Annotated in this window: 47 protein-coding genes and 1 pseudogene (2 of these 48 running past the window's edge); 36 read left to right on the plus strand and 12 right to left on the minus strand. The window is 42.5% G+C overall.

Annotated elements, in window-relative coordinates:
• The 4 genes from RXV91_RS14015 to RXV91_RS14030 all read left to right on the plus strand — a co-directional run.
• A protein-coding gene (locus tag RXV91_RS14015) for a cell surface protein (RefSeq protein WP_316440401.1) crosses the window boundary here: on the plus strand, window positions 1-409 show its 3' portion. The gene continues 1,076 nt to the left of window position 1, outside the view; the window shows 409 of its 1,485 coding nt (coding positions 1,077-1,485); its start codon lies off the left edge, out of view; its stop codon occupies window positions 407-409.
• Window positions 410-595: 186 nt separating this feature from the next.
• Entirely contained in the window at window positions 596-1,183 is a 588-nt protein-coding gene (gene lepB / locus RXV91_RS14020; protein ID WP_316440366.1) for a signal peptidase I, read from the plus strand.
• 247 nt (window positions 1,184-1,430) lie between these two features.
• Window positions 1,431-2,747: a C1 family peptidase gene (locus RXV91_RS14025; RefSeq protein ID WP_316440367.1), complete on the plus strand. Its 1,317-nt coding sequence runs from the start codon at window positions 1,431-1,433 to the stop codon at window positions 2,745-2,747.
• A 12-nt stretch (window positions 2,748-2,759) separates the two neighbouring features.
• Complete coding sequence (locus RXV91_RS14030) at window positions 2,760-3,185, plus strand: helix-turn-helix domain-containing protein (protein ID WP_316440368.1); 426 nt, start codon at window positions 2,760-2,762, stop codon at window positions 3,183-3,185.
• 117 nt (window positions 3,186-3,302) lie between these two features.
• Here the strand turns inward: RXV91_RS14030 and RXV91_RS14035 are convergent, their stop codons facing one another.
• Entirely contained in the window at window positions 3,303-4,169 is an 867-nt protein-coding gene (locus RXV91_RS14035) for a DegV family protein (RefSeq protein ID WP_316440369.1), read from the minus strand.
• Window positions 4,170-4,329: 160 nt separating this feature from the next.
• Here RXV91_RS14035 and RXV91_RS14040 point away from each other — a divergent pair, with 160 nt between their 5' ends.
• Together RXV91_RS14040 and RXV91_RS14045 are read left to right on the plus strand one after the other, a co-directional pair.
• Window positions 4,330-4,812, plus strand: a complete 483-nt coding sequence (locus RXV91_RS14040) for a GNAT family N-acetyltransferase (protein ID WP_316440370.1) — start codon at window positions 4,330-4,332, stop codon at window positions 4,810-4,812.
• A gap of 795 nt (window positions 4,813-5,607) precedes the next feature.
• A pseudogene (locus tag RXV91_RS14045) lies at window positions 5,608-6,406 on the plus strand (2-keto-4-pentenoate hydratase).
• Between the two features lie 163 nt (window positions 6,407-6,569).
• On the opposite strand, the gene RXV91_RS14050 reads toward RXV91_RS14045, so the two are convergent.
• Entirely contained in the window at window positions 6,570-7,106 is a 537-nt protein-coding gene (locus RXV91_RS14050) for a phenolic acid decarboxylase (RefSeq protein WP_021731148.1), read from the minus strand.
• Window positions 7,107-7,221: 115 nt separating this feature from the next.
• Between RXV91_RS14050 and RXV91_RS14055 the strand changes: the two genes are divergently transcribed.
• From RXV91_RS14055 to RXV91_RS14115, 13 genes are all read left to right on the plus strand, one after another.
• On the plus strand, window positions 7,222-7,770 hold the full coding sequence (locus RXV91_RS14055; RefSeq protein ID WP_316440371.1) for a PadR family transcriptional regulator: 549 nt from the start codon (window positions 7,222-7,224) through the stop codon (window positions 7,768-7,770).
• A 210-nt stretch (window positions 7,771-7,980) separates the two neighbouring features.
• Window positions 7,981-8,442 (plus strand): universal stress protein, encoded by a 462-nt coding sequence (locus tag RXV91_RS14060; RefSeq protein WP_021731151.1) that lies wholly within the window; start codon window positions 7,981-7,983, stop codon window positions 8,440-8,442.
• A gap of 314 nt (window positions 8,443-8,756) precedes the next feature.
• Window positions 8,757-11,360, plus strand: a complete 2,604-nt coding sequence (gene adhE / locus RXV91_RS14065; RefSeq protein ID WP_316440372.1) for a bifunctional acetaldehyde-CoA/alcohol dehydrogenase — start codon at window positions 8,757-8,759, stop codon at window positions 11,358-11,360.
• A 234-nt stretch (window positions 11,361-11,594) separates the two neighbouring features.
• Window positions 11,595-12,593 carry a ribose utilization transcriptional repressor RbsR gene (gene rbsR / locus RXV91_RS14070; RefSeq protein ID WP_316440373.1) on the plus strand — a complete coding sequence of 333 codons (999 nt, stop codon included), beginning with the start codon at window positions 11,595-11,597 and terminating at the stop codon, window positions 12,591-12,593.
• Window positions 12,594-12,694: 101 nt separating this feature from the next.
• On the plus strand, window positions 12,695-13,615 hold the full coding sequence (gene rbsK / locus RXV91_RS14075; RefSeq protein WP_316440374.1) for a ribokinase: 921 nt from the start codon (window positions 12,695-12,697) through the stop codon (window positions 13,613-13,615).
• A gap of 2 nt (window positions 13,616-13,617) precedes the next feature.
• Entirely contained in the window at window positions 13,618-14,013 is a 396-nt protein-coding gene (rbsD, locus tag RXV91_RS14080) for a D-ribose pyranase (protein WP_316440375.1), read from the plus strand.
• Window positions 14,014-14,042: 29 nt separating this feature from the next.
• Window positions 14,043-14,927, plus strand: a complete 885-nt coding sequence (gene rbsU / locus RXV91_RS14085; protein ID WP_316440376.1) for a ribose/proton symporter RbsU — start codon at window positions 14,043-14,045, stop codon at window positions 14,925-14,927.
• 301 nt (window positions 14,928-15,228) lie between these two features.
• A complete protein-coding gene (locus tag RXV91_RS14090; protein WP_021730308.1) occupies window positions 15,229-16,032 on the plus strand; it encodes an SDR family oxidoreductase in 804 nt (267 codons plus the stop codon).
• A 33-nt stretch (window positions 16,033-16,065) separates the two neighbouring features.
• Window positions 16,066-17,931, plus strand: coding sequence for an HTH domain-containing protein (locus RXV91_RS14095; protein WP_316440377.1), 1,866 nt, complete (start codon window positions 16,066-16,068; stop codon window positions 17,929-17,931).
• Window positions 17,931-18,437, plus strand: coding sequence for a transcriptional regulator GutM (locus RXV91_RS14100; protein WP_251899025.1), 507 nt, complete (start codon window positions 17,931-17,933; stop codon window positions 18,435-18,437). Before RXV91_RS14095 ends, RXV91_RS14100 begins: the two co-directional genes overlap by 1 nt.
• Window positions 18,438-18,441: 4 nt before the next feature.
• Complete coding sequence (locus tag RXV91_RS14105; protein WP_003641598.1) at window positions 18,442-18,993, plus strand: PTS glucitol/sorbitol transporter subunit IIC; 552 nt, start codon at window positions 18,442-18,444, stop codon at window positions 18,991-18,993.
• 23 nt (window positions 18,994-19,016) lie between these two features.
• Window positions 19,017-20,036: a PTS glucitol/sorbitol transporter subunit IIB gene (locus RXV91_RS14110; RefSeq protein WP_316440378.1), complete on the plus strand. Its 1,020-nt coding sequence runs from the start codon at window positions 19,017-19,019 to the stop codon at window positions 20,034-20,036.
• A gap of 27 nt (window positions 20,037-20,063) precedes the next feature.
• Entirely contained in the window at window positions 20,064-20,441 is a 378-nt protein-coding gene (locus RXV91_RS14115) for a PTS glucitol/sorbitol transporter subunit IIA (RefSeq protein WP_316440379.1), read from the plus strand.
• Window positions 20,442-20,690: 249 nt separating this feature from the next.
• Here the strand turns inward: RXV91_RS14115 and RXV91_RS14120 are convergent, their stop codons facing one another.
• From RXV91_RS14120 to RXV91_RS14135, 4 genes are all read right to left on the minus strand, one after another.
• Window positions 20,691-21,557 (minus strand): CdaR family transcriptional regulator, encoded by an 867-nt coding sequence (locus RXV91_RS14120; protein WP_013356081.1) that lies wholly within the window; start codon window positions 21,555-21,557, stop codon window positions 20,691-20,693.
• 31 nt (window positions 21,558-21,588) lie between these two features.
• Window positions 21,589-22,638 carry a substrate-binding domain-containing protein gene (locus tag RXV91_RS14125; RefSeq protein ID WP_003643602.1) on the minus strand — a complete coding sequence of 350 codons (1,050 nt, stop codon included), beginning with the start codon at window positions 22,636-22,638 and terminating at the stop codon, window positions 21,589-21,591.
• Between the two features lie 229 nt (window positions 22,639-22,867).
• A complete protein-coding gene (locus RXV91_RS14130; protein ID WP_003643601.1) occupies window positions 22,868-24,679 on the minus strand; it encodes an ABC transporter ATP-binding protein in 1,812 nt (603 codons plus the stop codon).
• Window positions 24,660-26,408, minus strand: a complete 1,749-nt coding sequence (locus RXV91_RS14135; RefSeq protein ID WP_060684224.1) for an ABC transporter ATP-binding protein — start codon at window positions 26,406-26,408, stop codon at window positions 24,660-24,662. The genes RXV91_RS14130 and RXV91_RS14135 overlap by 20 nt, the downstream gene beginning before the upstream one ends.
• Window positions 26,409-26,536: 128 nt before the next feature.
• Here RXV91_RS14135 and RXV91_RS14140 point away from each other — a divergent pair, with 128 nt between their 5' ends.
• The 11 genes from RXV91_RS14140 to RXV91_RS14190 all read left to right on the plus strand — a co-directional run bounded on the left by RXV91_RS14140 (window position 26,537) and on the right by RXV91_RS14190 (window position 41,101).
• The gene (locus RXV91_RS14140; RefSeq protein WP_003641590.1) at window positions 26,537-27,364 is read left to right on the plus strand and encodes a helix-turn-helix domain-containing protein; all 828 of its coding nucleotides are present in this window, start codon (window positions 26,537-26,539) and stop codon (window positions 27,362-27,364) included.
• 171 nt (window positions 27,365-27,535) lie between these two features.
• The gene (locus tag RXV91_RS14145) at window positions 27,536-29,386 is read left to right on the plus strand and encodes a beta-N-acetylhexosaminidase (RefSeq protein ID WP_003641589.1); all 1,851 of its coding nucleotides are present in this window, start codon (window positions 27,536-27,538) and stop codon (window positions 29,384-29,386) included.
• A 335-nt stretch (window positions 29,387-29,721) separates the two neighbouring features.
• Window positions 29,722-30,684 carry a sugar ABC transporter permease gene (locus tag RXV91_RS14150; RefSeq protein WP_003641588.1) on the plus strand — a complete coding sequence of 321 codons (963 nt, stop codon included), beginning with the start codon at window positions 29,722-29,724 and terminating at the stop codon, window positions 30,682-30,684.
• 12 nt (window positions 30,685-30,696) lie between these two features.
• Window positions 30,697-31,614, plus strand: a complete 918-nt coding sequence (locus RXV91_RS14155) for a carbohydrate ABC transporter permease (RefSeq protein WP_003643598.1) — start codon at window positions 30,697-30,699, stop codon at window positions 31,612-31,614.
• An 89-nt stretch (window positions 31,615-31,703) separates the two neighbouring features.
• Window positions 31,704-33,176 carry an ABC transporter substrate-binding protein gene (locus RXV91_RS14160; protein WP_003641586.1) on the plus strand — a complete coding sequence of 491 codons (1,473 nt, stop codon included), beginning with the start codon at window positions 31,704-31,706 and terminating at the stop codon, window positions 33,174-33,176.
• A gap of 102 nt (window positions 33,177-33,278) precedes the next feature.
• Window positions 33,279-34,904: an alpha-glucosidase gene (locus tag RXV91_RS14165; protein ID WP_047674446.1), complete on the plus strand. Its 1,626-nt coding sequence runs from the start codon at window positions 33,279-33,281 to the stop codon at window positions 34,902-34,904.
• Window positions 34,905-34,976: 72 nt separating this feature from the next.
• Window positions 34,977-35,588, plus strand: a complete 612-nt coding sequence (locus RXV91_RS14170; protein WP_316440380.1) for a DUF624 domain-containing protein — start codon at window positions 34,977-34,979, stop codon at window positions 35,586-35,588.
• Window positions 35,589-37,301, plus strand: coding sequence for a histidine kinase (locus tag RXV91_RS14175; protein ID WP_316440381.1), 1,713 nt, complete (start codon window positions 35,589-35,591; stop codon window positions 37,299-37,301). It begins immediately after the preceding gene.
• A complete protein-coding gene (locus tag RXV91_RS14180) occupies window positions 37,301-38,761 on the plus strand; it encodes a helix-turn-helix domain-containing protein (RefSeq protein ID WP_316440382.1) in 1,461 nt (486 codons plus the stop codon). The genes RXV91_RS14175 and RXV91_RS14180 overlap by 1 nt, the downstream gene beginning before the upstream one ends.
• Before the next feature lie 95 nt (window positions 38,762-38,856).
• The gene (locus RXV91_RS14185) at window positions 38,857-39,720 is read left to right on the plus strand and encodes an ROK family protein (RefSeq protein ID WP_316440383.1); all 864 of its coding nucleotides are present in this window, start codon (window positions 38,857-38,859) and stop codon (window positions 39,718-39,720) included.
• Between the two features lie 244 nt (window positions 39,721-39,964).
• Window positions 39,965-41,101: an ABC transporter ATP-binding protein gene (locus RXV91_RS14190; RefSeq protein ID WP_003641580.1), complete on the plus strand. Its 1,137-nt coding sequence runs from the start codon at window positions 39,965-39,967 to the stop codon at window positions 41,099-41,101.
• Window positions 41,102-41,347: 246 nt separating this feature from the next.
• Here the strand turns inward: RXV91_RS14190 and RXV91_RS14195 are convergent, their stop codons facing one another.
• Window positions 41,348-43,495: a GH92 family glycosyl hydrolase gene (locus RXV91_RS14195; RefSeq protein ID WP_316440384.1), complete on the minus strand. Its 2,148-nt coding sequence runs from the start codon at window positions 43,493-43,495 to the stop codon at window positions 41,348-41,350.
• A gap of 5 nt (window positions 43,496-43,500) precedes the next feature.
• Window positions 43,501-44,565, minus strand: coding sequence for a LacI family DNA-binding transcriptional regulator (locus tag RXV91_RS14200; protein ID WP_316440385.1), 1,065 nt, complete (start codon window positions 44,563-44,565; stop codon window positions 43,501-43,503).
• 147 nt (window positions 44,566-44,712) lie between these two features.
• Between RXV91_RS14200 and RXV91_RS14205 the strand changes: the two genes are divergently transcribed.
• The 4 genes from RXV91_RS14205 to RXV91_RS14220 are packed head-to-tail and all read left to right on the plus strand — an operon-like array spanning window position 44,713 to window position 50,983.
• A complete protein-coding gene (locus RXV91_RS14205) occupies window positions 44,713-46,002 on the plus strand; it encodes a glycoside hydrolase family 125 protein (RefSeq protein WP_316440386.1) in 1,290 nt (429 codons plus the stop codon).
• A 6-nt stretch (window positions 46,003-46,008) separates the two neighbouring features.
• Window positions 46,009-48,708, plus strand: coding sequence for an alpha-mannosidase (locus RXV91_RS14210; protein WP_316440387.1), 2,700 nt, complete (start codon window positions 46,009-46,011; stop codon window positions 48,706-48,708).
• A complete protein-coding gene (locus RXV91_RS14215; RefSeq protein ID WP_316440388.1) occupies window positions 48,708-49,586 on the plus strand; it encodes an ROK family protein in 879 nt (292 codons plus the stop codon). Before RXV91_RS14210 ends, RXV91_RS14215 begins: the two co-directional genes overlap by 1 nt.
• A gap of 11 nt (window positions 49,587-49,597) precedes the next feature.
• Entirely contained in the window at window positions 49,598-50,983 is a 1,386-nt protein-coding gene (locus RXV91_RS14220; RefSeq protein WP_316440389.1) for a glycoside hydrolase family 1 protein, read from the plus strand.
• Between the two features lie 473 nt (window positions 50,984-51,456).
• Here RXV91_RS14220 and RXV91_RS14225 read toward each other — a convergent pair whose 3' ends face one another.
• From RXV91_RS14225 to RXV91_RS14240, 4 genes are all read right to left on the minus strand, one after another.
• On the minus strand, window positions 51,457-51,843 hold the full coding sequence (locus RXV91_RS14225) for a hypothetical protein (RefSeq protein WP_316440390.1): 387 nt from the start codon (window positions 51,841-51,843) through the stop codon (window positions 51,457-51,459).
• The gene (locus RXV91_RS14230; protein WP_316440391.1) at window positions 51,836-52,156 is read right to left on the minus strand and encodes an acetyl-CoA carboxylase; all 321 of its coding nucleotides are present in this window, start codon (window positions 52,154-52,156) and stop codon (window positions 51,836-51,838) included. The genes RXV91_RS14225 and RXV91_RS14230 overlap by 8 nt, the downstream gene beginning before the upstream one ends.
• On the minus strand, window positions 52,149-53,450 hold the full coding sequence (locus tag RXV91_RS14235) for a Y-family DNA polymerase (RefSeq protein ID WP_316440392.1): 1,302 nt from the start codon (window positions 53,448-53,450) through the stop codon (window positions 52,149-52,151). Before RXV91_RS14235 ends, RXV91_RS14230 begins: the two co-directional genes overlap by 8 nt.
• A 114-nt stretch (window positions 53,451-53,564) precedes the next feature.
• The gene (locus RXV91_RS14240; RefSeq protein WP_316440393.1) at window positions 53,565-56,543 is read right to left on the minus strand and encodes a GH25 family lysozyme; all 2,979 of its coding nucleotides are present in this window, start codon (window positions 56,541-56,543) and stop codon (window positions 53,565-53,567) included.
• A gap of 619 nt (window positions 56,544-57,162) precedes the next feature.
• On the opposite strand from RXV91_RS14240, the gene RXV91_RS14245 reads away from it, so the two are divergent.
• Together RXV91_RS14245 and RXV91_RS14250 are read left to right on the plus strand one after the other, a co-directional pair.
• Entirely contained in the window at window positions 57,163-57,480 is a 318-nt protein-coding gene (locus RXV91_RS14245; RefSeq protein ID WP_316440394.1) for an LPXTG cell wall anchor domain-containing protein, read from the plus strand.
• Between the two features lie 81 nt (window positions 57,481-57,561).
• A protein-coding gene (locus tag RXV91_RS14250) for a cell surface protein (RefSeq protein WP_316440395.1) crosses the window boundary here: on the plus strand, window positions 57,562-57,671 show its 5' end (the start). The gene runs 472 nt beyond the window's last position; the window shows 110 of its 582 coding nt (coding positions 1-110); its start codon is at window positions 57,562-57,564; its stop codon lies off the right edge, out of view.

The raw sequence follows: 57,671 nt of genomic DNA on the forward strand, positions 1-57,671 counted from the left end.
ACTCATGTTTGGTCAGATTAATGCTCAAATGCGTTTTCAAAGTAACATGATTCCCAATAATGAAAAGTTATTATCGCCAACGAATCGTTGGCAAATTGATGTTCATGATACACGACCAGTTGGATCACCATGGTATGTGTATGCAACTGCAACCAAAATGCAGTCTGCTCAACACCCATTGGTCGGTGATTTGGTCTATGTAGACGCCGGTGGTCAAAGGCATGTTATGACTAATCAGGAGACGTTGGTTGGCCGTGGTAAACAGGTGAACGCTAATCAGCAAACCACCAATATTGCAGCGGCTTGGCAAAAACAGCAAGGAATCTTTTTAGATGTTCAGCCGGGAGTATATACAGGCAACTATCATGGCAAAATCAACTGGAGTTTACAAGATACGCCGCAATCTTAAGGAGAATGATGGTTAAACATTAAATTATTTATTGATGGCCGCCCAGCTTGTCTAGGCGGCCATTTTTAAGGGACAATGCTGCAAGGTTACTTATAAATTTATAAAAACGATTCACCAATACCAGACAAGCCATGCCGATTGGATTATAATGATTTGAAGTTAGAGTGGGGTAAGGGAGAACGTTTGATGAAAACTTTTAAGAGTATTATGAGTTGGGTATTACCAATCTTGGTGGGGCTACTAGTGGCTATGGTAATTAGGCACTTTATTTTTACAATGGTACGGGTGGATGGACCGTCAATGGAACCTAACTTAGATAATAATGAACGGGTAGCCGTGGTTAAGATGGCCAAAATTCGTCATCTCAGTGTCATTGTCTTTAATGCGTATCAAGTTGATCCGGATGCGCGCTCAAAGACGGTTAAATATGTCAAACGAGTGATCGGAATGCCTGGTGATACGGTTAAATCTCAAGATGGCCGGCTCTATGTTAACGGTAAGCTTGTCCCACAAAAATTTATCAGTCAGTATGAACGGACACAGGGGACATCGAATTGGGATTTAAAAGAATTAGAAAATCGATATAGTTGGAATTTAAGAACTACCAAGGTGCCCAAGAATTCGTATTTTGTGTTGGGTGATCATCGGTCGGTGTCTAATGATAGTCGTTACTGGGGAGTTGTCCCAGCTAGTAAAGTATTGGGGGTGGTTAAAGTTCCGTTTTGGGACTCTGACCAGGCTAAACGATACAATATTAATTCAATTAGTTATTAATTACGGTGGTAAGCGCAACTCTCATAACGAGTTGCGCTTTTTGTTGCATCACAGTTGAGGTGATAACTAGCTGGTACGATGGCGGTTATCACCCCCAATCCTTAGTTACTTTTAATATCATAGATTAGATAGGTGGTTAAATTGACTAACGATGTTCAGAAAAGCAAACAAATGTTGGCATCTAAATTGAATTTGATGACTAATAAGCCTAGAATAATGGCAAGTATCACGATGGAGGCTAGTAAATATGGCAACTGAATTAACATCGGATGTACTTGCCGCTTTACGGACAACGCATGCGCAGGCTCAAAGGGCATCAGTACTGACGCGAATGATTACTAAGAATGGGATTGAAGCAGCTAGCTTTGATGACCAAGCTGCTAGTCGTCTAGGGCGGACTTTTTCCGTTGAAGTACCAACGGGGAAAGTTAGCAACCAAAAACACAGTGGCCGGTGTTGGGAATTTTCGTTATTAAATACATTGCGTCATAAATTTGCGACTCGTTACCATGTTAAAGATTTTGAATTATCACAAAGCTATTTGTTTTTCTGGGATAAGATCGAGCGGGCCAATATTTTTTATCGGAACGTTGAACAAACGGCCCGTCAGCCAATTGATGACCGCTTAGTCCAGTTCTTATTTGCTAACCCTGGCGAAGATGGTGGTCAGTGGGCAATGGCGGCTAGTTTGGTACAAAAGTACGGTGTTGCCCCTACTAGTGCCATGCCGGAGTCGTTCAACACTGAAAATACGACGGCGTTTCAGGCGAGCTTATCACGGCAACTCCGTAAAGATGGGTTAAAACTCCGGCAACTCGTGATGGATGGTGCAAGTGAAGCCGAGCTACAATCATTGGAAAAATCAATGTTACAAGCGGTATACCGCATGGCGGCTTACTCATTTGGTGAACCACCAACTAGTTTTGATTTGGAATATCGTGATGATGAGCGGCAGTATCATCGGCTATCAAATTTAACGCCACAACAGTTTTATCAAGATTACTTTGAAACTGATTTGGATGATTACGTGGTCGTCACTAATTCACCAGATAAGCCTTTTAATCGGCTGTACAGTTTGCCAGATGAAGATAATATTATCGGTGGCAAGCCGATTGAATTTTTGAATCTTGATATGGGGGTGTTGACGGACGTTGCTGTTCAACAACTACAGGCCGGCGAGACGGTTTGGTTTGGTAATGACGTCTTGCGTCAAATGGACCGCAAGACGGGTTACTTGGATGCTCATTTGTTTGAAACTGGTAAGCTATTTGGCGTCAACGACCATCTGACCAAGGCGCAACGCTTATTGACGGGTGAAGGTGAAGTGAGCCACGCTATGACTTTAACAGGGGTTGACCTCGTTGCGGATACACCGACTAAGTGGAAAGTTGAAAATAGTTGGGGTGATCAGGTCGGCGATCAAGGTTACTTCGTCATGAGCCAAGAATGGTTCGATGAGTACGTCTACGAAGTGGTGGTTCACAAACGGTTCTTAGCACCGGAATTTCAAGTATTACTTAATGAACGTGCACAACGGTTACCCGCTTGGGATCCGTTACACTAGGAGGTTAATGTGATGGGAATATTTGCGGATCGATTAAAAGAAGCAATGCAACAAGCCAACCTAACATCTGCTCAGTTAGCTAAACAAACGGGCATTGGGCGTTCTTCAATTAGTCAGTGGTTAAGCAATAAATACGTGGCTAAGCACGATAAGGTGACAGCATTAGCTACGGTATTGAATGTTTCACCGGATTGGTTATTAGGTACGACGGACATCGCAACCGCATCAGTGCCAAAAGCTGCACCAATTCCGGTGGCCGTGACACCAACCCCGGCAGTTGATCCAACGTTGGCCACATTATGGGAACAGCTAGAACCTGATCAGCAGGCTAAGCTGATTAAGAAAGCCCAGAAGTTATTGGCGAAGTCACAGACATCATCAGGCTCGAAGCGTAAAAAGGGTAAGAAGAAGAAAAAAGGCAAAAAGCGTAAATCATAAACATTGCTTACCTAACTAATAGCCGTAAAAAAAACAACTTTTGCCGATCAGCATTCGATGATCGGCAAAAGTTGTTTTAGTATAGATATTAATTAATGAGCAAAATTTAAGTACTCGTTAAACTGTCCATTTTTCCCAATCGCGCGCCCAGATTAAGCCCATGACACCTTCGCCAACGTGGACACCGACGACGGGACCAATCTCGCCTTCGTCAATGGTAAGATCCGGAAAACTAGCTTTTAAATCAGCAGTCCATTCAGCTTGTAGCTCGGGATTATTGCCGGTTTCGATGGTGACTCGCAATGGGTAGTCAGCCGCTTGAATGGCAGCAGCTAACTTGGCCTTAATAGCACTATAGGCGCGGCGCATCGTGCGTTCTTTCTGAATTGCAACGATCTTACCATCTTGGAACGTTAAAACGGGTTTAATTCGTAGTAAGTTGCCCACAAGACCTGATGCGTTGGATAGGCGGCCGGTTCGAACAAGATGGCTGAGATTGTCAACGACGAAATAAACACCGGTTGTCTCACGAATCTTTGTCAGTTGGGCAAGTACCTGTTCGGGTGCATAGCCTTCAGCGATTAGTTTGGCCGCTAGAAGGACCATGTAACCTTCACCGGCTGCTGTAATTAACGAATCAAAAGGATATACCTTGATGTTAGTCACGTTCGGTAAGTAACTTTCAAGGTTGGTAATGAAACTGGTAATTCCTGAGGAAAGATGAATACTGATGACAGCATCATAGCCCTCACTTGCCAGTTGGTCATAAGTCGTTTGCATCTGTCCCAGCGTGATTTGAGTGGTTGTCGGCAGTTCAGGGGTAGTACGCATGCGCTCGTAAAATTGCTTGGAAGTTATTTCAAGGTTTTCCAAGTAGGTTTGTTTGCCAAAAATAACAGTAATTGGGACGACGTGAATATGATACTTTTCAACGTCGACCGCTGATAGGTAGCTTGCGCTATCCGTTACAATTGCGGTTTTCATTTTTTCCCCGCTTTCATTATGGTGAAAGTATTGGCTAATATTATACCGCTAGTCGGTGGGGGAAAGCTACCACTATCAGTTACATTAGGTTAACGATTGTTTGTAATTGCAGTCAACTAACGTCATAATGAGAACAATCAAATGGGGGAGGGGTCGCAGGATGACCAAACGAATTGAGATAAAACCGGCAACGGCTGCGGATCAAGCAGCGTTAGCCAAAATTTATTTAGTGGACCGGCAGCAGGATTTTCCATGGGTCGTCAATCCTAAATTACAAGATTTTATCGATGACAGCCGTGGCGAATTTGTGTTAGTTGCGTGGATTGATGGTCAACGCGCCGGTTTTTGCTCCTTATACCGACTAGCCAATTTTATTCATTTGCTTTTTGTAGCACCGGCCTTTCGCCATTTAAAAGTAGGTGAGCGATTATTAGCTGAAATGCGGCAATATGCGACAGCGCCACTAACGTTAAAGTGTGTAATGGCCAATGAAAATGCGTTGCAATTTTATGCGCAAGTAGGCTTTCAAATTGTTAAGGCGGATGCGGACGCACTACCGCCAAATTACACGTTACGAGATACGCACACTGAGCAGTACGTGGCATTAGTCGATTTGACGAAGGATACGCCATCAGCAGATTAATCTAATTAATTTTTAATTTAACGGTTGACATTGTGATAAACTGGCGCTAAAATCTAATCATTAATTAAATTTAGATTAAAAACCGTGATAAGGAACGGTGTTAAACTGGTTAGTTAGCGAGCTGTGGATTGGTGCAAGGCAGTCAATACCATTTAACATAGATCACCTTGGAGTTGCGCCCCGAAATAAGTTGGAGAAGGCGTTGGATGGTACCCATTAATGTACCGGCGTATCGCAATTGCTGTACGTACTAAGGTGACTATTGTGAGGTAGTCGCGAATAAAGGTGGTAACCCGTTTTGGACGTCCTTTAATTAACTCATTAGAAGAGTTGATTAAAGGGCGTCTTTTGTTATTTAAAGGTGGTGAGGAGTATGAAATCGGACATTCAGGTGACTAGTTACCAACAAGTGTGGGCAGTGGTAGCTAGTCGCACGGGGAGCTGCTCCTCGAGTAACACATAGAATAAGTTAGGCATGACAAAAACACATAGCAACACTGATAGAAGGTACAGATAGGCTTTATCAAATGAAAAACACATAGTTTCGTTGATGATACATTCGTCATTTTTTAATGACACATAGTAGATAAGAAATAGTGGTAATACCGACCCGTGAATTTAGGAAAGTCTATTTGGTATATCCTAGCGTGGTGTAGCGATGTCGGTACCTATCAGATAATGAAGTTACGGCTAGATTAATGGTGACGGATGAATATAGTGCTGTATCGCTTATCCGTCATCATAAACACATATAAGTATGATATCCAGGCACAAACACATATTGGAGGTTTTATTATGACAACTACCACCACAGAAACAGAAACACAAGTTGCACAACAACTATTTACGGCTTATCAGACACACCACGCGTTAAAAATGACTGACTTCACGAGTAGTGTCGCTGACGAAGATGCTGCGTACCGAGTCCAAGCTGCGTTAACGGCTTTAAAACAAGAAACGGTCGGTGGGTACAAAGTTTCGTTGACTAGTGCAGAGACCCAAAAGATGTTTGACGCACACACGCCACTATATGGTGCCCAGGTTGCTGATCACTTCTTAGCGGCCCCGGCAACGGTTCGCCGGGGACAGTTAATGGATCCGTTAGTCGAAGTTGAACTGGTCTTTAAGGCTAGGGAAGATCTGCTGGCGACCGATTCATTGACAGATTTATGGCAAAAAAACAACTGTTGCACCAGGACTTGAATTGCCAGATTCACGGTTCACCGATTGGTTTCCGGATTTGCCCAAGAATCTAGTAGTTGCTGATGCTGCAGTCGGTGGTCTAGTGGTGTATGGAACCGAACAGGCGACTGACAAGCTATTTGCTTCAGTTGACGCAGTTGCGGCGCCTAAGTGTACGTTGGTTCATGATGGTAAGACGGTTAAGACTGGTCAAGCGAGTGAAGTGTTGGGGAATCCTCTTAAGTCATTGCAGTGGTTAGTTGGCAAGCTTGCAGCTCAAGGAAAAACACTGACGGCTGGCCAGCGAGTCTCATCGGGAACGTTTGTGTTGCCGCCACATTTGACAGCGGGACACTGGCGGGCTGATTTTGATGCCGGACTGGGACAGGTGGCATTAAATGTAACCGAATAATAAATGAGCTAAAAAATTAAAATAAAGGCCTTCATAAATTAATTGCATTTATGAAGGCCTTTTTTATGAATGCTAAGATATATTATCTTAGATAATTAAAACAGTGCAAGGTGAAAAAACGCTTGTAATATTTTTTGAGTATCATAATGTTTCACGTGAAACATTATTTGTTTAAACGGTGATAGTTTTCGTCAAAGTACTTGCCGTTACGAATATCGTTGGGCATTTCCTTGTAAGGTGCTTCGCTGATTACATCTTCATTGTTTTGGCCGGCTTCACCCATGTAAGTAATATTAGCAAATTCAGGCACAACTAATTTGGGATAAGTTGCGTACTTCTCACGAGATTGTTCCATTAAATCGATGTGTTCGTTTTGGTAAGTAACGGTGATTTCAGGATGTTCTTCAACCCACTTTGGGAAGAAGATGGTACCGTGTAACTTTTTCTCATTTGGCATGAAGTCTAGTGCAACGTCAGTCCCGGTTGGTTCAGTCCAAGAAATTTTGTAAATCCCTTCAGTTAACATGACGATGTCGGCTGCTTGATCAGTCACCCAGCGACCAGCAACCATCCCACCGTGGATTCGGTAGTCAACGGTGTGATCGTTCTTGGCGTACCATTCATATTCCCAGCCATTGTCGTAAGTGTAAATGAAGTGAGTTCCCAGGAAGTCATCAAGTGTTTTAAAAGTTTTAGTCATTAAAATTACCTTCTTTAAATTGATTATGTCATTTAAATCATGTAACTTATTACATGTTTTAAACAACAAGGTTAGTGTATACTGTTATCAAAGAATCGTCAAGGAGGAATTTCCAATGGCGCAAAAAAATAAGTTACAATTTATTATTCTAGGACTGTTAAACCAGCAACCGTTAACTGGCTATGATCTAACCAAGGCTTTTGACGACGAAATTGGTGAATTTTGGCAGGCCCAACACAGTCAGATCTATCCGCAACTAAAACGGTTAGAAGAACAGGGCTATGTCACCCATGAAATTACGATCAGTGGTGAAAAATTAGAAAAAAAACTTTATCATATTACGACTAGCGGTAGCCAGTTGTTACATGAATGGATTAGTATCGGAACGCCCGACTTAACTGCAACCAAAGATGAATTTATTTTGAAATTATATTTTATTCAGACTAATCATGATCCGCGGTTACCTGCGATGTTACACGAACAGCTAGCACTGCATAATGCTAAGCTGACACACTTACAGCAACGTTTGGCGACGCTCTTTCCCCAACCAGCCATGGCTAAGCAACATTATGGACATTACTTGATTTTGCAGCACGCAATTGGTCGTGAGGATTACTATGTAAATTGGCTTAAACAGACTTTGCGTGCATTGCCGAATAAATAGGCCGGTTATAGTTTTAAATGTGATCTTAGTCGGAAGCATGTCCTTGCAATGAGGAAATGGCGGTGGCGGTTAAATAACGGTGTTAAGCAAGCTGGCAAGGTGGTTATCAACTGCCTTGCAAGTAATGATAAATGGTCCCGTTTAAGACTTGAAACTGGTATAATGACAGTGGTCAATATCAATTCAATTCAATGAGGAGATTAACTAACTATGGAAAATCAAAAAATGCAAGAGCCACTCGTTTATCGGCGCATTTTGCTGACTGTTGACGAAGATGATAATACCTCTTCGGAACGTGCCTTTCGGTATGCCACGACTTTGGCCCGCGATTATGATGTTCCGTTGGGTATTTGTTCGGTGCTTGAAAGTGAAGATATCAATATTTTTGATTCGTTAACACCGTCAAAAATCCAGGCCAAACGTAAACACGTAGAAGAAGTAGTTGCTGAATATGTTCAGCTTGCTGAACAACGCGGCGTTAAGCAAATCGAACCCCTAGTTTATGAAGGTGGGGATGTTGATGATGTGATTTTGGAACAAGTCATTCCAGAATTTAAACCAGACCTGTTAGTCACAGGGGCGGATACTGAATTCGCACATTCTAAGATTGCTGGTGCCATTGGTCCGCGGTTAGCACGCAAAGCGCCGATTTCGGTCATCGTGGTTCGTTAACGAAAACGGTATCGATAACACGGTAATTACTGCCAGTGACCGATGGTGTGACTAGTTGAATTTAAAATGACAAATAGCTGTAGCGATGTTCTTGATGAATGAGCTACAGCTGTTTTTTTATGACTGTTTGTTCATTAGTGAACTTAACGATTAAAAATATTTTTTGGTATAAAACCTGATTAACCGGCGTTTGCGTACAAACCAAAGCAATTTTATTAAATTAATTTATGATTTATTGTTGCATTATGAGCAAGGATGGCTATAATGAAGTTTGTAAATTAATTCACAAAGGAATTGAACGGAGGAAACACTTCATGATAAAAACAGAAAAAGACCAAACTACCAAAGTTACCAGCGAAGTTGATCAATTAGTTCAACGTTCTAAAAAAGCGTTAGCAATTTTGAAAGATTACACGCAAGCACAAATTGATGATCTATGTGAAAAAGTTGCTGTTGCGGCACTAGATAATCACATGAAGTTAGCCAAGTTGGCCGTTGAAGAAACTGGTCGGGGTGTTGTTGAAGATAAGGCAATTAAGAACATCTATGCCAGTGAATATATCTGGAATAGCATGCGCCATGATAAGACGGTTGGCGTCATTAAAGAAGACGATGAAGAGCAACTAATGGAAATTGCTGAACCAGTTGGTATCGTCGCTGGGGTAACACCAGTGACCAACCCAACTTCAACGACGGTGTTTAAGACTTTGATTTCGTTGAAGGGTCGTAACACGATCGTCTTTGGTTTCCATCCTCAAGCTCAGAAATGTAGTTCTGCAGCTGCTGAAGTGATGCGAGAAGCCATTAAAGCTGCTGGTGGTCCAGCTGATGCTGTTTTATATATTGAGCACCCAAGTATTGAAGCAACTGACGCCTTGATGCACCATACGGATGTTGCGACAATCTTAGCTACTGGTGGCCCTAGCATGGTGACAGCCGCTTACTCATCAGGCAAGCCAGCATTAGGCGTTGGTCCTGGTAATGGCCCAACGTATGTTGAAAAAACAGCTGACATTAAGCAGGCGGTTAACGACATTGTTTTATCGAAGACGTTTGATAATGGGATGATTTGTGCTTCTGAAAATAGTGCCATTATTGATAAAGAAATTTATGCTGAAGTTAAAGCTGAATTTATTCGTTTGGGCTGCTACTACGTTAAACCTAAAGATGTGCAAGCCTTGAGTGATGCTGTTATTGATCCTAATCGGCACACGGTTCGTGGTCCAGTTGCCGGGAAAACAGCTTATCAGATTGCACAAATGGCTGGCTTGAAAGATGTCGCTAAGGATTGCCGGGTCTTGATTGCCGAAATTAATGGTGTCGGTATCAAGTACCCATTATCCGGCGAAAAATTATCACCAGTTTTGACCGTTTACAAAGCGGATTCGCATGAAGCAGCGTTTAAACGAGCTAATGAATTACTTCACTATGGTGGCTTAGGCCATACTGCTGGAATTCATACGACCGATGATGCATTGGTCAAGGAATTTGGCTTACAAATGCCTGCTTGCCGAATCTTAGTTAACACGCCATCTTCAGTTGGTGGGTTAGGTAATATCTACAATAACATGGCGCCTTCATTAACTCTGGGCACGGGATCATATGGTGGCAACTCGATTTCTCATAACGTTACAGATATGGATCTGATTAATATCAAAACTGTGGCAAAACGGCGTAATAACATGCAATGGGTCAAAATGCCTCCCAAAGTCTACTTCGAACGCAATTCCGTTCGCTACTTGGAACACATGGCTGGGATTAAAAAGGTTTTCCTAGTTTGTGACCCTGGGATGGTTGAATTTGGGTATGCTGACCGAGTAACGGCGGTCTTGAATAAGCGGACTGATCCGGTTGATATCGACATCTTCTCAGAAGTTGAACCGAACCCGTCGACTGACACGGTCTACAAAGGGGTTGCCCGGATGAAGGCCTTTAAGCCAGATACAATCATTGCACTCGGTGGTGGTTCTGCAATGGACGCCGCTAAGGGGATGTGGCTCTTCTATGAACACCCAGAAGCTTCCTTCTTAGGTGCTAAACAGAAGTTCTTGGATATCCGGAAGCGGACGTACAAAGTACCAGTATCTGAAAAAGTAACTTATATTGGGATTCCAACGACTTCTGGGACTGGTTCTGAAGTAACGCCATACGCGGTTATTACGGACTCCAAGACACATGTCAAGTACCCGATCACAGATTACGCAATGCAACCAGATATTGCGATCGTTGATCCACAATTTGTTGAAACGGTACCAAAGCGCACGACGGCTTGGACTGGCCTCGACGTAATTACCCACGCAACCGAAGCATATGTTTCAACGATGGCTTCTGACTTCACACGCGGCTGGTCAATTCAAGCCTTGCAATTAGCCTTTAAGTATTTGAAAGCTTCTTATGATGGTGACAAGATGGCTCGTGAGAGGATGCACAATGCGTCAACGTTAGCTGGGATGGCCTTTGCCAACGCCTTCTTGGGTATCAACCACTCGATTGCCCACAAGTTAGGCGGGGAATTCAACTTACCACACGGATTGGCGATTGCAATCACTTATCCGCAAGTCGTTCGTTACAATGCTGAAATCCCAACGAAGTTAGCAATGTGGCCGAAGTACAACCACAATACTGCCTTAGCCGACTACGCCAACATTGCCCGGGCCTTAGGGTTACCAGGCAAGACCGACGAAGAACTCAAAGAAAGCTTAGTTAAAGCTTACATTGACTTGGCTCACTCAATGGATGTGACCTTATCCTTGAAAGCCAACCGGGTCGAAAAGAAGCACTTTGACGCCACCGTCGACGAATTAGCCGAACTGGCCTATGAAGACCAATGCACGACCGCTAACCCACGCGAACCTTTAATCAGTGAATTAAAGGCAATCATTGAACGTGAATGGGACGGCCAAGGTACTGAAAAATAGCCCTTTGTGAATTAAGGGAAGCCCTCGCTTGGGATAGCGGGGGCTTTTTTGTAAAGTTTTGCAAGTACTTGTTTTCAGATGTTAAGTAAAAGTATAATTGATGTGATAAATTATTGGTCAATACACTATATAGATATACTTATATATGTACTAATATTTTTCGAGATTCAGTTAGGAAAATTCGGCGTTCTAGGCTACAATGATGCAAGAGTTAATTTTACGGAGGGGAAGCCGATGAAGAACAAGGCAGTCACAATTAAAGATGTTGCGCGCCTTTCAGAGCGCTCAATTGCGACCGTTTCACAAATTTTAAACGGTCATGGTGATAAATTTAGCGCAGCGACGGTTGCTAAAGTGGAAGCAGCTAGAGACGAGTTGCATTATGAACCTGACTATTTTGCCCAGCGGATGATTAAGAAGACGAGCAAAACGATTGGTGTCCTCGTGCCTGATATCAGAAATCCTTTTTTTGGTGAGCTGCTTCGGGGAATTGAAAATGTCTTGTATCAGCAAAATTTCATCACGATGTTGTGTAATGCTGATCTGGATGAAGACAAAGAACGTGTCTATTTGGATGAATTGAGTCGCCGGGGTGTGGATGGCTTTATTATCGCGAGTTCAGCTGTTTCTAATACTGCGATTAATGATATTCTACGGCAAAAGGGTCATCCATTCATTGTCTTAGATCAAAAGCGTGCGGAAGGATTCAGTGATTCTGTTTTGACTGATGACTATGATGGTGGTCGGCAAGCTGCTCAGCATCTGAAAGATTTAGGCCATCAGCAAGTTGCTGTTCTCATTCCGGCACAACCGTCAGCTAACGTGCAAAAGCGGCTCAGTGGGTTTTACAGTGTGTATTCGCGGTCGGCTGTTCACGTTATTGCGACCCCATTATCAAAGGAAGGCGGTCGGCAAGTGGTTCCAGCCATTCTAAAGACTCCGGTCACAGCCATCTTTGCAGCTAATGATCAGATTGCGTTTGGCGTTTATTTGGGAATGACAGAACACGGACGCCAAATTCCAGCTGATTACAGCGTTGTCGGCTATGATGATGTAGAGATGTGCCAGTACGTGGTGCCGCAACTCACAACGATCGCGCAGCCAATCTTTGAATTAGGTCAAACGACTGCTAATCAGTTACTCGATCGCATTGCTAATCCCCAGCAGCCATGGGAAGAACACCACTTACCGGTTAAATTAATTGAAAGAAATTCAACGGCACATTTGAATTAATAATTCAGATGTGTTATATTTTTTGTGAGTTATTAAAACGTTTTCATAAAACGTTTTAATAAAAAACAATTCAGATGAATTCAACTATTGGAGGTACTATTATGAATACGGTAACCGTAATTGGGAGTATTAATTTAGACCGGACGATTCGCGTTAAGAACATGCCAAAACCTGGTGAAACGATCCATACTAAGGAGATTTTCTCCGCTGGTGGCGGTAAGGGTGCGAACCAAGCTGTCGCAGCGCAACGTTCAGAAGCAAAGACGCATTTTATTGGTGCAGTTGGTGACGATGATGCTGGTAAAACGATGCTTGACTTGTTGACGCAAGAAAAAATCAATCTTGCTGGAATCACAAAGATGACTAACCAATCAACGGGTCAGGCTTACGTAACTGTTGATGATGCCGGTGAAAATCAAATCATGATTCATGGTGGTGCTAACATGGCGTTTACACCGGATGACGTTAAAGTTCATCGGGATATCATTGAGGCTAGTGATTTTGTGGTTGCTCAATTTGAAAGCGCTGTAGATAGCACGGTCGAAGCTTTTAGAATTGCGCAAGCTGCAGGCGTTAAAACAATTTTAAATCCAGCACCAGCAATGGAAAAGGTCCCCGCTGAACTTTTAGCAGTTACTGACATGATTGTACCAAATGAGACCGAAACTGAAACTTTAACTGGGATCGCAATTACGGATGAAGCCAGCATGATGAAGGCTTCGGCGGCATTACACGCCCTTGGTATTTCAGCAGTTATTATCACGATTGGTAGTAAGGGTGCCTTTTATGATATTGATGGGCGACATGGTATTATTCCGGCATTCAAAGTTGAAGCAGTCGATACAACGTCAGCTGGTGACACTTTCATCGGTGCAATGAGTAGTGTGTTAAATAAAGATTTTAGTAATCTTGAAGATGCGATTCGTTATGGTAATCGGGCGTCATCAATTGCGGTGCAACGTTTTGGTGCCCAACCATCAATTCCTTATAAAAATGAAATTACAGCCGCGGAGGGTAAATAATTATGAAAAAAACAAAAGTTATTAATTCAGATTTGTCACGGGTTATTGCGACGATGGGTCATTTTGATAAGTTGAGTATTGGTGATGCTGGTATGCCAGTACCAAGTTCAACTGAAAAAATCGATTTAGCCGTTGATAATGGTATTCCTAGTTTTATGCAAGTCTTGAATAACGTCTTGGAAGAGCTTGAAGTACAACGAATCTATCTGGCTGAAGAAATTAAAGTTCAAAATCCTAAGATGTTGACCGCCATCAAGAAGCGCTTACCAGACACCCCAGTTACCTTCATTCCGCATGAAGAGATGAAGAAGGACCTGGCTGACTGCAAGGCCTTTGTTCGGACTGGTGAAATGACACCTTATTCAAACATTCTGTTGGAAAGTGGCGTTACTTTTTAAAGTAGTTGGCGATTAATGGAGGGATTGGAATGAATACTACCGCTTTACTAATTGGCTTAGGGCCGTTACTTGGTTGGGGTTTATACCCCACGATTGCTTCTAAAATTGGTGGTCGGCCCGTTAACCAGATTTTAGGTTCGACCATTGGCACGTTAATCTTTGCCTTGATTTATGCTTGGACACAAGGGATTGCTTTTCCAAGCGGTATGAATCTCTGGTTTTCAATTCTATCAGGAATTGGTTGGGCGAGTGCTCAGATTGTGACATTCAAAGTATTTACGATGGTTGGTTCATCACGAGCGATGCCAATTACGACGGCCTTCCAACTGTTGGGAGCATCGCTGTGGGGCGTTTTCGCCTTAGGTGACTGGCCTGGGGCAACGGACAAAGTCTTGGGTGGTCTAGCCTTAGTTGGAATTATCATTGGTGCCTGGCTGACAGTGTGGTCTGAACATAAGGATGCGGGTAACGCCCGGACTTTACGCCAAGCCGTTATCTGGTTAGCAGTTGGTGAAATCGGATACTGGGCTTACTCAGCTGCTCCCCAAGCAACGAGCATTGGTGGGGAGGAGGCGTTTGTTCCACAAGCGATTGGGATGGTCATTGTTTCGATCGTATATGCCTTGTTCTTAGCATCACGCGGCGAAAAGTTAGCCCTCGTTGAAGGGGTGTCATACACGCACATCATCTCAGGTTTCTTCTTTGCGTTTGCAGCGTTAACGTACTTAATTTCCGCACAACCAAATATGAACGGATTAGCTACTGGCTTTATCCTGTCACAGACATCCGTTGTATTGGCAACCTTGACCGGGATTTGGTTCTTAGGTCAAAAGAAAACCACCAAAGAAATGTGGGTCACGATTGGTGGGCTGGTGCTGATTATTGCGGCGGCAGCTGTTACGGTGACAATTTAAGATTTGATTGAAAATAAAATTACTTAATAGAGTTGCTTTGAAGGAGTCGCATGCTCCTATAAAGTGACTCTATTTTTTGCTCTGATTGATTAGAATGGATGAATATAAAAGCTACTTTATGGTATGGCAATAAGCAAAATAATACAGCATAATATTTATAGTTCATACCAGACATTTAAATGTTCGATGAATTGTTAGTTCATCAATTTAAAAGGCCAATGAAAAAAGTGTGCATTAATAATGTATGCGCTTTCGTATATATTTATCTGTGAAGAAAAGAAATGATTAAGGAGCGATTTTGATGAATAATTCATGGATTAATATTTCGGGTAAGGTATACGTTGTTACTGGAGGTTCATCCGGTATTGGTAAGGCAATTGTAACTGAATTATTGAATAACGGAGCGGTTGTTTATAATGCAGACCTTAATCAAGGTGATCAACGAGATGCTAATTTACACTTTGTTGGAACAAATGTCACGGATGCAGAAGCGGTTAATCAGTTAGTTACCAAAGTTGTTGATGAACAAGGAAAAATTGATGGACTTATAAATAATGCTGGTATTAACATGCCGCGTTTATTGGCCGATGCAGAAGATCCTCACGGGAAGTATGAATTTACAGAAACGGATTTTGCGAAAATGTTTGCCGTTAATGTGAAGAGTGTCTTTCTTGTATCACAGGCAGTTACCCATCAATTCGAAAAGCAGCAATACGGCGTTATTGTTAATATGTCTTCTGAGGCTGGGCTTGAGGGCTCACAAGGACAAAGTGTTTATTCGGCAACTAAAGGTGCTATTAATGGTTTTACACGTTCGTGGGCTAAAGAATTAGGTGAGCACAATATTCGAGTGGTTGGTGTTGCACCGGGAATTATGGAGGCAACAGGTTTAAGAACACTATCATATGAAGAAGCTTTGGCTTATACCCGGCATAAAACTGTCGATGATATTAGGGCAGGCTATAAGAGTACATCAACGACACCGCTTGGTCGAAGCGGCAAACTGTCTGAGGTTGCCGATGCCGTTAACTATTTATTATCAGAACGTGCTAGTTACATTACCGGGGTCACGATTAATGTTGCGGGAGGCAAGAGTCGCGGTTAACTTTTAAATTTCAGTTGGGGGCATGGTGAGGCAATGGATAGGCAAAGTTTTGAAATATTAAACTTTTTCATCAATAATGATGCATTGACACTAAGAGAACTACAAGCCCATTTCTCTGTTTCGAGAGTTACAATTACCAAGAATATTCGGGCAATTAATGATTATTTAGCGGATATTGCAAAGATAAATGTTAATCAGGCCAAGTTTTATCTAGTTATCAATAATTATTCTGCCATGGCTAAGCTACAAACTAATTTTTTGAAAAAGGATTTGGATTTTAATGATCCATCAAAGCGACAAGCAACGATTTTGAAAGAATTGTTACAGCAGATTACGAATTACGTCATTCTAGATGATTTGGCCGAGTCATTGGCTGTGAGTCGAGGCACAATCAACAAGGATTTGAAAGCGCTTAAGCGACAGCTTGATTATTACCAAGTTAGGATTGAGACAAAAACTAATCGTGGGATTCATTTGGCGGTTGAACATGATTATATGTATGCAGTAATCACACGAACTCTAGTCGGAAAATACTATGAATTGGAAGCAACATGGGATAATACGACAGATGCCAAATTGCTCAATCTTGTTAAAAAAATTGATTATAACAACGATACTGTGACCATGGTTAAAAGAAATATTGCGGTTATTAATTGGTTACGTAAATATAACATTCAAATTAATGATCGCATTAATAACTATCAGCCACTTCTTAGCGATGTAACGATGGCATCCTTACGGAATCTGGTTACTGAGATAATTGGTAGTTCGTTAAGCACTAGCGAATGGGAGTTTATTTCATACCCATTAAACATCAGGAAGCTATCGAGGGATGATAATCAGTTAGTTCAAGTGGGATTAGTCAAGGTTGAGGATTTAATGCAGTCGGTTTTTCCAATCCTTAAGCAAAAATTAGATGTGAATTTAGATTTTAAACGGTTGTTGATGGAGCTGCGATATCATTTATTATTTCTCATTAATCGGGCTATCTTTGATGTTAAATCGGAAGGTTTTATCTCAGTAGATATGTTAAGCAAGTACCCAGTTTCGACGGAGCTAGCGCAATTAACATTATCAACCATTGCCACTAAATTGGATATTCGGATTCGTGCACAGGAGGTCAGCTATTTAACGGTTTATTTTCAGATGGAGCTTGAAGAATATATGGCGGCACCAATTATTCATCGGGTTGCGCTAGTTGAGCCCATTAATACTAGTATGAAAAAGTTTATTTCCGAGAAATTGAAAGAAATGTTAGATGATGATTTGCAGATTGATGTTTTTAACTCAATTAGTGAATGGGAGCAGAGTCCAGAAAAATATTTACTGATTTTTTCTAACAGTTTTTTAACAGATAATGAATTAATTAACCACGCGCCCATTATTCGGTTGAATTCTATTTTTAATCAAGGAACGCTACGTGAACGTCTTCAAATTTCGTTGGTTGACGAAGCTGTTAATCAGGGGCAATGTCAATTCAATGTTACGCAGTTTGATGGACAAGAGACCTACGTCACTGGAGTGAAGAAATTAATTGATCAGGAGATTCAGCGCGGACAACTGACGCAAGATTTTATGCAAGATTGGATTAATCGAGAACAACAATCAAGTAGTATTTTTGGTGACGGTGTTGCGTTGCCACACGTTATTGATAAATCTGGGCTTAATCGAATCCTCGTAACAGTGGGAGTGTTTGAAAAACCGGTAGTATTTGATAATCAAAAGGTAAATGTGGTTTTCTTGGTAGCAATTCCATACAAATTAGATGCAACACTGAGTAAAATATTAGCACAAGTATATGATCTAATCCGCAGCATCACAACTAACAGCAATATTTATAATAATCTAAAAAATTATAATGAAAAGCAAGGGTTAAATCAGTTGATGGAGGCGATTTAATGTTAATTTATTTTGGTGTGATTCTAGTAGGCGCGTTTCTGTTACAAGGTTTTCTTGGACTAAGACAAATTAAGAATTTTTCTAAAACCTTCCATCAATTACGAGTGCTGGCGCCAGTCGCAATTGGCAAGAATCCTAAAAAATTACGCTCGGGAACGTTGATTTTATTAGCGATAAAAGATGATGGTACGATTGTTGAGGCACAAATGATGAAGGGCGTTACGATTTTTGCAAAATTTAAGGAATTGAGCCAATTACGCTCTCAGAATATTGCAGAGGTAGCAGCTTCATATCAACAATTGAAACAATTTGATAAGTTAACACGTACTTGTCTGTTGGATGCTTATAAAAACTATCTTAATTATAAAGCTAATCAATTAACACCACAGGACTTTGATGGAAGTGTCAAAATTTGGAGTTTGCCAATGATAGAAAAGTTGAAGGCAGCTTATTACAAAGGATTAACACGATTACGGAAAAAACAAGTAAACGTAAAGGAGCATTAATATTATGAAAGTAGTGACTGACCTAGCCTCTGGTTTTATGGGACTATTTCAAAGTGGGGGTAAGACTCTAATTGGTTGGATGACATCTATTATTCCAGTTGTCCTGTTATTATTAGTTTTAATGAATGCAATTATTGCCTTTGTCGGTGATAAGAAGATGGCCAAATTAGCACGGGCATCCTCGAAAAACCCAGTGACGCGTTATTTAATTTTACCGTTTGTTTCGGCATTTATGCTCGGTAATCCTATGGCGCACTCAATGGGACGGTTCTTGCCAGAATACTATAAACCTAGTTGGTATGCATCAATTGCCCAATTTTGTCACACTAGTAATGGGGTATTTCCACATATCAACCCTTCCGAGTATTTCATTTGGTTAGGGATTGCGCAAGGCGTTCAGAAGTTAGGATTGAATACGATGGATTTGGCGATTCGATATTTATTAGTTGGTCTAGTAATGAACTTTATCGGTGGTTGGATTACCGATTTTACAACGGCCTATGTTTGCAAACAACAAGGGATTACCCTGTCCAAGAAAGTTGAATTTAACGGCTAATTGAGAGAGTGAGGAACGAAATCATGGCGAAGGAATATCATAGTATCAAAGTTGTTAAAGGCTCTGGTGGCTGGGGCGGCCCGCTAATTATTACACCAACTGCCACGAAGCATAAATTTGTTTATGTCACTGGGGGTAATAAACCAGCAATTGTGGATAAGATTGTTAAATTGACAGGAATGGAAGCTGTTGATGGCTTTAAGACATCAATTCCTGATGAAGAAACTGCATTAGCGGTTGTAGATTGTGGTGGGACATTGAGATGTGGAATTTATCCCAAGAAGGGTATCAAAACAATTAACGTACTACCGACTGGTAAGAGTGGTCCCTTAGCGCAATTTATGAATGAGACTAATTATGTTTCCAATGTAGATGTTGATCAGATTATGTTGGTAACATCTGAGGATGCGCCATTTTCTGATAGCCGAAATGAAAGCGCTAACCAATTCGGGGATGTAGATGACGATACGAAATTCGATAATACAAAGACACTAACAGCACAAACAAAAAATCCTGGGATCTTAACTAAGATTGGGATTGGTGCTGGGCGAGTTGTTTCGACGTTTAATCAGGCCGCAAAAGATGCAGTTCAAACGGTTATTAATACTATTATTCCATTTATGGCATTTGTGGCATTAATTATTGGGATTATTAATGGTTCTGGAATTGGTAAGGTTTTTGCCAGTGTCATGGAGCCGTTAGCAGGCAATGTCTGGGGTTTGATGGTTTTAGGATTTATTTGCTCATTGCCATTTTTATCTCCATTGCTTGGGCCAGGCGCAGTTATCGGTCAAGTTATCGGGACCTTGATTGGCGTTGAAATCGGGAAAGGTAATATTCCACCACAGTATGCATTACCAGCATTATTCGCGATTAACACTCAAAATGGTTGTGACTTTATTCCAGTTGGCTTAGGACTAGCTGAGGCTGATTCTAAGACGGTTGAAGTTGGGGTACCATCAGTGTTATATAGTCGGTTTATCAACGGTGTTCCGCGGGTCTTTATTGCTTGGATTGCAAGTTTTGGATTGTATTCAAAATAAATTTTTAGAAGGTTTGAGGTGTATTGTATGATGACAAAAGAGAGAATTATCTTTTCAACAAAGGTCTTAGAAATAGGTACGGAATCTGCTGATTTTAAATCGATTGGCATGGCAGTATTGTTTGGTGATGAGGCTCCGGATGCATTACGGCCTTCTTGTTTCATTATCGAAGTTGTTCCGATAAGTGAGCAAATCACAGCAGGAATGAAACTTGAAGTCGACAATCAAGTCTATCAAATTACAGCAGTTGGTGGCGAAGTCCAGACTAACCTTGGAAGATTAGGTCATACGGCTATTAGTTTTACGGGTGCAAAGGAGGCTAAATTGCCTGGGACGTTATATGTTGAGCAGGGCAATTATCCTGATTTTAAAGTCGGTAGCGTGGTACGGATTATAGCTGAATAAAGTTTTGATCTTAAAATATCTGTTGTCAGGTAATCAAGTTGAAACTTGATTATTGACGACAGATATTTTAGTTTGAAATACTATGTTCTTTGTGAAAGAGAAATATGAAAGCCTTAACCTAGCTATGCTAGTCCAAGATTACATAAAGTACGCTATGTTATTGTACTTTTATACTGATAAGGTGTTCACTAATATTATTTAATGTCGTATTTTTAATCGAATCATATGGGCTAATGGCAGCTACTCTATTCATTTCTCCACTTGATTAATAACTTGCCCCAATGTCAGCAAATAGCAATACACAAGATCATCCATATTCTTAAGATTTAAACCGTTACAACGTTCAAACTTCTCGATTCGATAGAGTAGAGTATTACGATGTAGGAATAACTTGCTAGCTGCTTGGCGGACGTTGCCCTGGGTATGATAAAGCGCGCGGATTAGCTGCTTATTGTCGGAATCCAGGGAGAGACTATTGCGCAAGGCTTGCAGTTCAGGTTGGTGCTGATTGACTAAAAAGGGTAAAAGACTGCTACTAAGGGTGACAATCGTGTCTTGTTGATTCTGTGAGAATAATTGTTGTTCTAAAGCGAAGGTGGTTGGTAGGTCTTGGCTCGACCTATGTGTGCTACCAATGAATAAATGGGTATTAGTATAAAAATCATTGTCAATAAGGGCTAAAAGACTGGCTAAGTCAGCACTGGTATCGGTTAATGACTCTGTTAGCAAAAGATATCCAGAGTCAGCGGTGATAAAAGCGCGGTGTAAGACGTGTTCGAAGGTGTCAGCGATAGCGCTCAACCATTGCGAACGGTCGGCATGTCGTTCGGTGAAGCGTACTCTAAATTGTAGTAGTTGTAACTTTTTTGCGGTCGTCTGCGGGGCGGTCGTGTGGCGGCCTGTCAAAAATTCTGACCATGCATCGCCAGTTGTCGCGTTTGATTTAGTATGGGTTAATAATTCTAGTAGTGACAACTCGCGATTACTCAGGTTTGTAGTATCAATACAAATGTATTTGCCAGCATCAATAGCCACACAGACCATATTTTTAGCCACAGAGGGTCGAGGAGAAATCGTGGCTTGCGGATAAATTGATAATAGTTGTTGCGTTTCCATCAACATGACCTCCCTAGAAAAATAAATATGACTAATATTGATTAGTGGATGACCGGACCATCAGCTTGACGCCAACAACGATTTGATCATCAAAAAGATGTTCAGGATTATTAATTTGATCGAGTAGTGCTTCGACGGCTTTAGCGCCAATTGCAGCAAAGTCTTGGACAACCGTAGTTAGTGCGGGATTATTTCGGGCAGCTGCGGGTAAATTGTCGAATCCAACCAGTGCAATTGAGGTATCGCTATTGGAAGTAAGTTCTTGAAGTCGCTGTAACGCGCGTAGGGCCACAACATCGTTTTCTGCAATAATTGCGGTGATTCTCTGTGCTTGGATATAGGCTTTTAATTGAACAGCCGTCGTACAAGCCTGCAAGGCTTGCGCCCAACGTAAAGGCAATGCGGCATCGCTAGTAGCTAGCTTTAGATGGTTGAAGTAGCCTAAAAAACGATCACTGACAGTACCAGTAAATGTTTGCCAAAATGGCGTCTCTGGTAAGAAGGCAATTCGGTGGTGGCCACGACTTTGTAAGTGTTCGCAGGCAATTTTACCGCCAGCGACGTTATCACTTGTAACGCTGGGAACGGCAAGTGCAGCCGGTTGTTTATCAAGGACGACTAGTGGCATTTTTTGCGCGTATAGCCGCATTAAGATTGGCAGCTCGGTAGCTAAGTTTTGTGGATAATAGATAATACCTGCGTATTGAGAAGCTAGTTCGTCTAAGTTAAGCTGGATAAAACGCTCGTTAGCCATCAATTTTAACTGCCAAGTCGTACCGGCTAGCGTCCCTTGAATGCCACTTGGATAGTCCCCAAAGGACGTTGTTTCTGGGAATGGCAGTACCAGTAAGATTTGCCGTTGAGTAGTACTCTTGTGAGGCTTAACAAAGGTTCCCCCACCACGAACGCGATAAACGAGGTCGGCAGCGGCCAATTCGTTCAATGCCCGCTTAGACGTGATACGACTAACACCATGCTTGATGGCAATTGCATTTTCGCTTGGTAATCGATCGTTAGGCGCATACTCGCCACGTAAGATTGCTAGTCGCAATTGTTTAAATAAGATCTCGTATTTAGCCATCTGCCCACCTCCACTTGGTATAGTCAAACCGACCATTTTTGTGGCTAATTACTTCATGATAGTTTGATTTTAACCGCTTACATGGTCTATTCCTAGGGAGAAACTATATCAAGATGTGCACAAACTATACTTTTTTACAGAAAGTGACCGAATGGTAACTGGGCAAGGATAATGGGTTACCACGTAAAAAAGGACTGCTAGTAAAACAGTCCTTAAATTACACTCATTGTCAATTTTGATCTTGGAGCATTTGGTACTGAGAGTCATAGAGACGATAGTATTCGCCGTGCATTGCCATTAGTTGATCATGACGACCGGCCTCGACGATGCGGCCATGATTGATCACAAGTATCTGATCCGCTCGTTGGATGGTGGATAAGCGGTGTGCGACGATAAAACTAGTTCGTCCTTTTAATAATTCATTAAGTCCTTCTTGTAACAAGGTTTCAGTTTTTGTGTCAATTGCGGCAGTGGCTTCATCTAAAATAAGAATTCGCGGATCGGCTAGCAAAACCCGGGCAAAGGCGAGTAATTGTCGTTGCCCCGCTGATAAGCTGCTACCATGCTCCTGAACCGTTGTATTATAGCCAGCGGGCAATGTTTGAATGAAAGCATCTGCACGAGCAATTTTGGCGGCTGAACGAACTTCGTCATCCGTTGCGTCAAGTCGACCGTAACGAATATTATCCATTATGGTGCCCGAAAAGATGAATGTTTCTTGTTGCATGACACCCATCTGTTGCCGCAGTGAATCGAGTGTAACTTGCTGCAAATTGATATTATCGATGGTAATATTGCCAGTTGTGACGTTGTAAAAGCGCGACAATAGATTAATTATCGTCGTTTTGCCAGCGCCGGTTGGTCCAACTAAAGCGATTGTTTGTCCGGCTTGGGCGTGAAACGAGATGTCGTGTAATGTCAACGGGCCGGCTTCTTCGTAGCGAAATGAGACATTGTTGAAGCGGACGTCTCCCTTAATGGGCGGCAAGTTAAAGGCGTCTGGGGTATCGAGAATCTGTGGTTTTTCATCCATAGTTTCGAAGATACGTTCCAAGTATGCGGTGGCAGTAATTAAGGAATTATAGAAGTTACCGATGTTAATCACTGGGTTCCAAAAATTATTGATGTACCCTAAAAAGGCAATTAGCGTCCCAGTACTGACAACGACCCCCAGTTGCTGAATACCGATAAAGTAAATTAGTGCAGTTGTAATTGTTGAGATGTTTTGCACCCCTGGACCGAGCGCGTATTGAATTTTGACAGCTTGCATATAGGCACGCCGATTGTCATCAGCAACCGCATCAAAGGTCTGGATCGCGTTGGCCTCCTGGGCGAAACCTTGCGTCACTTTGATTCCAGCAATACTTTCATGGATATAAGCATTGAGATTGGACTGTTTATCGCTTAGTTTGCGAAAGGCTTGACGCTGCTTTTTTTGAATCAAGTAAGCCCATAAAACTAGTACTGGAATCAATGCGAGACTATCAAGGGTCAATTGCCAGTTAATTGCAAACATGAATATTAACGTGACGAGGACTGAGATAATATCAGATATGAGGTTAACTAAGCCATTTGCCAGTAGATCACTTAGTGTATTGATATAGTTAACCACCCGGATCAGAATCTTACCATGCGGTCGAGAATCAAAATAAGCAAATGGTAACTCTTGTAAATGGGTGAATAGATCAGTTCGCATATCAATTAGTAAACTTTGACCAATCTCGGTGATTGCCCAGATACGATATCGAAAACACAGGAATGCGATGACTAAGCTGATTAGAAATGTGCCACTTAACGCCCAGATTAATGGAAGATTACGGTTAGGAATCGCAGTGTCGATCGCGATTTTCATCAAATAGGGACCCAAGATGATGGCGATGTTGCCAATTAAAATAGTGATTAACACAAAGCACAATCGCCACGAGTAAGGACGTAAATAGTGGCCAAGTCGGGCGTAGTCGTGCCAATTAAAGCGGCTGGTAAGTTCTTCGTCTTCGTTGTAGGTGTTTCGCTTGGTCACACTACTCATCTCCTTTCGCATCTTTAATTAGTCCGAGTTGCCGACGATAAGTCTCTGCATAGTAGCCGTTCTGAGCAAGTAAAGATTCATGATTGCCTTGTTCGACAATCTCACCATGACGTAGAACAATGATGTGATCAGCATGGCGGAGTGAGGAAATCCGAGAGGCAATGATGAAGACCGTCTTATCTTTTGTAACCGTTTTCAACCGTTGCTGAATGGTTGCTTCAGTTTCCATATCGAGAGCGCTAGTCGTATCATCTAGAATCAAAATACGAGGATCTTTAACAAGTGCTCGGGTTAGAGAGATCCGTTGTTTTTGACCACCTGAGAGACCAACGCCTCGTTCACCGACAACGGTATCATAACCGTCAGGCATCTGATCGATGAAGTTATTGGCATCAGCGATAGCCGCCATCTCGCGGATAAATGGTATTGACGCATCGTGATTGCCGTAATTAATATTGTCGGTAATGGTGTCCGAGAACAAGAAAAGATCTTGCGTTACAATCGTAATTTGGTTTCGTAAGTCTTGGGCTGACCACTGCTGAATATCGCGTCCGTCAATTAAGATACGGCCGTTCGTGGGGTCATAAAAACGAGCAATGAGATTCATTAACGTTGTTTTTCCCGAGCCAGTTTCACCAAGGATTCCGAGCGTTTGTCCTGGCTCGACAGTAAAATTAATATCCAAAAGTGCGTTGATTTGAGGTGTATCTGGAAAAGCAAAGTCGACGTGCTGAAACTGGACAGCACCTCGAATAGGAACCACCTGTTGTGATTTAGTGGTTATGATTGTTGGTTGCGTGTTCAGCATTGAACGGATTTTAATAGTTGCAGCTGAAAAGCGCTGAATATCGTTAATTAACCAGCCACTCATACGCATCGGTTGGTTGAGCATCCATAAAAAGCCGTTAAACGAAACCAGTTGTCCTAGGCTCATCTGGTGATTAATCACGAGAATACTTCCGAGCAGTAAAACAATGACTGATAACAAGGATGCAAGAAAATCTAAAGTCGGTAGGTACCGCCTGGAAACGGCAGCGGAGGCCATGTTCTTGTCCTTGTAATCATGATTGAGTTGCTGGAACTTCTCGATTTCATAATCTTCACGAGCAAAGGCCCGCACGATCCGATTACCTGAAATGTTTTCTTCAACCATGGCATTCAAGTGGGCGAAACTCTGACGGATGTCAAAGAAGACAGTGTGCGCTTCGGTACTCATGCGTGTCGTTAACCAGGCGATAATGGGTGTTAGGATAATTAGTGCGAGCATTAATTGCCAGTTGAGCCAACCCATGACAATCACGGCAGTTAAGAACCATAGGACACATTCGGCGGTGTTATAGGTAACCCAGCATAGAAAGTGTCGGATTGCATCAGTATCACCAGTTAACCGAGCCATAATATCGCCGTTAGTGACAGAGTTGAAGAAGGGGTAATCTAAGGATTGCAATTTCGTGAATAAATCATGGCGAATGTCATACAATGAATTTTGACCGACGCGTTCCCAGAGGATAATGTAGCAGTAACGCATCACGGTTCGAATTAACGTGATACCGACCATCCCTGCTAATAAAGGCAGAAGCAAGTTGAGATGTCGTTGATTGATGACCACGTCAACAATGATGCCACCCAATAATGGTACTGCTACTACACCAAGTGCATTGACGGTAATTAAGAGACTAGCTAGTATGATTTGCCAGCGGCTGTGCCGGGCGTATTGCCAGACCCACTGATAAGGATTCATGATTAACCTCCCGTAGTAACCAGCTAAAGCTGGCTAACTTGACAAGGCTAAGTATGATGATATTGGAGGGATCATTGAATAGATTATTTTGACTAGTTTAATGTCTTTTTTTGTAAGGAGGGATCACAATGTTGCAATTAAGTGAATTTGAACCGGAAGTCCTTTACGCCTTTCCGTTTCGAAATGAACATCCAGGAACCTACGTCTATCATCAACATGATTTTCTAGAGCTCTCAATAATGTTGGAAGGGTATTCAGACTACAATGTGGAAGGACAATGGCGTCGAGTTGTTGCCGGTCAGGCACTACTGTTTAACCCTGGCATTCATCATCAGGAGACTCAGCCCCCGCATACCCAAAGCCTTCAACTGCACATAGGCTTTCGGCATATCGCGCTACCTGGTCAGGTGCCTAACCACTTGCCCTTTAAAGATGCGTTAATTAGTCTTGATGATTATCGGGCAGAATTCATGGCAAATGCCCAACGAATTGTAGCGGAAAGTCAGCGCCCCACCGTATTTGGGCACGCCTTGTTAATTCAAGCGATGGTGATTGAACAGCTTTGCTGGTTATTGCGATCCTTACCAGAGAATAGTGTTAGTAACGATTATACCGAACTGCATCAAGGTAATGTTAGTCGAGATCAGCAGGCGTTGGTCAATGCTGCCACGTATTACTTGGATGTGCATTACAATGAAGATCTGACATTAGGAACGGTGGCTGCCTCCCTTCATGTTAGTGCGGCGTACTTGTCACGAACGTTTAAGGCAATTCAAGGCGAAACGCCGATTAGTTATTTGACACGGCTAAGAATGCAACGTGCTAAGCAACTGCTCATGCAAGAAGCAATCACAGTACGCCAAGTTGCTCATGCGGTCGGTTATCAAGATCCGTATTATTTTAGCAAGGTATTCAAGCGGTACTTTGGCGCTGCCCCAACGTTAATCGAGAGATAAAGGTGATCAAATACCAATAATACGGGAAGTTGGTATAGTTAGCGGAACAACTTTATTCAAAAATGTAAGCGCTGCCCTGTTTACTGTACTCCCATTATGGTATATTTCAGTCGCAAAAATAGATCTTGTCAGACCCCAAAAAATAATGAACTTGTAGGAGGAATTTTCTAAATGATAACGTGGCAAGGGTTGACTACTGAGCAAGTACAGTCAGTACAGGCGGTTTGTGCCGCAATCATGCCGACAAGCGATCTTAGTGTTGAATGCCAGCATGCGACAACTGGTATTCACATTCAACGCAATGGTGATCAGGTGCGTCTCACATATGGCAGTACGGCAGAGTTGATGCATGGTGCGGCATTGTTATGTGGTCGAGCCCGGAAAGCAACGCAATTTGATATTCGACAGCAACCAAGATTTGAAGTGCTGGCTGCCATGCTCGATGTTGCTCGTAATGGCGTACCAACAGTTGCAATGATAAAGCAAATCATCCGGCGACTAGCAAGCATGGGTTACAATGAGTTATGGCTATATTTAGAGGATCTGTTTGAAATCCCAGAGGCACCATATTTTGGTCGTGGTCGTGGTCGTTATCAGCAGACCGAACTACATGAGATTGCTTTGTATGGTGATCGTTTTGGTGTGACGATCGTTCCAGCTGTTCAGACTTTAGCACATCTGCATAATGCGTTAAAGTGGGATGCGCATGCGGCAGTCAAAGACACGGACGATACGTTACTGGTGGGAGCACCTGCAACAAAGGATTTCCTCACTAATCTTTTGCGTGCGGCGAGTGCCCCGTTCACAACTAATAAGATTCACGTTGGGATGGATGAAGCCTATCAGCTTGGCCGTGGACGCTATTTAGATCAAAATGGGTTTACAGATCAAGAAACACTTATCTTACAACAGTTACAATTAGTCGTATCGTTAACTCAGAAATTAGGTTTAAAAGCTTATATGTGGAGTGACTTATGGTTTACATTCGCTTCATCAAAGCATGAAATGTATGATCCGGATGTGCATTTTGACCCTGCCTTTAAAGCGAGTTTACCGCCAGTCGGTCAAGTTTATTGGGACTATTACCATGAAGATGAACAGACTTATCGTGAGCGCTTTACCCAACACTTCGAACTTAGTGATGATGTGGCGTTTGCGGGCGGAATCTGGACGTGGAGTGCTTTGGCACCTAATCAAAGTAAGATGCTGGCAACGATTGACGCGGGCTTGAAAGCTGCCAAAGCGAGTGGCGTGCAGCAAGTAGTTGCGACAATGTGGTTTGACGACGGCGCAGAAGTACCTTTTAGTGCAGCGTGGTATGGCCTACAAGCTTTTGCAACTTATCAGTATTACGAGGATGTCACACCGGCGATGATCGATACAGAATATGCCATGATACAGGGCGAAAACGCGACTTTTTATCGACTCTTAGATCAATTTGATAACTTTACGAGTAAAGTTAACGTCGATGCTGATAATGTGAGCAAGTTGATTCTTTATGAGGATCTAATGTTGCAGCGATACCGGTCTAACTTAGCAGTTATTGATGTTGAAGCTCATTATCTGGACTTAATGACGAAGCTTGATCAGGTACACGTCCATCAAGAAAATCAATTGATGGTGACCTTTTACAAGCAATTGGCACGGACGGTTTTAGTAAAACAACGAGCTCTAAAGGTAGTGGTAGCCCTTGTTGATTCTGATGTAACTAAATTACGGGCTGACTCGGCTCGAGCGGCGGTGACAAGTTGCCAGCATGCACTGGAACAATTATTACGCGATTTTCGAGCGCTTTGGCAGCAACAACGGCGTGGAAATGGCTTTGAGGTTATCGATGTTCGATTAGGTGGTCAAATCGCGCGCTGTGAGACGGTTACTTGGCGTATTGATGAATGGCTAGCAGGACGTGATGACTTAGCTGAATTGCGAGAACCGTTATTACCAATGGATAAGCGCAATAACGGATTGGTCGGGCACGGGCTGTATAAAGAAATTGTGAGCGCCTGTGAATTGTCATTTTAGATAGAACCGTAACGACGCCGAAAAAATGGTGTCGTTTTTATTTGGGTTGATAACGATAATGGGCTAGATGTTAACACAATGCTCGACACTAGCTTGATATGCTGATGTTGGTATGCTAACAACGTGTTAATTCGATTGTTAGGTTGTTTAATAAACGTTTTAATCAGAGTGGCCCGTTGATTCTAACAGGATTAGATTGTTGATTTTTGTGTCGAAATTATACCTAATTTTGATGAAATCTTGAGTTTGTCAATATATCCCTTAAGTTAGTTGATTGTTGCCGTTTGAGAAAGCGGTTACTATAACAGGTGTAATAATGAAAGGAGGGAGAACCGATGGCACAAAATGCCGCAGTTCCAATCGTCAAGAAGCGCAATTTCTTCCAGCGTTTATGGGACAACCGCGTATTCTTGCTCATGGTTGCTCCAGGTGCGATATTATTAATTATCTTCTTCTACATTCCCGTGTTGGCTAACGTTGTTGCCTTTCAAAACTTTCAATACTCGGATCAAGGCTTCATCTATAGTGTGCTGCATAGTCCGTGGGTTGGCTTTCAGAACTTTGCCTTTTTCTTCAAATCGGCAGATTTTTGGATCGTGTTACGTAACACGGTTGGGTACAATTTAACCTTCTTACTGTTGAACTTTTTCTTTGCCATCTTCTTTGGCATTGTCATGAGTCAAATGCGCAACCAACGACTTTTGAAAGCTTATCAGACTTCAATGCTATTTCCATATTTCTTATCATGGGCAATCTTGGCCTACTTCGTATACGCCTTCTTGAGTTCGGATAAGGGTATTTTGAACCATATTATTCAGTCATTTGGCGGGACGCCGATTGACTTCTACAATACGCCGTGGGTCTGGCCATTTATCATTATCTTCCTAGGGGTTTGGAAAGGAATTGGATACAACAGTATTCTGTACTTTGCCACGGCCATGGGAATTGATCCATCGTACTATGATGCGGCGATGATGGATGGTGCAAATAAATGGCAACAGATTAAAAACGTGACGTTACCACACATCCTACCAGTTGCAACGTTAATGTTGATCTTGAATATTGGGGGGATCTTCCGTAGCGATTTCGGGCTATTCTACCTAATTCCGCGTTCATCAGGGACGTTGATTAATGTGACACAGACCTTTGATACGTATATTTACCGCGCGCTGACGACGACTAATGATATTGGGATGTCAACGGCTGCTGGGCTAATGCAATCAGTTGTCGGTGCACTGTTAATCATTGTTTGTAATTGGGTGGTTCGGCGTAAACAACCAGAATCAGCATTATTTTAGGGGGTGCCGTCATTGCGTAAGAAAAAACATATTTCAGCTGTTGAGATTCGCAAGTTCGGACCTGGCGCCAACCTGTTTTTCAACATCTTCCTAGCAATCTTTGCACTATCGTGTATCTTACCGTTCTTCTTCATCATTATCTTATCGTTGACACAAGAATCAGATATTACGACGTATGGGTATCAATTCTGGCCTAAACATTGGACCTTTGCGAGCTATCAGTATCTCGCTAAAATGGGTCATCAAGTGTTAGTCTCATTAGGTGTTACGATCTTTGTAACAGTTGTTGGGACCATAATGAACAGTTTGTTTAGTTCGACGTACGCGTATGCAATTTCTCGTAAGGATTTTGCCTATGCTAGATTTTTCACCATTTTCGCTTTGATTTCTATGCTGTTTGTTCCAGGTATGGTGCCAACTTACTTGGTTGTGACTCAAATGCTAGGTCTACAGGATAATATCTGGGCGTTAATCTTACCGATGAGCTTTGGGGTGTATAACGTTTTGATCATGCGGACTTTCTTCAAGACATCCATTCCGGAAGCAATCATTGAATCGGCACGGATCGATGGTGGTAGTGAGTTGCGGATTTTCCGGAGTATCGTGGTACCTCTGGCAATTCCAGGGATTGCAACAATTAGTTTATTCACGTCACTAGGTTATTGGAATGATTGGATGAATGCCTTGCTATACATTAACAAGGATAGCGTCACACCATTGCAATATTTACTCATCAAGATTCAAAACAATATTCAGTTTATGACACAAAATATGCAAGCCAATGGCGCAATTGCGGGTGCCGCCAATGTTCCAAGTGAAGGTATGCGGTTCGCAATCGTTGTTGTTGCAACTTTACCAATTGCATTAACCTACCCATTCTTCCAGAAGTACTTCGTCAAAGGAATGACGATTGGTGGCGTCAAAGGTTAGTTTGGTAGTGTTGCGTATTTAATTCGTTTTAACTGTTCGGGGTATTAATAAGTCGTTTCAAAAAACTTTTCCGAGGGGGAAGAACAGCTATGAATAAATTTGTAAAGGGTGCGGCCCTAGTTAGTGCCGTAGCATTTGGAACAGTGGCACTAGCTGGTTGTGGTAAGTCCAATAGCGATTCAGCATCCAGTAAGGCAACAACCGTTAATATGTATATGCCTGGTGATAAGCCGAAGAACTATGACGCAATGATTAAACGGGCGAATAAAGAAATTCATAAGACTTACAAGAATATCAATTTAAAGATGAACTTTATCGGCTGGGGCGATTATGAACAGAAGTACAATGTTATGGTTACTTCTGGTAGCGGTTACGATTTGGCCTTTGCGCAAAACTATACGTCAAATGCACTTAAGGGTGCATACGCCGATATGAATAGCGAATTAAAGAGTGGTGGTGTGGCCAACAAAGCGTACAAACAAGTTGATTCAGCCTACTGGAAAGGGCTAAAGGTTAACGGTAAAACATATGGCTTCCCAGTCAATGCCAACATTTACGCGCAGAATATGCTGACATTCAACGATGAATTCTTGAAGAAGTACAATATTAGTATTAATGATGTTGATTCATACGCAAGCATGGAGTCAGCTTTAGCGAAATTCCATAAAGAAAAACCAGGAGTGGCAGCCTTTGCAATCGGTCAAGGGTTCAAGGCATCACCAAAACACATGGACTTCCCATTGGGTAATGGGCTACCATTTGCCATTGACTCTAGTGGTTCAAGTAAGAAGATTGTGAATGTCTACGATACTAGTGAAATGCAAGGAATCCTGAAGACTTTGCACAGCTATTACCAAAAGGGTTATATTCCTAAGGATGCTGCAACGTCTAGCACACAATATAACTTACAAGATAACACTTGGTTCGTACGTCAAGAAACCCAAGGACCATTCGATTACGGCGATTCCGCTTTGATTACGAATGCGGGCGGTAAGAAGATGAAGTCTAAGGCCATTACAGATCCTTATAAGTCATCTGCTCAATCCCAAGTGGCTGTATGGACAATTTCCAAGACTTCCAAGCATAAGAAAGAAGCGATGCAAGTCTTGAACCTGTTGAACACGGATAAGACCTTGCTTAACAACATTACTTGGGGTCTTGAAGGAACTCAATGGAACTTTACGGACAAGGCTAAGGGTAAGATCAAGATAACCAATAAGTACAAGCCTAACACATTCATTGGTGCTTGGATGATGGGTAATAACAAGAACCTTTATACTCAAGACTCAACGACTGAAGCGATGATTAAGAAGCGTGATCAATCTATTAAGGATGCGAAGACTTCTGCAGCACTTGGTTTCAATCCTGATACGAGTTCATTGAAGACCGAGATTACGAACTTATCGAACGTAATGAGTAAGTATCTTGATATCTTAAATACTGGTACTGCCGACCCAGTCCCAACAATTAAGAAGATGGACAAAGAGCTCAAAGCCGCTGGTTACGATAAAGTTCAAAAAGAATTACAGAAACAATACGACGCCTTCTTAGCTAAACAGTAACACTTAAATCATTTACCACAAAGAGGTCGGGTGCTGGGCACTACGACCTCTTTGTCTACATACAAATTGGGCCATAATTAAGAATAGTAGGGGGTCAGTAGCATGCAAGCACATTGGTGGCAACGCGCAACGGTTTATCAGATTTACCCACGTAGCTTTCAAGATAGTAACGGGGATGGAATTGGTGACATCCCTGGGATTATCAGTCGGCTCGATTACTTGGCAACCCTTGGTGTGGATGCGCTGTGGTTAAGCCCGGTATACAAAAGTCCGAATGCTGATAACGGCTATGACATTGCGGATTATCAGGCGATTGACCCAGCATATGGCACGATGGCCGATATGGATCAGTTGATCGCTCAAGCGGCTCAGCGTGGCATAAAAATCGTGATGGATTTGGTCGTGAATCATACCAGTGATGAGCATCCGTGGTTTGTGGATGCTTGTCAGAATCCAGATAGTCCGACGCGCGATTATTATGTATGGGCGGATGCTGTTGATGGGCATGCACCTAATAATCTGACATCTGGTTTCAGCGGCGGTTCAGCTTGGGAGCTAGATGAACTAACGGGCCAATACTTTTTGCACTTGTTTTCAAAAAAGCAGATTGATTTGAATTGGCAGAATCCAGACTTACGACGCGCAATTTATCGTATGATGAATTTCTGGATCGATAAGGGAATCGAAGGGTTTCGGATGGATGTCATAGATATGATTGCCAAGGAGCCACGTGCAAAAATTTTAGTGAACGGGCCGCATCTGCATGAATATTTACATGAAATGAATCGTCAGACTTGGCGGAACCGTGATTTTTTAACAGTCGGTGAAGCCTGGAGTGCAAGTCCAGAAGATGCGCGACAGTACAGTGATGAGCAGCGCGAAGAATTAAGTATGGTCTTCCAATTCGGCCACTTATGGGCTGATCGCCAGGTTGGCGGCGAAAAGTGGGAACAGCGACCACTTGATGTTGCACAACTGAAACAAGCGCTCTATGCTTGCCAAACGACGATGGCGACTCACGGGTGGAATAGTTTATTCTGGAGTAACCATGACCTGCCCCGCGCCGTTTCACGCTTTGGGGCTACGGGTCAGTACCGAGAGCTGAGTGCGAAGATGTTAGCCATTGCTTTACACGGACTAAAAGGCACACCTTTTGTCTATCAAGGGGAAGAGATTGGTATGACTGATTGCCCAGTTGCAACTATCGATCAAGTTAACGATGTTGAAGCCCGGACAATTTATCGACAATTACGAGCACAGGGTGATGATGCTGGTACCGCCATGCAGAAAATCAATATCTTTAATCGTGATAATGCGCGGACGCCCATGCAATGGACGGCTAAACAACACGCGGGATTTACAACGGGCAAACCATGGTTGGCAATCAATGCCAATTATCCGAGGATCAATGTTGCGGCCGCCCAAGCGGACCACCAATCGATATGGTGGACGTATCAGCGGCTAATTAGATTACGCAAACAGTCGGCGGTGTTGCAACAGGGTGAGTTTACCGAGTTATCAGCGGTACCGGCACCAATCGTTGCCTACACTCGGACTTGGCAACAAACCCAATGGCTAATTTGCGCTAATTTTGCTGATACACTTATTACGGTAGATCTACCAAAGCGAGCATCTGAGTTAATCATCAGTAACTATCAAGATTATCCTGAGCAACTGGGGCGGGTGGTATTACGACCGTATGAAGCGTTTATCCTTGCATTAAGCTAGAAGTGGAAACGCTATTATCAATGAATGGATTTTGATACTATACAGATAGATTATAAAAAGGAGGAGACAGTAATGATTGGACGCGCAGCGGATAAGATTTTTACACGGGTATTTATTTTCTTAATAATGACCGTCTATTTTTGGATTTATACAGTCGCTGGGTTGGTTGTACTAGGAATTGGACCGGCGTTTCGAACTGTAACTGAGATGCATATGGATAAGCAGTGGGATTATCGGTTATATCACTTTAAGGAAGGATGGCAGCTCTTTAAACACCATTTTTGGCAAATGAACTTGCATACTTGGTTGTTCTTAGGGGTAGGGGCCGTCTTGGCTTATAATTTATATTTAAGTCTTTCGATTCATACACTATGGATAATTTTCATTCAATTTATTATCGTATTTGCTTTGATTCTTGATTTTAGCTTAGCAATTTTTACCGTGATGTTGCGGTCGCGCTACGATGTTGCCTTCAAAGATGCCATTAAATTAGCAATTGTTCAGTTCTTTAGTAATTTTACGCAGTTATTGACCTTTATTATTGGCACGATCGTATTGATCGTCATCTCTTTGAAGTGGCCAGGGATGATCCTTTTTCTAAGTCCCGGTATTTATATGGTGGGGGCCGATCGTTTATCACGACGATGGTATGACAAGATTGATAAGATGCTAGGGGCAGTTTAGATGTTGCTGAAAAGTCATGCTATGCAGGCGAGCTTTGCTCACCTGATTAAGTTATATACAACCATCATTTCGGTGATGGTTATTTTAGCAACAACCGTCTTTGTTACCGTTAGTATTCGAACCTATGATGCAGATGTGGAGCAGGCCGAGAATACGGCCATCGTGCAGGTTGGTCAAATGCTTAATCAGAATCAACAAATTGCCGCGCAATTCGCGACTCAAATGACAAGTTCATCGAGTAATTTACCGAGTATCGAAAAATATTTTGATTCGTCTATCACTGATTACAGCAATTATGCGATTGATAAAAGTATTAGTGGCAGTCCATACTTCTTCTGGCCAACTGAGTCACGGCAATTCTTTACTCAGCATGATCAAGTAACTCAACTGACACTACGATTATTGAGTCAAAATAAGGTGTTTGTTGCGACACAAGCTAATCCTGGTGGCGCCTTATATCCGGCCAAAGACGTTAAACAACGTTTTGCAATTAATGCTCCGTTAATCAATCAGACATCCTTAGAAACGGATGGGGTTCTCAGTATCAGCTTTGATCAGAGCGAGATCAAGCGGCAGTTGTCACAAGTGAATGCGACCCAGCCCTTGCAAGTTGTGGTACGTTCAGAGGCTGATGATGAAGTCTTTTACTTTGCTGGTAAACGGGTCACGCGACAACAGCAACGTGATCTGAACCAGGCGCTAACGGCGGGTAACATGAAAATGTTGCGTGATTATCATGTTACCACGAAACAATCATCATCCGGTTATACGGTGATGACAGTCTTGAATAGGCATCTATTAAGTCGTCTGATTATCGGACATGTTCTACCGTTAATTTTATTAGGGTTGATTTTGTTACTAGGGCTAAGTACGGGCTTGTGGCTGACTTTTCGTCGGTACCAGCACCAACTGAATACAATTGTTGATACTGTTCAAACGGTTTCTGATGGTAATCTAGATGCACGAGTTCCAATGAATCTGCGACCGACAGACTTGCATACACTTGCCGGCGGAATTAACGCTATGTTGACGGAAATCCATCAGCATATTTATACGATCTATCAATTACAGATCGCCCAACAAGAGGCGAACCGGCGAGCATTACAGGCACAAATCAACCCGCATTTTATGTCTAATACATTAGAGTATATTCGAATGGCTGCGTTAGAAGCACATCAGCCAGAACTCGCCAATGTAGTGTACAGCTTTGCTGCATTATTGCGAAATAACACGGATCTATCATCACGGACGACACTGAAGCAGGAAGTTAGTTTTATTGAAAAGTATGTCTTTTTATATCAAGTTCGGTTTCCTGATCGGCTAGCTTACCAATTTACGGTCGCTGACGATGTCGCTGCGATTGAGATTCCCAAATTTAGTTTGCAACCACTTGTCGAGAATTACTTCGTGCACGGTGTCAACTTCTCACGGGTGGATAATGCCCTAAGTTTAAAGGCTTGGCGTGAAGCTGGTATCGTTCACGTTAAGATCGTGGATAATGGCCGCGGCCTGTCACCGGAAGCTGTTAAAGCTGTGAATCAAAAGTTGAAGCAACCATTAGCAGCTGAACAACAGCATTCAATTGGACTACAGAATGTCTACTCACGGATGCACGATAGTTTTGGGGACGGTTTTAAAATGACAATTAATAGTAATGACCAACAGGGCGTTACGGTATTGCTGCAGTTTGATGATCGTGAGGGGGTTAAGTGATGCGGAAAGTGATGTTAGTTGATGATGAATACATGCTATTACGTGGGCTTAAATTACTAATTGATTGGGAATCATTGGGGTTGGAGATTGTGAATACGGAGCAAAATCCCAGCTTAGCGTTAAAGTATTTACAAGATAATGACATTGATATTTTAATTTCAGATATGAATATGCCGGAGATGCCGGGCCCAGAATTTGTAGCGGCTGCCAAGAAGATTCAACCAGCAATGGAATTGATCGTAATCTCAGGATATTCAGATTTTGACTATGTACGCGCTGGCTTGCAGCAAAATGCTGTAAATTATTTACGTAAGCCAATTGATACTGATGAATTGTTGGCAACACTGCGAGGTGCCTTAGACCGGTTACAAGCACAACAACAGCAACATCAGATTGCATCGCTGGCAATTCAGACACAGACACGGACATTACTGACGACTGATCGCGAGCCAGAGCAACTGCAAATTATCCAAGCGCTAGGAATTGAGTTTGCCACACCAACAACCGTTCGCCTTATTGGGGTACTAAACCCCTTACCGCCTAAAGATTTAGTGAATTACCTACGTGTGATAAAAGCGGTCAAGGGTTTTTATACTGAGCGGGAAGATTTCATTATTGTCTTTCAAGGGACGACTGACCAATTAAACATATTTATCAATGAAGCACCTCATCAGATCGGGGTAGCACATCGGCCATTTCTAATTGGAGCTCCAATTAAGAATGTCGGACAATTGCGAACGCGTTATATTCAATTGCGTCGTGAGATTGCAAGACAATACTTTTTTGAAACTGCTTCAGGGCTGCGAATGATGCTGCCAGATACGCAAGAGAGCGTTTCATCGATGTTGCCAAGTTATTCTGAGGTCAAAAAAGCACTGGATGGCATCGATTTGACTGGATTTTCAATATGGTTAACCCACCAATTTGACGCAATGAAGCAGGCAAATGCGTCGGACTTGTTAGCACGACAGTTCGCACTAGTTGTATTGCTGGTTCTAAGTGACCGACTGACGAAATTTGATGATAAAGCAGCCATCATTGCCGCAATCAATCACGCCAAAGACGTTAGTGATCTTAAAGGTCAGTTACAGTGGGTTGCTGAACTTGCTACTGAACAGGGTACTCAACAGTTTTCAAGAAATGTGCTGGCAATGCGCCAGATTATTAAGAAGCGATATCAAGAACAACTTTCGTTAGCGGCAGTAGCGAGTGAATTGCATCTCAATGCGGTGTATCTGGGTCAATTGTTCAAGCAGGAAGTTGGACGTAGTTTTGCCCAATTTCTCAATGATTATCGTGTTGATGTCGCGGTGGATTTATTACGAGATTCAGATCTGGATATTGGTCAAATTGCTGAGGCGGTTGGTTATCAAAATTCTAGTTATTTTTATAAATTATTCAAAAAACAAACGGGGATGTCGCCTGGTGATTACCGAAAGGCGGGTGTCCTGAGTAGTTAATCAACTTTAACAAGTTGGTTTTGATAAGTATACGCGTAATCAATTTTAGCAATTGAATACATTAATCTTAATAAGAAATAGTGAAGGTGAAAAGAATGAGTAGAAGATTAGGGAGCATTGAAGCGGGCGGTACTAAGTTTATCTTAGCAGTAGCGGATGAGACTTATCAAATGGGTGCAAAGAAGCGAATTCCAACTTTAACCCCTGAAGAGACATTGGCGGCTTGTATTGACTTTTTTAAGGCTAATCCAGTTGATGCCATTGGATTAGGGTCATTTGGGCCAATTGGAATTAAGCACGGCACTGCCGATTATGGTCATATTCTAGCAACGCCAAAACCAGGCTGGGCGGGGACTAATATTGTAGGGATTCTAACGGCAGCGCTACATGTGCCGATTTACTTTACGACGGATGTTAATGCGTCAATCTATGGTGAATACATTGCTGGTGAGGCTCAAGCCGTTGATGCAGCGGTTTATTTCACGATTGGCACTGGTATTGGCGGTGGTGCGATTCAGGACGGCAACTTTATTGGGGGTTACTCGCATCTGGAAATGGGGCATGCGCCGGTAATGTTGCATCCAGATGATGATTTTGTTGGGAGTTGCCCATTCCACGGTAATCAGTGTTTTGAAGGGGTAGCAGCTGGACCGACCATTGAGGCACGGACCGGTGAGCGCGGGGAGAACCTTCAGCGGGACAATCCTGTATTTGATTACATTGACTATTACGCTGCTCAAATGGCCTTTAATGCATATGTTAACTTGACACCAGAAAAAATCATCTTTGGTGGTTCAGTGATTAACGACGCCGATATGGTCAAGGTTCGCCAGTACTTTGATCAGCTAAATAATGGTTACGTGCAAGTCCCAACAGAATTAATCGTACACAGTCACTTTGCAGATAATGCGTCCGCAACCGTGGGCGACTTTGCGTTAGCCGCTTCCTTATTAGATTAATATGGTAATACCAGGTGAGAAAAACCGGTAAGGCGTGTGGGTTCATATAAGTCGGCACCAAGTTGATATATCAACTTGGTGTTTTTTTTAATTCGACAATTAAGTGTTGTTCCATTTGAAATGGTGCTCATAGGAACTTTTGGTAAAATTGCCGAATAAAAGTGAACTTTTTGAATAACCTGCCCATTCATAATGAAGGCGCTTTCTAATACAATTAATAGTGTCAGAAAGGTTGGGATTTATCATGGTTGAAATTAATTTAGATCATATTTATAAACGTTATCCAAATGCAGAAACTAACTCAGTGAATGACTTCGATCTTCATATTAAGGACAAGGAATTTATTGTCTTTGTTGGACCTTCCGGCTGTGGTAAGTCGACAACATTACGGATGATTGCCGGATTGGAAGATATTACGCAAGGAACGTTAGAAATTGGCGGTAAGGTGATGAATGATATCTCGCCGAAAGACCGTGACATTGCGATGGTTTTCCAAAACTATGCGTTATACCCACACATGACCGTTGCGGGTAATATGGCGTTTGGGTTGAAGCTACGTAAGTATAAAAAAGATGATATTGCCAAGCGAGTTGACCAAGCTGCTGAAATTTTAGGACTAACTGAATTTTTGGACCGTAAGCCAGCTGATTTATCTGGTGGGCAACGACAACGGGTTGCTCTAGGCCGGGCGATTGTACGGGATGCACCGATCTTTTTAATGGATGAGCCATTATCTAACTTGGATGCCAAGTTACGGGTATCGATGCGGGCCGAAATTGCCAAGTTACATCAGCGGCTTAGCACGACGACAATCTATGTGACCCATGATCAAACTGAAGCAATGACCATGGCTGATCGGGTGGTTGTCATGTCAGTTGGTGAGATTCAACAGATTGGAACACCGTCAGAAATTTATGATCGTCCACGGAATATGTTTGTTGCTGGTTTTATTGGCTCACCTGCTATGAACTTCTTCAATGTTCATTATCAAGATCAGGTTATTGATGACCATAAGGGCGTACAACTAACAATTCCTGAAGGGATGGCTAAAGTTTTAGATAAACGTGGTTATAATGGCAAGGATATCGTTTTCGGAATTCGACCGGAAGATATTCATACTGAAGAGATCTTCATTGACACGTGGCCAAATTCGACAGTTGAAGCCACAATTAACGTATCTGAATTATTGGGTGCTACTAGCCAGCTCTATAGTCAAGTTGGTAATACTGAGTTTGTGGCTAATGTTGATTCTCGTGATTTTCATCAACCCGGTGCAAAAGTGCAGATGGGCTTTGATATTAACAAAGCGCACTTCTTCGATAAAGAAACACAGAACTCCATTATGTTGGATGAAGAGGAAGAAACAGGTAAGTCGCACTAAAGAAGCAGTGCTCGGTATTGCGATGCTAAGATATCTCATAGATTTCAACGCTATAGCAGGCAAGTAATATTTTTGAAGCGTGATCAAGACAACTTGATCACGCTTTTTTGCTGTTATTAGGTTAATTTAACAATAGCTGTATTAATGAAACATAGAAAAAATCACCTCGATAGGTTGTGCTAGGTCTTAAAGTGGCACTAGCAATTTATAACCAACGGGGGTGATCTTTAATAGCGGATTATTGTTTTATTTGTTCGTAACACTAGCAGGAACAAGCCCTAAGCGGACGTCAATATTGGTTGCATTTAGTAGCTGTTGATGGCTAATCGTGGCTTGGTCGTAGTGGTGGCCGTTGAGCGTCATAGTTTGCACAAAATTATTATGATCGTGATTGTTAGTGGTAGTTAATTGGATATCATGATCGGCCGTGTGCAGTGTGACGTGGTCAAAAGCCGGAATGCCGAGCACGTATTCCGCATCAGCTGGACAAACTGGGTAGAATCCTAAACATGCGAAGATGAACCAGCCGGCCATGGAGCCGTTATCTTCATCTCCTGGGAACCCGGTAGTGGAAGCATTGAATAACTTCCGGAGCTGCTTTACGAGTACTTGAGTTTTTTCACGGTGCCCCGTGTAACTAAAGAGATATGGTAAATGAAAGCTAGGCTGGTTCGAGATAGCGACCTGACCATAATCGACGGCAGCCATTTCACTCATTTCGTGAATGACCATCTGATAGCCACCAACGTGATAACTAGGGCGCGTATTACAGAGCGCTGTCAACTGATCATCGAACCGCTTGGGATCTCCCATGGCAGTCATTAAGCCGTTAATATCGTGAAAGGCACTGTAACTATTTTGCCAGGCGCTACCTTCCGTGTAGTCACTCCCCCAGCTGTCAGGAACAAAGGGTTCTTTGAATCGGCCATCGCTATTCTTGGGACGCAAAAAGCCAGTCTGCGGATCAAGTAAGTTAAGATAACGCTTGGATAGTTGCCAGTACTTGTTGGCAACATCTGTCTGATCCAATACGTCAGCGACTTGTCCAATGCAATAATCACTATAGGCATAGTCTTGGGTCCAATTGACACTTTCAGGATACTTGTCTGCGGGGATGTAGCCTAAACGATCGTAATCAGCACTGCCTTGCCGACCATAACGGGCATTTTTAGCTGGTTTTGAATCGCTATCACGCATTGCAGCCAGTAAACGAGGCATGAGCTCTAATGCGATACCTTTCTTAGCACTTTCAGCAATAATTGAGTCGACGAGATTACCGGGCATCATGCCGCGTTCATCTGGGGCCAACCAACGTGGTAAGAAACCAGTCTCATTGTAGCTTGTTAAGAAGCCTGCCAAAAACTTAGGTAAGAGTTCTGGCGCTAAGATAGAGAATAGGGCGTAAACAGTTTTTGAAGTATCCCAGAAGCCGTTATTCGTATAGAGTAGACCTGATTTGATGGCTTTAGACTTTGTATCGTAGTGGATCGGCTTGTTCTTGGCGTCCAATTCATAAAAACGTTGTGGAAATAAGAACAGTCGGTACATGCAAGTATAGAACGTTTGAATAGGCTCAGGGTGATGATCGTGAATAGTTACTCGGCTTAAATAGTCGTTCCATTGTGCAGCGCTTACATTTTCAAGAGCCGTCAAATCGGCGTCTTGGAGTCGTTTTAAGTTAAGCTGGGCTTGCGTGCGATCAACGTAGGATGTGGCAAGGTGGCAGTTGATTAGGGACTGGTCACTAGCTAAAAGTAGTGTTAGGGCATGACCATGACCTTCAGTTGTTACAAACCAATGATTTTGGTCGTCGTAATAGCCAGAATTAGCACGGTCAAAGCCTGAAATCGTTAATTCAACGTACATAGTTAGGTTAGGATCTTCGCCACCATGGTAGTCGCTGACAGATAATTTGACGCCCGTTGGGGTAAATTCAAAGGTTACGTGATCGGAAAATTGCAACATGAGGCCGTGATGAGCTAGCTCTAACTGCTGGAAGTCATAGCGAGCAATGGCCCCATACGTTGATGGTGCCAAGTCAGTTTGAACGTTAAAGTGATCGTCGTAAATCGCTAGATGGTGCGCATTGAAGGTTGCTTCGTTTGGTCGGTAGTTTCCGACAAAGTCTGGCCGCTTAGTTGTATCCTGCCATTGGACGCCCATGAGTAATAAGTGGCAATAGTCGCCAATCCAGGGGCTGGGTTGGTGAGTTAGGCGAATTCCTTCAAATCGCGGTGTATCTGGTTGGAAGAACCAGGCGCCGTTAGCGCCGTTAGTCTGAACGGCAAAGTAATTCATCCCAAAGGGCACGCCGCTGTATGGTAAACAGTTGCCATGAGAGCGTTGAGGACTGTTGGCGGTGCCTTGACGAATATCAATTTGGTCAATTTTCATGATCGTTATTTCTCCTTAGAAATTGGTTGGAATGGTTGAGTAGAGTCACGTTGAATTAATTGAACTGGCAAGCGGACAGTAGTTGGCTGAACTGGAGTCTTCAACAGCAAGGACACTGCTTTAGTCCCCATCCCTTTAAAATCTTGTGCAACGGTCGTCAATGAAGGGTACGTCAGGCTAGCAGCTTGAATATTATCGAAGCCAACAATTGAAAGCCGCTGCCAGATTTTAGGATCAACTTTACGTAAAGTGTTCATCAGCTTGATTGCAGTCAGATCGTTTTCAACAACGATCGCGGTGATCTGATGGTCTGCAAGATAAGTCAACCAGTCATTAGTGCTGAATTGGTTTAGAGTGGGTAAATCTGCAAGTGCAGTGACCGGCGTAACGTGTTGCTGATTGAGGGCTGTCAAATAACCAAAGTAGCGTTCATAGACGGAACTTGGCAGGACTGTGTTATTACGTTGTGCATAGAACAAGATCTGTTGATGTCCAAGTTGGAGTAGATGATCAGTTGCAATTTGGCCGCCACTGAAGTTATCAGCGGTAACGACTGGCAACTCAAGCGCAGGTAATGTCTTATCCAAGATAACGACTGGAACCTGTGCCAATTTGAGTTGATAAATGCGCTCAGCTTCTTGATACAAATCCTGTGGTAAATAAATGACTCCGGCGTAATTTTCGTGGATCTCCTTGGCCGAGAGATTGAAGAAACTCGCGGAATCCATAGTAACAGCTTGATAGTGATATTCACTAGCGGCTAAACTCACGCCGGAAGCATAGTCGCCCAGACCAGCATCGGTTGGAAACGGCAGGACAAGTAGTAGCTGCCTGTTAGTCTTTGGCTGGTCGGTCGGCTGCACGAAACTACCGCTACCTTGTTTACGGTAAATTAGCCCCTGACTTTCTAGTTCAGTGAGGGCTCGCTTAGAGGTGATTCGACTGACGTTGTAAGCTTTAGCTAACTGAAGTTCGGTTGGTAATTGTTCATTAGCGGTTAAAGTTCCAGAGGTAATTTGGTTTTTTAATTGATTGTAAATGGTTAAATAGCGGGGTTCTGATTTCGGCATCTAAAGATCCTTTCCGTTCAATTAAGTTTAGTGTAAATATATCATTTTTGAGTCGAAAAGGGAAGAATTAGTTGTGATTTGATATAGACAAACGGATGCAAGATGTTATAATTGACGAAAATGATATATCAAATATGAGGTGCAATAATGACGACTAACTATGTAGATCAGCATGTCCAACAGTTTGTTGCTAAGGTTAATCAGTTGAGCCAACCACTTGATCCAAAATTAGGTACAGTATTTCAAAAAACATTCCTAAATACGCTTGAAACTACTATTTCTGACGATGAGCAAGGTTACGCCTTTATCTTGACTGGTGACATTCCAGCCATGTGGCAACGGGATTCAACAGCCCAAGTGCGGCCATACTTGGTGTTGGCACATGAACAGCCGGCGATTGCGAACCTGATCACTAGAGTTGTTCAGCGGCAATTCTTTAATATGGCGATTGATCCTTATGCTAATGCCTTCAATGAAACGGCGAATGGTCACGGTCATCAAAGTGATGAAACTGATATGGGTCCGTGGATCTGGGAACGTAAATTTGAAATTGATTCGTTATGTTATCCAGTGCAGTTGGCATACTTGCTCTATAAGAATACCGGCGTCACCGCGCAATTTGACGATAATTTTGTAACTGGTGTCAAAAAGCTGTTAACAACATTTGAAGTTGAACAGCACCATGCAACATCGCCGTATCGGTTCATTCGAACGATTGATCGCCCTGAGGACACACTGGTTCGCGATGGTCGGGGCACGCCGGTTGCAGATACGGGAATGATTTGGTCCGGCTTTCGTCCTAGCGATGATGCTTGTGAGTATGGGTATCTGGTGCCTGCCAATATGTTTGCGGTCGTAATCCTTGGTTATTTACAGACGATATTCAGTAGCATTCTGGATGATCCAGAAATTGTGGCGCGAGCTCAACGACTCCAGACGACTGTGCGTAATGGTATCGAGACGTATGGTTATACGACTAATGCTAATGGTGAGAAAGTCTACGCATACGAAGTTGACGGCTTGGGACATGCAAAGTTAATGGATGATGGCAATGTTCCTAGCCTATTGAGTGCTCCTTACCTGGGGTATTGTGACTTATTGGACTTAAATTATCAACGAACCCGACAGACGTTATTGAGCCCGGAAAACCCGTATTACTACAGCGGTAAACTAGCAGCTGGACAAGGTAGCCCCCACACTCCAGCTCGGTATATTTGGCCGATTGCAATTGCGATGGAAGGATTAACCGCCAATAGTCACGAACAACAATTGGCCGCGTTACAAACGTTGATTAAAACGACAGGAAACACTGATTTAATGCATGAATCGTTCGATGTCGATGACGACACACAGTTTACCCGTGAATGGTTCTCTTGGGCCAATATGATGTATTGCGAATTATTGTTAACGACACTGGGATTTAAGATTGAGAGGTAGGTAAACATGACGAAGAAGAAGGTCTTTATTATTTCACACAGCCACTGGGATCGTGAATGGTATATGCCGTTTGAACAACACCATATGCGCTTAGTGACGCTGATTGATAATTTGCTGGATGTTTTTAAAAATGATTCGGATTTCGACAGTTTTCATTTGGACGGTCAGATGATTGCGCTGGATGATTATTTAGCGGTACGACCAGAACGTAAACCTGAATTAGCAGCGGCGATCAAGGCTGGAAAATTACGAATCGGACCATTTTATATTCTGCAAGATGATTTTCTGATTAGTCCTGAATCCAATGTTCGAAACATGATTATTGGCCGCGATCAAGCGCGTGAATATGGTCAAGAAGTTCCTTTGGGGTATTTTCCTGATACGTTTGGTAACATGGGACAAACGCCACAAATGATGACGCTAGCCAATTTGAAGACAGCTGCTTTTGGTCGTGGCGTGACGCCGACTGGTTTTAATAATCAGGTTGGAGATGCGGACTATGCATCTCAATATTCTGAAATGTGGTGGCAAGGTCCGGATGGCACTCGCATTCTAGGGCTGTTATTTGCTAATTGGTATAGCAACGGTAATGAGATTCCGGTTGAGCGAACGGCTGCTAAGAAATTTTGGGATCAAAAGCTCGCGGATGCTGAAAAATTTGCATCAACCGATAATTTATTAATGATGAACGGTGTCGATCACCAACCCGTTCAATTGGACGTGACGGCGGCAATTAAGGTCGCGAATGAACTATACCCTGACTATGAATTTATTCATTCTAACTTTACTGACTACCTAGCGACTCTGAGCGCGGATTTGCCTAAAGATTTAAGTACAATTCATGGCGAATTAACGAGTCAAGAAACGGATGGTTGGTACACTTTAGCCAATACGGCCTCCAGTCGGGTGTACTTGAAGCAGGAAAATACGAAGAACGAACGGTTACTAGAAAATCAAGCGGAGCCACTGGCAGCAATGGCCTATCCGGCCGCGGACTATCCGCACGATCGGTTACGCTATGCGTGGAAATTGTTATTGCAAAATCATCCGCATGACAGTATTTGTGGTTGCTCTGTCGATGAAGTTCACCGCGAGATGTTGACCCGATTTGCGAAATCACAAGAGGTGGCACGGTTTGTTGCACAGGATGCATTAATGACGCTTACTGCTAAAATCAATACGATGAACTTTAATGACCAGGCCAAACCATTCGTTGTCGTTAATACAACTGGCTTTGTTAAGACTGGACTGACAAGAATCGTCGTGGAATGGGACCGGATTGCTTTTAGTGCTGCGGGGACTATTCAGGAACAGCGTCACCAGCTTGAACAGCGATTAGCCGAATTGCCGGAATTAATGGTGGTTGATGCTCAAGGGCAACGGGTGCCATTTCGATTAATCGATCAGCAGGTGGCCTTCCATTATGATTTGCCAAAAGATCGATTCCGGGTTCCATTCCAAGCAATTGAACTGACAATCGAGCTGAATATGGTCGATATGCCAGCATTTGCTTGGCGGACACTGGCTTTACAACCGGCAACGCAAACGGTCGTGTCAAGCACAACAATCAAGGCGCAACCACGCTTAATTAGCAATGAATGGCTAAAGCTTGTTGTGGAGGATGATGGCAGCCTAACGATCACAAACCGCGAGACCGGTAAGATCTTCCATGAAATGCTTGTCTTTGAGGACACGGGTGATATGGGGAATGAATATATTTACCGCCAAACGGCTGATAATCAGGCCTATTACTCAACAGACTTTCCAATGGATGTTCGGGTTGTGAATGCGGATGAGCTTGGTAGTGAATTAGTCTTAGTTAATCATCTAGAAATCCCGGCATCGGCGGATGAACAACTTGCTAAGGAGACGCACGCTATTGTTGATATTACGCAGCGAACAGCGCAACGCTCGACTGAAAAAGTCGCCTTAACGATTACAACAAAAGTTCGTCTGAATCCCAATAGTCGGCAATTACAGTTTGAATCGCATGTGAATAACCAGGCGAAGGATCACCGACTGCGGGTATTATTCAAGACGGCACTGACTGCTGAAACCCATGTTGCTGATTCGATTTACGAGACAGTTACTCGTGCTAACCGGCCGGCTAAAAACTGGCGGAACCCAGCCAATCCACAACATCAGCAGGCCTTTGCCAGTGTCTTTAATGAGGCCAACGGTGTGACAGTTGGTAATTTTGGGTTAAATGAGTACGAAATTTTACCAGCAGATAATACCATTGCGTTGACAATGTTGCGCTGTGTGGGAGAAATGGGCGATTGGGGTTATTTTGCTACTCCAGAGGCGCAATGCCAAGGTGAATTTACCTTTAACTATAGCCTAGAATTAACTGACGGGTCCGAGGCACAGCGGATCGCTAGTTATCAACGAGCGCAAGGGGCACAAACGCCGTTCAGCGTTCAACAAACGTCGTGTCATACCGGTATTCTAGCGGCGGATAATCAATATCTTGAGTTAGCAACGCCAGAGTTTGCCGTGACGAGCTTGAAGCGCGCAAATAATAGTGATGGTCTGACAGTTCGTGGTTATAACTTAAGTGATCGCCAGGTGCCATTGAAAGTTGCGCCGGATCAGTCCAAACAGGCGGTGAACTTCTTTGAAGACGAGTTGCCAGAAGTTGCGACAGAGACCTTAATGCCAACTGAGATTAAGACGTTATTATTGACGGAAACGGGGCGAGCATAATGGCACCATTGGGATTAATTGATATTGGCGGAACCACAATTAAATTCGCCATTTGGCAAGATGCAACGCTAACGCAACATCATGCGGTCACTACCCCGACGACTAAGACCGCTTTTATGGACCTATTGCAACGTGAAGTGGAACAAATGAAGGCCCATGCAGCGATTGCGGGCGTCGGCATTAGTTCACCTGGATCAGTTAATCAGGCGACTGGTGTGATTGAAGGTGCGAGTGCCATTCCATATATTCATAATTTTCCGATTCAAGCGGAGTTAGTGGCCCGCTTCAAGTTACCCGTTAGCATAGAAAATGATGCGAATTGTGCTGCGCTGGCAGAAGCGTCGACGGGGGCCGGACAAGGTGCCACGAGCCTAGCATTTTTGGTCATTGGCACCGGTGTTGGTGGCGCGTTGATCTTCAACCAACAGATCTGGCATGGTGCGCACTTATTTGGTGGCGAATTTGGTTACACGAAGATCAATACGACTGGGACGCTGAGCGAACTAGGAACGGTTCCGAATGCGATTCGCCGGTATCAGCAAGCGACAGGCCAAACTGATAAAATGACTGGTCAGCAGTTATATCAACTAGCAGAATCTGGCGATTTAGCGGCGAGTCATGAAATTGATGCGATGTATGCGGCCTTAGCGCAAGGCATCTTTAATATTCAATATAGTTTCGATCCGGAAAAAATCATTTTAGGTGGTGGGGTTTCAAATAATCCCGACTTGATTCCTGGCATTCAACGCGCATTAACGACGATTTATAAGCAGGTTGAAATTGCCACATTAAAGCCAACGCTAGCAATTTGTCAGTACACTGACGAAGCGAACTTGCGGGGGGCTGTCGTTGATTTCGAACAATCTCAAAATCGTTAGGGGGTAGGACCATGGTAAAGTTTCCAGAGGGCTTTGTCTGGGGCGCAGCAACGTCAGGTCCACAGACTGAAGGTAATTTTCATAAGCAGCATCAAAATGTCTTCGATTACTGGTTCGCAACTGAACCGGAACAGTTCGATGCTGGTGTGGGACCAGATACAGCGTCGAACTTTTATAACGATTATGATCATGACCTTGCACTTATGGCACAGGCGGGGGTTCAAGGTTTGCGGACATCAATCCAATGGACACGGCTAATTGATGACTTTGAAACGGCAAGCTTAAATGCTGATGGTGTCGCCTTCTATAATCACGTGATTGATTCGATGTTGGCTCACCACATTACACCGTATATTAATTTGCACCACTTTGACTTACCGGTGGCACTCTATGATAAATATCATGGATGGGAGTCCAAGCACATGGTTGAATTATTTGTTAAGTTTGCTGAACAGTGCTTTAAGTTATTTGGGGATCGGGTCGACCATTGGTATACATTCAATGAACCTAAAGTCGTTGTTGATGGTCAATATTTGTATGGCTGGCATTATCCGCAGGTGATTAATGGCCCTAAAGCAGTACAGGTCGCCTATAACATGAATTTGGCATCAGCTAAAACGGTTGCTCGGTTTCATGAACTTTGTGTGCGACCGGAACAACAGATTGGAATTATTTTGAATTTGACGCCAGCGTATGCCGCGTCAGATGATCCAGCTGATTTGGCGGCTGCGGAATTTGCTGAGTTGTGGTCCAATAACCTATTCTTAGATCCAGCGGTGTTAGGACATTTTCCAGAAAAGTTGGTCGAGCGACTCACAATGGATGGGGTACTATGGGATGCGACCCCAACTGAATTGGCAATTATCGCTGCTAATCCCGTTGACTGTTTGGGTGTTAATTACTATCACCCCTTCCGTGTTCAGCGACCAGATATCAGCCCAAAGAGTTTGCAACCGTGGATGCCTGATATTTACTTCAAGGAATACGATATGCCAGGTCGAATGATGAACGTTGATCGGGGCTGGGAGATTTACCCACAGGCGATGACTGATATTGCGCGCAATATTCAAAAAAATTATGGTAACATTCCGTGGATGATCTCTGAAAACGGTATGGGAGTTGCTGGTGAAGAACGGTTTCTGGACAAACAAGGCGTCGTTCAAGATGACTACCGCATCGATTTTATGAAGGAACACCTAACTGCCTTAGCAAAAGGGATTGCGGCTGGCTCCAATTGTCAGGGCTACTTCGTTTGGAGTGGTATTGACTGTTGGTCATGGAATCATGCTTACCATAATCGTTACGGCTTGATTCGTAATGATATCCATACGCAAACTAAAACGTTAAAGAAGTCGGCAAAGTGGTTTGCGGAGCTTGGGGAACGGAATGGGTTTTGAATTAAACTAGGTGGAGTCTCTCTCAATTAGTTTTGATAGGCATACTAATGAGTATAAGTTTATTAAACCTGATTCTAAGTATTTTTATAAGCATGGCGAGGAAAAATTACTCGCCGGTACTTAGTTTTGGAACGGGATAAGAAGTGAATATGGCAAGAGTGTATTTATTTCGGTATTAAAATTATTGTAATCAAAATAAAAGTGAGTGATGTTGTTAGCTTATGAAAAATAGGATAAATATGAAATACAGTCAAATAGAGTATGCAAAATCTGGTATTAACGGAGTTGACAAACCATAAGACTAGTAATGTATAAAGTTGAGATGGGATTTTTTTGATTCATATATTATTAGGCGAAATTACTATGCTAATACTAGATGACACTGTAGTATGTATAAGTATTACAGACATGAAAAATAAATAGCGCAAACTAACATTGTCATCGAGACTCAAATTGGCGTTTGAACTTTGACATTAGTTTGCGCTATTTTTAGTTAATTCTACATGTCGAATATTGTTCATATTGATAAACTGACGATCTGAAATAATAACAGTTGCTGCATTATAACCAAGTATTCGTGTTGTAATGGTAGGCAAGTGTTGGTTGTTTTGATCAACTGTATTTAGTTGAAGGCTAACCGTCTGATTCTTAAAATGAGCGATAGTCAGAATGCTGCTAATCTCGCTCAATGATTGCGGATTTTTGGCTGGGTAACTTATTGCATTTTTTGTTTTTAGCTTATCTAATGCTGCTGTGTGATCAGACAGATAGAAGCCTTGCCATTTAACCATGCCGCGATTGTGATAATCGTATTCGAAGAAGCGGTTCACAGTATCCATATCAAATTTTCTGTCATTCAAGCTTCATGCGCTTCCTTTGTATTATCGTTTGACTTCTAGGCCAGAGAAGCCCAGTAAAGCCAATATATTCAATGGTAAATTTAACTTGTTGATGCAAAGCTTCAACTAAGTTTTCTAGGTTGGTTAAGGTATAATTGCTTAGCTTATGCAGCGGTACTGACCTCAACCGTTCATTGGCACGCTGGCTATTAAAAAAGACGTTATATGAGTGATCATAAGGGTCATTGGCAATCACAATCCAGTAACGTGTTTTAGTTGTGCGTTTGAATAACAATGATAAACGACCAAGGATAATATCCAAATCTCTATTCATAGCTATTTCCTCCATTATGGCCACCAACTAAGGAAGCACGGTTAATTGCCGTACCGCCGTGTAATAGGCTAGTAGCGTAAACTAATTTAGTGAAGCCAAATCGTTGATGAATATCATCAATGACTTGATTTAGTTGGTTATGTCTAATTTGCTGAGTAGGCTGGCTGAATAAATCGAGCTGCTGTCCAGTGTCTGAACTTAGCCTACTACTGTAAACCGCGATATTACGTACAGCTTGGCCGTCCCAGTTTCTCCGGAACAACCAGAGTAATTGCTGCGTTAAAATACGATTGTCGTTAGTAGGATCTATTCTAATGGCATGATGAAACCCATTACGGCCGTCAGCTTCAGCAGCTGCATATGAGAACCCAATATTTAAAGATAAGCAGCCTGCTAATTTATGGTGGTGTCTGAGTCGAGCCGCGACTTGTTCACCAATTTCTTTGATGACAGTTTCTATCTCACCTTGTGTCAAGTAGTCACGCGGTAGGACTTGTGAGTTACCTAAGCTGGCTTCCTTAGTTTTGATTGGTTCAGTCAACTGGGAGCGGTCAACCCCCCAGGCGGTGGCAAAAATTTGGCTACCAATGACGCCTAAGTTTTGTTTTAGAAGGTATGGATTGGTATGCGCAAGCTCGTACATGTTGTGAATTTGTAAGCGGTTCAAACGTTTAGCCATACGTGGACCAATCCCCCAAATGTCAGTTAATTCTGTAATTGGCCAGATTTTTTCTGGCACGGTTTCATAATGAATTTCACCAATCAATTCGTGATTGTACTTGGCGTAATTATCTAAGGCTAGTTTAGCTTGAACTGGATTATCACCGATGCCTACAGTGGTGTAGAGACCTAATTGATGCCTGATGGTCTTTTGAATAAGTCTAGCGACTGCTCGTGGCGATGAGCCGAATAATTGCCAAGAATGAGTCATATCAAGAATGCTCTCATCAATCGAGTAGGGCCACACTTCAGATTCTGAAGTAAATTTAGCAAAAATTTGGTTGATTTGCAGGTTGCGTTCAATGTAAAGGTTCATTCGCGGTGGTACAACCATTAAACGTGGATCTTGCGGCAAATCTCGCTGACGGGAAACGTTGGCTTGTAAATGAAACAATTTCTTAGCTTCCGGAGAAGTGGCTAAAATTAAGCCGCCGTTTGTATTTTCTGCTTCGCTCAGTACAACTAAAGGTACTTTGAGCGGGTTTAGGCCGCGTTGAACGGCTTCGCAGCTAGCATAAAAGCTTTTATTGTCAATTAAAAAAAAGACACCCCGTGGTTCGTGGTCAAAAAACATGGCCTCACCTTCCTGATTATTTACGTTTATTCTACCACAAAAAGGGAACGCATGTTCTTTAATTGCTGAAAAACTTGGATTGCTATTTTAAAAATAAACAATCCAAGTTTCATCTTAATAGTTTTTAAGTTGTGATTGGTTTTGAACATCAACAACGTATGCTTTGGTGCCCAAGTGACTGACTAGAGTGCGCATATCACTTAAGTTAATTGAGACACAGCCCTCAGTTGGCCATTGGTTCTTAACGTGGATAAAGAAGCCAGAACCATTATTCTGTCCGTGATTATCCATAACAACTGCTAGCTCATATTGGTTATGAGGTGCTGCTTTTGTGTAGTCAATCAAATGTTCATTCTTATTGTTCGCCCAACTACGATTTTGCCAGGTATTATATTGGCGATCGTTTTGGTCCTCAATCCAATAAGAGTTTGACTTGATTTGGCGATAACCCATGCCGGCAGTTCGAGCAGTGGCACCTTTTCCAAAAGCAAAGCTAAGATGATAAACACCCTTAGGAGTTGTGCTACTTCCTTCGTGAGAGTTCCCGATGCCTCCATTGCCGATACGACTTGAGGAAGTTAAAAGGTTGCGCCAAGTGTTACCTTGTTTTTGCCATAACTTTAAGGTTGCTGTTGATCCGCCATTCTGAACGACGGTCACGATTTGTTGCGCTTTTTGAGCAACACGCATGGAACCGATAATATCTGCTTCGGTTTGTGGTTGATTAGTTGATACAGCATCACCATTGCTGCCGAAGTAATAACGGTGGTTACCGACAGTGGCGTAACGGTTACGATATTGAATGTAATCCGTGCCGTAAAATTCTAACTTGTTATTACCATAGTGCCGTAGTCCGGTAATGGCATCGCCGTTGCCCCCAAAGTAATAAAGTTTATTTTTAGCGGCGGTGTAGTAACGATTGCGGTATTGGACATGGTCTGCACCATAGTATTCGAGCTTATTATTGCCGTAATGACGCAAGCCGGTTATCGCGTCTCCGTTACTGCCGAAGTAGTACAACTGATTATTGACGGTGGCATAACGATTGCGATATTGGACATGGTCTGCACCATAGTATTCGAGCTTGTGGTTACCATAGTGTCGTAAGCCAGTAATGGCATCGCCGTTGCCCCCAAAGTAATAAAGCTTATTGTTAGCAGCGGTGTAGTAACGGTTGCGGTATTGGATATGATCTGTGCCGTAAAATTCTAACTTGTTATTACCATAGTGTCGCAGTCCAGTAATGGCATCACCGTTGCCCGCAAAGTAATAAAGCTTATTTTTAGCGGCAGTGTAGTAACGGTTACGATATTGGACATGATCGTTTCCATAGTATTCGAGCTTGTTATTGCCATAGTGCCGCAGACCGGAAATGGCGTCACCATTACTCCCAAAGTAATAAAGCTTATTGTTATCAACAGTAGCATAACGGTTGCGATATTGAACATGGTCTGTACCATAGTATTCTAGTTTATTGTGGCCATAGTGTCGTAAGCCGGTAATGGCATCGCCGTTACTACCAAAGTAATATAACTGGTTATTGGCGGCAGTTAAGTAACGGTTGCGATATTGAGCGTGATCTGACCCATAGTATTCGAGCTTATTATTCCCGTAATGCCGGAAGCCAGTGATTGGTTGACCATTACTGCCATAGAAGTATAGCTTATTTCCTTCCCAGTGATATTGGTTTACAAATTCATTGAGGGTTGAGAAAGTATTGGTACCTGCGCTATCTTCGGTTAACCCGTTATAACAGATACTAACATCAATATATCCAGTATAGTCGGAGCCTGATGGTAAGAGGGCGGTGCTTGAGAATTGCCAAGCGCCGTCATCTGTATTCCAGAGGTTATTGGCAGAAGGCGTATATGGATACTGAGCTCGCCAGACGCGCGATTGCCCAACCGTTTTAATGACGGCATCACGGTATAAGTATGTGTTTGAGGTGTAAACCCCATGATTCGTATAACCAAGCGCATTCAATACAGACCAGAAAGTATTAAGGTTAGCTGTAGCATTTACTGTATATGTCTTGATATCTTCCATGTCGGCAAACAATAATACTTTTTTGGAAACGTTATTTTTAACTAGGAAGTTAGCCATATTAGTTGCTTCCTTTTGGGCGGTATCGGCCGTATTAAATGTTGCGTAGTGGTAGAAATCAACATTTAGACCGGCGGCATTAGCCATCTTGGCTTGAGCTAAGGCCACTGGATTGGTATAACCAGTGCCTTCGGTCGTTTTAATGATGACTGTTTTGACGCCAGCTGCTTTCAATTTGTTGTAGTCAGATTGTGTCATTGCACTTTGATATGATGCAACGTCGACCACGTCAACACGTGGTCTGGTGGTATCTCCAATAGTCCAGACGTCCGTTTCTGGAGTGCTTGCTGTCACCGTAGTTAAGTTAACGTCAGCTTTTTTGGTCGTGGTTGCTTGGTGCTTTACTGCATTTGAAGCAACTGATGTGGCCTTGTTGGTATTCTCGGTACTTGCTGCTGATTTGATTGCTGTGCTACTTACTTGGTTAATAGAACCAGAGGCAGCACTAGTTGTGTGAGCTGTTGCCTCATGGCTTTTGTTATTACTGGAGCTTACTTTTTGGCCCGTTTGGTTGGCGGCACTCGAAACAGCCTCGGTAGCAGCGCTTGAGGTAGCAGTTACTGCTTGACTAGTGTTTGAGTTGGCAGTTTCGCTGTCCGCTTGACTGAGGATACTCGAAGCAGCCTTGGTGGTTGTACTTGAGGTAGCGGTTGCTGCTTGACTAGTATTTAAGTTGGGTGTTGCACTATTTGGTTGGTGAGCGATATTTGAAGCAGTATTAGCGACCTTGTTAGCCGTAGTGGAAACTGTATCTGATGAAGCAGAATCATTGCTTGTTTTTGAATCAGCACTGACGGTTGTCCGTGTGACCATGTTTGCTGTTTTAGCTACAGTTACTGTGTCAGCGCGCGCAATTTGATCGTTGATGATTGCGCTACCAACAAATGCACAAAAAGTCACTCCAGCAACAAGCCACAGTTTACCTGATTTGTACAGTTTAAATCTTTTTGTTGTTTTAGCATTAATGTGGTTATGTGTTTTGAAATTCATAGTACCGTCCTTTTAGTTTTGATAAATGATAGTAATTGCGACATGGTAATGCATTGTAAAATAAATTTTATCAATCATATGATAAATTATTTATAGTTATTATAATAACATGGGTTACTACAGGTTATACTATACTCTTAGAGCGAAATTTGAAATAATTATGCGGATTGTTTGGGATAGTTATAGTATATTGGCCACGAATTATAGATTCAGACATATTTATTAATGATAAAATAAACAGCTATTAATAATGTTTTTCATAAGGGCGTTAATACTGACAATTTGTTAATTGAAAAAATATTGATAATGATGATTTATGAAATTACCGTTATTTTGGTTGTATATTCATTATAAATATTTTGAAAAGTTTGGATTGCGAAAAAAAAATTAAAAAAGTTTCAAAACGGTTTTAGGTCGTATAATATGGTAATTGGGAGAAACATTATAAATTTTTTGTTTCGGTCAAATTTGAATCATAGAATGTGAGCTTCCTATATAGATGGAAATTAATAACAATAATTTGCCATATTTAAATAATATCTTTCATACCAATAGCTTAAATTACTGATCAGTTGAGATGTTATTTTTTGTTTCAACATTTAATCAAGGGAGGAAAAGTATGTTAAAACATAAGAAGTTAAATTTAAAATATGAAATTATATCTAGTGTTTTAGTAATGCTTTTTGTTTTAAGCATATTTATGCCAGTTTATGCAGATAATTATGCAGTAGGAACCACTAGAATTAGCTTTGTGTCAAAAGAAGAGCCTCAGAGACGACCTGAATCCATCGGAAAACAACCTTCAACAATTAAACATCAAAATAATATGACTTTACCACAAACTGATGAAAATAAAGATAGTATTTATAGTTGGATTGGCTTAAATGTTATAGTAATTATTATATTTTTAAAACTTTTTTTATATTTGAAACGGTGATATAATACTAATTAATCATACTGTTAATGATTGACTATAGGATATACTGCGATTGTCATTTTAGAAAGTAGGGGGATTTATATGATTTCAAAAAAAGAATTAATTATTGCTACTGGTTTAAGTCTGGCATTGTTTACCCTTAATACACCAATGGCGGCAAATGCTGATAGTACCACGGCAACTGGTCAAGG

Source organism: Lactiplantibacillus sp. DA1, assembly GCF_032681335.1.
In the GTDB taxonomy this organism is placed as follows: Bacteria; Bacillota; Bacilli; order Lactobacillales; family Lactobacillaceae; genus Lactiplantibacillus.

Excerpts from the sequence above, each read along its gene's own strand:
- lepB (WP_316440366.1), top strand. The coding sequence starts at position 596 with ATGAAAACTTTTAAGAGTATTATGAGTTGGGTATTACCAATCTTGGTG.
- RXV91_RS14025 (WP_316440367.1), top strand. The coding sequence starts at position 1,431 with ATGGCAACTGAATTAACATCGGATGTACTTGCCGCTTTACGGACAACG.
- RXV91_RS14030 (WP_316440368.1), top strand. The coding sequence starts at position 2,760 with ATGGGAATATTTGCGGATCGATTAAAAGAAGCAATGCAACAAGCCAAC.
- RXV91_RS14035 (WP_316440369.1), bottom strand. The coding sequence starts at position 4,169 with ATGAAAACCGCAATTGTAACGGATAGCGCAAGCTACCTATCAGCGGTC.
- RXV91_RS14040 (WP_316440370.1), top strand. The coding sequence starts at position 4,330 with ATGACCAAACGAATTGAGATAAAACCGGCAACGGCTGCGGATCAAGCA.
- RXV91_RS14050 (WP_021731148.1), bottom strand. The coding sequence starts at position 7,106 with ATGACTAAAACTTTTAAAACACTTGATGACTTCCTGGGAACTCACTTC.
- RXV91_RS14055 (WP_316440371.1), top strand. The coding sequence starts at position 7,222 with ATGGCGCAAAAAAATAAGTTACAATTTATTATTCTAGGACTGTTAAAC.
- RXV91_RS14060 (WP_021731151.1), top strand. The coding sequence starts at position 7,981 with ATGGAAAATCAAAAAATGCAAGAGCCACTCGTTTATCGGCGCATTTTG.
- adhE (WP_316440372.1), top strand. The coding sequence starts at position 8,757 with ATGATAAAAACAGAAAAAGACCAAACTACCAAAGTTACCAGCGAAGTT.
- rbsR (WP_316440373.1), top strand. The coding sequence starts at position 11,595 with ATGAAGAACAAGGCAGTCACAATTAAAGATGTTGCGCGCCTTTCAGAG.
- rbsK (WP_316440374.1), top strand. The coding sequence starts at position 12,695 with ATGAATACGGTAACCGTAATTGGGAGTATTAATTTAGACCGGACGATT.
- rbsD (WP_316440375.1), top strand. The coding sequence starts at position 13,618 with ATGAAAAAAACAAAAGTTATTAATTCAGATTTGTCACGGGTTATTGCG.
- rbsU (WP_316440376.1), top strand. The coding sequence starts at position 14,043 with ATGAATACTACCGCTTTACTAATTGGCTTAGGGCCGTTACTTGGTTGG.
- RXV91_RS14090 (WP_021730308.1), top strand. The coding sequence starts at position 15,229 with ATGAATAATTCATGGATTAATATTTCGGGTAAGGTATACGTTGTTACT.
- RXV91_RS14095 (WP_316440377.1), top strand. The coding sequence starts at position 16,066 with ATGGATAGGCAAAGTTTTGAAATATTAAACTTTTTCATCAATAATGAT.
- RXV91_RS14100 (WP_251899025.1), top strand. The coding sequence starts at position 17,931 with ATGTTAATTTATTTTGGTGTGATTCTAGTAGGCGCGTTTCTGTTACAA.
- RXV91_RS14105 (WP_003641598.1), top strand. The coding sequence starts at position 18,442 with ATGAAAGTAGTGACTGACCTAGCCTCTGGTTTTATGGGACTATTTCAA.
- RXV91_RS14110 (WP_316440378.1), top strand. The coding sequence starts at position 19,017 with ATGGCGAAGGAATATCATAGTATCAAAGTTGTTAAAGGCTCTGGTGGC.
- RXV91_RS14115 (WP_316440379.1), top strand. The coding sequence starts at position 20,064 with ATGATGACAAAAGAGAGAATTATCTTTTCAACAAAGGTCTTAGAAATA.
- RXV91_RS14120 (WP_013356081.1), bottom strand. The coding sequence starts at position 21,557 with ATGGAAACGCAACAACTATTATCAATTTATCCGCAAGCCACGATTTCT.
- RXV91_RS14125 (WP_003643602.1), bottom strand. The coding sequence starts at position 22,638 with ATGGCTAAATACGAGATCTTATTTAAACAATTGCGACTAGCAATCTTA.
- RXV91_RS14130 (WP_003643601.1), bottom strand. The coding sequence starts at position 24,679 with ATGCGAAAGGAGATGAGTAGTGTGACCAAGCGAAACACCTACAACGAA.
- RXV91_RS14135 (WP_060684224.1), bottom strand. The coding sequence starts at position 26,408 with ATGAATCCTTATCAGTGGGTCTGGCAATACGCCCGGCACAGCCGCTGG.
- RXV91_RS14140 (WP_003641590.1), top strand. The coding sequence starts at position 26,537 with ATGTTGCAATTAAGTGAATTTGAACCGGAAGTCCTTTACGCCTTTCCG.
- RXV91_RS14145 (WP_003641589.1), top strand. The coding sequence starts at position 27,536 with ATGATAACGTGGCAAGGGTTGACTACTGAGCAAGTACAGTCAGTACAG.
- RXV91_RS14150 (WP_003641588.1), top strand. The coding sequence starts at position 29,722 with ATGGCACAAAATGCCGCAGTTCCAATCGTCAAGAAGCGCAATTTCTTC.
- RXV91_RS14160 (WP_003641586.1), top strand. The coding sequence starts at position 31,704 with ATGAATAAATTTGTAAAGGGTGCGGCCCTAGTTAGTGCCGTAGCATTT.
- RXV91_RS14165 (WP_047674446.1), top strand. The coding sequence starts at position 33,279 with ATGCAAGCACATTGGTGGCAACGCGCAACGGTTTATCAGATTTACCCA.
- RXV91_RS14170 (WP_316440380.1), top strand. The coding sequence starts at position 34,977 with ATGATTGGACGCGCAGCGGATAAGATTTTTACACGGGTATTTATTTTC.
- RXV91_RS14175 (WP_316440381.1), top strand. The coding sequence starts at position 35,589 with ATGTTGCTGAAAAGTCATGCTATGCAGGCGAGCTTTGCTCACCTGATT.
- RXV91_RS14180 (WP_316440382.1), top strand. The coding sequence starts at position 37,301 with ATGCGGAAAGTGATGTTAGTTGATGATGAATACATGCTATTACGTGGG.
- RXV91_RS14185 (WP_316440383.1), top strand. The coding sequence starts at position 38,857 with ATGAGTAGAAGATTAGGGAGCATTGAAGCGGGCGGTACTAAGTTTATC.
- RXV91_RS14190 (WP_003641580.1), top strand. The coding sequence starts at position 39,965 with ATGGTTGAAATTAATTTAGATCATATTTATAAACGTTATCCAAATGCA.
- RXV91_RS14195 (WP_316440384.1), bottom strand. The coding sequence starts at position 43,495 with ATGAAAATTGACCAAATTGATATTCGTCAAGGCACCGCCAACAGTCCT.
- RXV91_RS14200 (WP_316440385.1), bottom strand. The coding sequence starts at position 44,565 with ATGCCGAAATCAGAACCCCGCTATTTAACCATTTACAATCAATTAAAA.
- RXV91_RS14205 (WP_316440386.1), top strand. The coding sequence starts at position 44,713 with ATGACGACTAACTATGTAGATCAGCATGTCCAACAGTTTGTTGCTAAG.
- RXV91_RS14210 (WP_316440387.1), top strand. The coding sequence starts at position 46,009 with ATGACGAAGAAGAAGGTCTTTATTATTTCACACAGCCACTGGGATCGT.
- RXV91_RS14215 (WP_316440388.1), top strand. The coding sequence starts at position 48,708 with ATGGCACCATTGGGATTAATTGATATTGGCGGAACCACAATTAAATTC.
- RXV91_RS14220 (WP_316440389.1), top strand. The coding sequence starts at position 49,598 with ATGGTAAAGTTTCCAGAGGGCTTTGTCTGGGGCGCAGCAACGTCAGGT.
- RXV91_RS14230 (WP_316440391.1), bottom strand. The coding sequence starts at position 52,156 with ATGAATAGAGATTTGGATATTATCCTTGGTCGTTTATCATTGTTATTC.
- RXV91_RS14235 (WP_316440392.1), bottom strand. The coding sequence starts at position 53,450 with ATGTTTTTTGACCACGAACCACGGGGTGTCTTTTTTTTAATTGACAAT.
- RXV91_RS14240 (WP_316440393.1), bottom strand. The coding sequence starts at position 56,543 with ATGAATTTCAAAACACATAACCACATTAATGCTAAAACAACAAAAAGA.
- RXV91_RS14245 (WP_316440394.1), top strand. The coding sequence starts at position 57,163 with ATGTTAAAACATAAGAAGTTAAATTTAAAATATGAAATTATATCTAGT.